This is a genomic window from Ruania suaedae, from assembly GCF_021049265.1.
In the GTDB taxonomy this organism is placed as follows: Bacteria; Actinomycetota; Actinomycetes; order Actinomycetales; family Beutenbergiaceae; genus Ruania; species Ruania suaedae.
In genome coordinates, this window is record NZ_CP088018.1 from 1 (window position 1) to 57,051 (window position 57,051).

Annotated in this window: 52 protein-coding genes and 2 tRNA genes (1 of these 54 only partly in view); 35 read left to right on the top strand and 19 right to left on the bottom strand. The window is 69.4% G+C overall.

What is annotated here, in order from left to right:
- Positions 1 to 331 precede the first annotated feature (331 nt).
- From dnaA to LQF12_RS00060, 12 genes are all read left to right on the top strand, one after another.
- Positions 332 to 1,777 (top strand): chromosomal replication initiator protein DnaA, encoded by a 1,446-nt coding sequence (gene dnaA, locus LQF12_RS00005; protein ID WP_435531201.1) that lies wholly within the window; start codon positions 332 to 334, stop codon positions 1,775 to 1,777.
- Positions 1,778 to 2,294: 517 nt separating this feature from the next.
- A complete protein-coding gene (gene dnaN / locus LQF12_RS00010) occupies positions 2,295 to 3,419 on the top strand; it encodes a DNA polymerase III subunit beta (RefSeq protein WP_231053965.1) in 1,125 nt (374 codons plus the stop codon).
- A gap of 27 nt (positions 3,420 to 3,446) precedes the next feature.
- Positions 3,447 to 4,346: a phosphogluconate dehydrogenase (NAD(+)-dependent, decarboxylating) gene (gene gnd, locus LQF12_RS00015; protein ID WP_231053966.1), complete on the top strand. Its 900-nt coding sequence runs from the start codon at positions 3,447 to 3,449 to the stop codon at positions 4,344 to 4,346.
- Positions 4,347 to 4,365: 19 nt separating this feature from the next.
- Positions 4,366 to 5,538, top strand: coding sequence for a DNA replication/repair protein RecF (gene recF, locus LQF12_RS00020; RefSeq protein WP_231053967.1), 1,173 nt, complete (start codon positions 4,366 to 4,368; stop codon positions 5,536 to 5,538).
- A 28-nt stretch (positions 5,539 to 5,566) separates the two neighbouring features.
- The gene (locus LQF12_RS00025; RefSeq protein WP_231053968.1) at positions 5,567 to 6,097 is read left to right on the top strand and encodes a DciA family protein; all 531 of its coding nucleotides are present in this window, start codon (positions 5,567 to 5,569) and stop codon (positions 6,095 to 6,097) included.
- 207 nt (positions 6,098 to 6,304) lie between these two features.
- The gene (gene gyrB / locus LQF12_RS00030) at positions 6,305 to 8,341 is read left to right on the top strand and encodes a DNA topoisomerase (ATP-hydrolyzing) subunit B (protein WP_290370711.1); all 2,037 of its coding nucleotides are present in this window, start codon (positions 6,305 to 6,307) and stop codon (positions 8,339 to 8,341) included.
- A gap of 13 nt (positions 8,342 to 8,354) precedes the next feature.
- Positions 8,355 to 10,946 (top strand): DNA gyrase subunit A, encoded by a 2,592-nt coding sequence (gyrA, locus tag LQF12_RS00035; RefSeq protein WP_231053969.1) that lies wholly within the window; start codon positions 8,355 to 8,357, stop codon positions 10,944 to 10,946.
- 35 nt (positions 10,947 to 10,981) lie between these two features.
- Positions 10,982 to 11,545, top strand: a complete 564-nt coding sequence (locus tag LQF12_RS00040) for a DUF3566 domain-containing protein (protein ID WP_231053970.1) — start codon at positions 10,982 to 10,984, stop codon at positions 11,543 to 11,545.
- 104 nt (positions 11,546 to 11,649) lie between these two features.
- Positions 11,650 to 11,723: transfer RNA gene (locus tag LQF12_RS00045), tRNA-Ile, on the top strand.
- Between the two features lie 23 nt (positions 11,724 to 11,746).
- Positions 11,747 to 11,866, top strand: a complete 120-nt coding sequence (locus LQF12_RS00050) for a DLW-39 family protein (protein ID WP_231053971.1) — start codon at positions 11,747 to 11,749, stop codon at positions 11,864 to 11,866.
- 41 nt (positions 11,867 to 11,907) lie between these two features.
- Positions 11,908 to 11,980 (top strand) — tRNA-Ala (locus LQF12_RS00055).
- 200 nt (positions 11,981 to 12,180) lie between these two features.
- A complete protein-coding gene (locus tag LQF12_RS00060; protein WP_231053972.1) occupies positions 12,181 to 13,410 on the top strand; it encodes a cation:proton antiporter domain-containing protein in 1,230 nt (409 codons plus the stop codon).
- Here LQF12_RS00060 and LQF12_RS00065 read toward each other — a convergent pair.
- Positions 13,337 to 14,374, bottom strand: a complete 1,038-nt coding sequence (locus LQF12_RS00065; RefSeq protein ID WP_231053973.1) for a LacI family DNA-binding transcriptional regulator — start codon at positions 14,372 to 14,374, stop codon at positions 13,337 to 13,339. The genes LQF12_RS00060 and LQF12_RS00065 overlap by 74 nt on opposite strands.
- 43 nt (positions 14,375 to 14,417) lie before the next feature.
- Positions 14,418 to 15,548: a LacI family DNA-binding transcriptional regulator gene (locus tag LQF12_RS00070; RefSeq protein ID WP_231053974.1), complete on the bottom strand. Its 1,131-nt coding sequence runs from the start codon at positions 15,546 to 15,548 to the stop codon at positions 14,418 to 14,420.
- Positions 15,549 to 15,680: 132 nt separating this feature from the next.
- Here LQF12_RS00070 and LQF12_RS00075 point away from each other — a divergent pair, with 132 nt between their 5' ends.
- From LQF12_RS00075 to LQF12_RS00090, 4 genes are read left to right on the top strand one after another with little or no spacing between them, the layout of a single operon-like run.
- Positions 15,681 to 16,988 (top strand): ABC transporter substrate-binding protein, encoded by a 1,308-nt coding sequence (locus LQF12_RS00075; RefSeq protein WP_231053975.1) that lies wholly within the window; start codon positions 15,681 to 15,683, stop codon positions 16,986 to 16,988.
- On the top strand, positions 16,985 to 17,902 hold the full coding sequence (locus LQF12_RS00080) for a carbohydrate ABC transporter permease (RefSeq protein ID WP_435531202.1): 918 nt from the start codon (positions 16,985 to 16,987) through the stop codon (positions 17,900 to 17,902). Before LQF12_RS00075 ends, LQF12_RS00080 begins: the two co-directional genes overlap by 4 nt.
- A complete protein-coding gene (locus tag LQF12_RS00085) occupies positions 17,899 to 18,732 on the top strand; it encodes a carbohydrate ABC transporter permease (protein ID WP_231053976.1) in 834 nt (277 codons plus the stop codon). The genes LQF12_RS00080 and LQF12_RS00085 overlap by 4 nt, the downstream gene beginning before the upstream one ends.
- A 29-nt stretch (positions 18,733 to 18,761) precedes the next feature.
- Entirely contained in the window at positions 18,762 to 21,551 is a 2,790-nt protein-coding gene (locus tag LQF12_RS00090) for an alpha-L-rhamnosidase (RefSeq protein WP_231053977.1), read from the top strand.
- 74 nt (positions 21,552 to 21,625) lie between these two features.
- Here LQF12_RS00090 and LQF12_RS00095 read toward each other — a convergent pair whose 3' ends face one another.
- On the bottom strand, positions 21,626 to 21,814 hold the full coding sequence (locus LQF12_RS00095; RefSeq protein ID WP_231053978.1) for a helix-turn-helix transcriptional regulator: 189 nt from the start codon (positions 21,812 to 21,814) through the stop codon (positions 21,626 to 21,628).
- Between the two features lie 3 nt (positions 21,815 to 21,817).
- Positions 21,818 to 22,297, bottom strand: a complete 480-nt coding sequence (locus LQF12_RS00100; RefSeq protein ID WP_231053979.1) for a hypothetical protein — start codon at positions 22,295 to 22,297, stop codon at positions 21,818 to 21,820.
- A gap of 143 nt (positions 22,298 to 22,440) precedes the next feature.
- Between LQF12_RS00100 and LQF12_RS00105 the strand changes: the two genes are divergently transcribed.
- From LQF12_RS00105 to LQF12_RS00130, 6 genes are all read left to right on the top strand, one after another.
- On the top strand, positions 22,441 to 23,007 hold the full coding sequence (locus LQF12_RS00105; RefSeq protein ID WP_231053980.1) for a dihydrofolate reductase family protein: 567 nt from the start codon (positions 22,441 to 22,443) through the stop codon (positions 23,005 to 23,007).
- Positions 23,008 to 23,050: 43 nt separating this feature from the next.
- Positions 23,051 to 23,854, top strand: a complete 804-nt coding sequence (locus LQF12_RS00110; protein ID WP_231053981.1) for a TspO-related membrane protein — start codon at positions 23,051 to 23,053, stop codon at positions 23,852 to 23,854.
- A gap of 110 nt (positions 23,855 to 23,964) precedes the next feature.
- Complete coding sequence (locus LQF12_RS00115) at positions 23,965 to 25,008, top strand: NAD(P)-dependent alcohol dehydrogenase (RefSeq protein ID WP_231053982.1); 1,044 nt, start codon at positions 23,965 to 23,967, stop codon at positions 25,006 to 25,008.
- 36 nt (positions 25,009 to 25,044) lie between these two features.
- Positions 25,045 to 25,329 carry a DUF2277 domain-containing protein gene (locus LQF12_RS00120; protein ID WP_231053983.1) on the top strand — a complete coding sequence of 95 codons (285 nt, stop codon included), beginning with the start codon at positions 25,045 to 25,047 and terminating at the stop codon, positions 25,327 to 25,329.
- Between the two features lie 109 nt (positions 25,330 to 25,438).
- Positions 25,439 to 26,299, top strand: coding sequence for an aldo/keto reductase (locus LQF12_RS00125; protein WP_231053984.1), 861 nt, complete (start codon positions 25,439 to 25,441; stop codon positions 26,297 to 26,299).
- Positions 26,300 to 26,335: 36 nt separating this feature from the next.
- Entirely contained in the window at positions 26,336 to 27,268 is a 933-nt protein-coding gene (locus LQF12_RS00130) for an aldo/keto reductase (protein WP_231053985.1), read from the top strand.
- A gap of 24 nt (positions 27,269 to 27,292) precedes the next feature.
- Here LQF12_RS00130 and iolD read toward each other — a convergent pair whose 3' ends face one another.
- The 4 genes from iolD to iolC are packed head-to-tail and all read right to left on the bottom strand — an operon-like array spanning position 27,293 to position 32,022.
- Positions 27,293 to 29,206 (bottom strand): 3D-(3,5/4)-trihydroxycyclohexane-1,2-dione acylhydrolase (decyclizing), encoded by a 1,914-nt coding sequence (iolD, locus tag LQF12_RS00135; RefSeq protein ID WP_231053986.1) that lies wholly within the window; start codon positions 29,204 to 29,206, stop codon positions 27,293 to 27,295.
- Positions 29,203 to 30,093 carry a 5-deoxy-glucuronate isomerase gene (gene iolB / locus LQF12_RS00140; RefSeq protein WP_231053987.1) on the bottom strand — a complete coding sequence of 297 codons (891 nt, stop codon included), beginning with the start codon at positions 30,091 to 30,093 and terminating at the stop codon, positions 29,203 to 29,205. The genes iolD and iolB overlap by 4 nt, the downstream gene beginning before the upstream one ends.
- A 37-nt stretch (positions 30,094 to 30,130) precedes the next feature.
- A complete protein-coding gene (locus LQF12_RS00145) occupies positions 30,131 to 31,039 on the bottom strand; it encodes a Cgl0159 family (beta/alpha)8-fold protein (RefSeq protein ID WP_231053988.1) in 909 nt (302 codons plus the stop codon).
- On the bottom strand, positions 31,036 to 32,022 hold the full coding sequence (iolC, locus tag LQF12_RS00150; protein ID WP_231053989.1) for a 5-dehydro-2-deoxygluconokinase: 987 nt from the start codon (positions 32,020 to 32,022) through the stop codon (positions 31,036 to 31,038). The genes LQF12_RS00145 and iolC overlap by 4 nt, the downstream gene beginning before the upstream one ends.
- 146 nt (positions 32,023 to 32,168) lie before the next feature.
- Here iolC and LQF12_RS00155 point away from each other — a divergent pair, with 146 nt between their 5' ends.
- From LQF12_RS00155 to LQF12_RS00175, 5 genes are all read left to right on the top strand, one after another.
- Entirely contained in the window at positions 32,169 to 32,918 is a 750-nt protein-coding gene (locus LQF12_RS00155) for a GntR family transcriptional regulator (protein ID WP_231053990.1), read from the top strand.
- A 158-nt stretch (positions 32,919 to 33,076) separates the two neighbouring features.
- Positions 33,077 to 34,051 carry a hypothetical protein gene (locus tag LQF12_RS00160; RefSeq protein WP_231053991.1) on the top strand — a complete coding sequence of 325 codons (975 nt, stop codon included), beginning with the start codon at positions 33,077 to 33,079 and terminating at the stop codon, positions 34,049 to 34,051.
- An 11-nt stretch (positions 34,052 to 34,062) separates the two neighbouring features.
- The gene (locus tag LQF12_RS00165; protein WP_231053992.1) at positions 34,063 to 35,001 is read left to right on the top strand and encodes an ABC transporter ATP-binding protein; all 939 of its coding nucleotides are present in this window, start codon (positions 34,063 to 34,065) and stop codon (positions 34,999 to 35,001) included.
- Positions 34,994 to 35,872, top strand: coding sequence for an ABC transporter permease (locus LQF12_RS00170; protein WP_231053993.1), 879 nt, complete (start codon positions 34,994 to 34,996; stop codon positions 35,870 to 35,872). Before LQF12_RS00165 ends, LQF12_RS00170 begins: the two co-directional genes overlap by 8 nt.
- Entirely contained in the window at positions 35,869 to 36,681 is an 813-nt protein-coding gene (locus LQF12_RS00175; RefSeq protein WP_231053994.1) for an ABC transporter permease, read from the top strand. Before LQF12_RS00170 ends, LQF12_RS00175 begins: the two co-directional genes overlap by 4 nt.
- Before the next feature lie 12 nt (positions 36,682 to 36,693).
- On the opposite strand, the gene LQF12_RS00180 is transcribed toward LQF12_RS00175, so the two are convergent.
- The 3 genes from LQF12_RS00180 to LQF12_RS00190 all read right to left on the bottom strand — a co-directional run bounded on the left by LQF12_RS00180 (position 36,694) and on the right by LQF12_RS00190 (position 39,198).
- Positions 36,694 to 37,392, bottom strand: coding sequence for a sortase domain-containing protein (locus LQF12_RS00180; protein ID WP_231053995.1), 699 nt, complete (start codon positions 37,390 to 37,392; stop codon positions 36,694 to 36,696).
- An 18-nt stretch (positions 37,393 to 37,410) separates the two neighbouring features.
- The gene (locus LQF12_RS00185; protein ID WP_231053996.1) at positions 37,411 to 38,184 is read right to left on the bottom strand and encodes a hypothetical protein; all 774 of its coding nucleotides are present in this window, start codon (positions 38,182 to 38,184) and stop codon (positions 37,411 to 37,413) included.
- A 345-nt stretch (positions 38,185 to 38,529) separates the two neighbouring features.
- Positions 38,530 to 39,198, bottom strand: coding sequence for a GntR family transcriptional regulator (locus tag LQF12_RS00190; protein WP_231053997.1), 669 nt, complete (start codon positions 39,196 to 39,198; stop codon positions 38,530 to 38,532).
- Between the two features lie 204 nt (positions 39,199 to 39,402).
- Between LQF12_RS00190 and LQF12_RS00195 the strand changes: the two genes are divergently transcribed.
- The 7 genes from LQF12_RS00195 to LQF12_RS00225 all read left to right on the top strand — a co-directional run bounded on the left by LQF12_RS00195 (position 39,403) and on the right by LQF12_RS00225 (position 47,366).
- Positions 39,403 to 41,175 (top strand): GH39 family glycosyl hydrolase, encoded by a 1,773-nt coding sequence (locus LQF12_RS00195; protein ID WP_231053998.1) that lies wholly within the window; start codon positions 39,403 to 39,405, stop codon positions 41,173 to 41,175.
- Positions 41,172 to 42,017, top strand: a complete 846-nt coding sequence (locus LQF12_RS00200; RefSeq protein ID WP_231053999.1) for an aldo/keto reductase — start codon at positions 41,172 to 41,174, stop codon at positions 42,015 to 42,017. Before LQF12_RS00195 ends, LQF12_RS00200 begins: the two co-directional genes overlap by 4 nt.
- 25 nt (positions 42,018 to 42,042) lie before the next feature.
- A complete protein-coding gene (locus tag LQF12_RS00205; protein ID WP_231054000.1) occupies positions 42,043 to 43,020 on the top strand; it encodes a carbohydrate ABC transporter permease in 978 nt (325 codons plus the stop codon).
- A complete protein-coding gene (locus LQF12_RS00210; protein ID WP_231054001.1) occupies positions 43,017 to 43,901 on the top strand; it encodes a carbohydrate ABC transporter permease in 885 nt (294 codons plus the stop codon). Before LQF12_RS00205 ends, LQF12_RS00210 begins: the two co-directional genes overlap by 4 nt.
- 71 nt (positions 43,902 to 43,972) lie before the next feature.
- A complete protein-coding gene (locus tag LQF12_RS00215; protein ID WP_231054002.1) occupies positions 43,973 to 45,424 on the top strand; it encodes an ABC transporter substrate-binding protein in 1,452 nt (483 codons plus the stop codon).
- A 28-nt stretch (positions 45,425 to 45,452) separates the two neighbouring features.
- The gene (locus tag LQF12_RS00220) at positions 45,453 to 46,217 is read left to right on the top strand and encodes an SDR family NAD(P)-dependent oxidoreductase (protein ID WP_231054003.1); all 765 of its coding nucleotides are present in this window, start codon (positions 45,453 to 45,455) and stop codon (positions 46,215 to 46,217) included.
- Between the two features lie 168 nt (positions 46,218 to 46,385).
- Positions 46,386 to 47,366, top strand: coding sequence for a phosphotransferase enzyme family protein (locus LQF12_RS00225; protein ID WP_231054004.1), 981 nt, complete (start codon positions 46,386 to 46,388; stop codon positions 47,364 to 47,366).
- A 212-nt stretch (positions 47,367 to 47,578) separates the two neighbouring features.
- Here LQF12_RS00225 and LQF12_RS00230 read toward each other — a convergent pair whose 3' ends face one another.
- Genes LQF12_RS00230 through LQF12_RS00245 form a run of 4 tightly spaced genes read right to left on the bottom strand, consistent with a single transcriptional unit; the run spans position 47,579 to position 51,630 of the window.
- Positions 47,579 to 48,853, bottom strand: a complete 1,275-nt coding sequence (locus tag LQF12_RS00230; protein WP_231054005.1) for an MFS transporter — start codon at positions 48,851 to 48,853, stop codon at positions 47,579 to 47,581.
- Positions 48,854 to 48,886: 33 nt separating this feature from the next.
- Positions 48,887 to 49,606 carry a MerR family transcriptional regulator gene (locus LQF12_RS00235; protein WP_231054006.1) on the bottom strand — a complete coding sequence of 240 codons (720 nt, stop codon included), beginning with the start codon at positions 49,604 to 49,606 and terminating at the stop codon, positions 48,887 to 48,889.
- A 57-nt stretch (positions 49,607 to 49,663) separates the two neighbouring features.
- Positions 49,664 to 50,638: a 3-hydroxyacyl-CoA dehydrogenase family protein gene (locus LQF12_RS00240; RefSeq protein ID WP_231054007.1), complete on the bottom strand. Its 975-nt coding sequence runs from the start codon at positions 50,636 to 50,638 to the stop codon at positions 49,664 to 49,666.
- Entirely contained in the window at positions 50,635 to 51,630 is a 996-nt protein-coding gene (locus LQF12_RS00245) for a sugar phosphate isomerase/epimerase family protein (RefSeq protein ID WP_231054008.1), read from the bottom strand. The genes LQF12_RS00240 and LQF12_RS00245 overlap by 4 nt, the downstream gene beginning before the upstream one ends.
- 113 nt (positions 51,631 to 51,743) lie before the next feature.
- Here LQF12_RS00245 and LQF12_RS00250 point away from each other — a divergent pair, with 113 nt between their 5' ends.
- On the top strand, positions 51,744 to 52,739 hold the full coding sequence (locus LQF12_RS00250) for an LLM class flavin-dependent oxidoreductase (protein WP_231054009.1): 996 nt from the start codon (positions 51,744 to 51,746) through the stop codon (positions 52,737 to 52,739).
- 86 nt (positions 52,740 to 52,825) lie between these two features.
- On the opposite strand, the gene LQF12_RS00255 is transcribed toward LQF12_RS00250, so the two are convergent.
- The 4 genes from LQF12_RS00255 to LQF12_RS00270 form a co-directional block, all read right to left on the bottom strand.
- On the bottom strand, positions 52,826 to 54,352 hold the full coding sequence (locus LQF12_RS00255) for an MFS transporter (RefSeq protein ID WP_231054010.1): 1,527 nt from the start codon (positions 54,350 to 54,352) through the stop codon (positions 52,826 to 52,828).
- A 20-nt stretch (positions 54,353 to 54,372) separates the two neighbouring features.
- Positions 54,373 to 55,062, bottom strand: coding sequence for a GntR family transcriptional regulator (locus LQF12_RS00260; RefSeq protein ID WP_231054011.1), 690 nt, complete (start codon positions 55,060 to 55,062; stop codon positions 54,373 to 54,375).
- A 4-nt stretch (positions 55,063 to 55,066) separates the two neighbouring features.
- Positions 55,067 to 56,887 carry an arginine--tRNA ligase gene (argS, locus tag LQF12_RS00265; RefSeq protein ID WP_231054012.1) on the bottom strand — a complete coding sequence of 607 codons (1,821 nt, stop codon included), beginning with the start codon at positions 56,885 to 56,887 and terminating at the stop codon, positions 55,067 to 55,069.
- Positions 56,888 to 57,017: 130 nt separating this feature from the next.
- Positions 57,018 to 57,051, bottom strand: partial view of a xylulokinase gene (locus LQF12_RS00270; RefSeq protein ID WP_231054013.1) — the 3' end only. The gene runs 1,442 nt beyond the window's last position; 34 of the gene's 1,476 nt are visible here — the last part of the coding sequence; the start codon falls outside the window, past its right edge; it ends in the stop codon at positions 57,018 to 57,020.

Genomic DNA, 57,051 nt, shown 5'->3' on the forward strand with positions numbered 1-57,051 from the left:
GGGACCCGGGAACTCCGGTGCCCTCCTCGGTCCACTCGACCGCACTACGGTACGCGAGCGCGGATCGAGCGGTCAAACGCCGACGACGTCCCTTACGTGACACAGCCCACCGCACGGACCCACATCTCCACCCACAGCTGTGGACAACCGGTGGCGGAGCACGCCTGTCCACAGTTACAGTCACAAGTCCCGGGACAACCGTCCGAGCGTCACTTGCCGCAGCATGGCGCGGGCACGACCGGGACGGAAAGTTTCACACAGTCTGTGGACAGCGCTGTGGATCTCTTCCTGTTCGAGCAACCGATCATCAACGCGTCCCACAGGGGGTCATGTGTCCGAGTCACCCGTGGATCCAGCCGAACTCACCAGAGCGTGGGACCGGGCCTTCGAGATCCTGGGCCAGCGTGGTGACCTCGGCGGCGCGCAGCTCGGCTTCATACGGCTCACCAGGCCGCTCGGTGTCATCGATGACACCATCCTGCTCGCGGTACCGAGCGACTTCGCCAAGGACTTCATCGAGACCCGGGCACGTGAATCGATCATCTCCGCGCTGTCGACCGCACTGGAGCGCACCGTGCGGGTCGCGGTCACGGTCGACCCCTCCCTCGAGGACGCCGTCCCCGCCGAACCTGCGCCGCAGCCCGTGCGTGAGCCGGAGCCCCCACGCGCCCCTGAGCCCTCGAGCGCCAACCGGTCCGACCGGGCTCCTCGGCCCGACAACTACGCGACCGGGGTCGACCCCTACGCCCGCCTGAACCCCAACTACACCTTCGAGACGTTCGTCATCGGCTCGAGCAACCGCTTCGCTCACGCCGCCGCGACTGCTGTGGCCGAAGCTCCGGCCAAGGCATACAACCCGCTCTTCATCTACGGTCAGTCCGGACTCGGGAAGACACACCTCCTGCACGCCATCGGCCACTACGCCAAGAGCCTCTATCCAGGCATCCGGGTCCGGTACGTCAACTCCGAGGAATTCACCAACGACTTCATCAACTCCATCCGGGACGACAAGGCCGAGGCGTTCCAGAAGCGATACCGCGAGGTGGATGTACTCCTCATCGACGACATCCAGTTCCTGCAGGGCAAGGAACAGACGATGGAGGAGTTCTTCCACACCTTCAACACCCTGCACAACGACAACAAGCAGGTCGTGATCACCTCGGACCTGCCCCCCAAGCACCTCAACGGGTTCGAGGACCGGATGCGTTCGCGCTTCGAGTGGGGCCTGATCACCGATGTCCAGCCACCCGACCTCGAGACGCGCATCGCGATCCTCCGCAAGAAGGCGGGTGCCGAGTCGCTGCAAGCACCGAGCGACGTGCTGGAGTACATCGCCTCGAAGATCTCCTCCAACATCCGCGAGCTCGAAGGCGCTCTCATCCGGGTCACAGCCTTCGCCAACCTGAACCGACAGACCGTGGATCTGGCTCTCGCCGAGATGGTCCTCAAGGACCTGATCACCGACACCGACGGCGCCGAGATCACCCCGTCGGTGATCATGGCCCAGACCTCGGCCTACTTCGGCGTCACGATCGAGGCGTTGTGCAGCGCCGACCGCTCGCGCGTTCTCGTCAACGCTCGCCAGATCGCGATGTACCTGTGCCGTGAACTCACCGAGCTCTCGCTGCCCAAGATCGGGCAGGTCTTCGGCGGCCGCGACCACACCACGGTCATGCATGCCAACCGCAAGATCCGTCAGCAGATGGCAGAGCGCCGCTCCACCTTCAACCAGGTCACCGAGCTCACCAACCGGATCAAGCAGCAGCAGCGTTCCTGAGTGACCACCTCACCGCTCTGACCTGCTGCGATGCCCGCCGTCATGCACAGATGTGGATGAATCTGTGGACACCGGTGGACAGACCGCCTACATCCGTGGACGAACGACACGAAAGTCGTGGACGTCATCTGTGCCCGGGGCCGTCGTACACAGGAAAGCTGTGACCCTGTGCAGGACCACCTCACCTCGGTCCACAGCACTGCGCGGGCGCTGACCTGCAGCGACGTCGGTTACCCACATCGTCCACAACACCGATGACGAAGATGACCCTTCCCTGGATCATCTGGGTGTGAACAACCAACATGGCCCGGCCGGCCCCTGACGTCGACGGAGTTGGCTCGGGCTTGGCTCTGAGCTGGCTTGGAAGGGCCGGTGATGACAACCTGTCGCCCCGGGGGGCCGGTGTCGTCTACTGTCGAGGCGGAGACGTTCGCCGGTCCAGGGGTCCGGGCGGATCCCGCCAGTCACTATGCTCGGTAGCCCCGAGCGCGCATGAACGAGGAATGAGGCCGACATCGTGAAGTTCAGGGTGGAGCGAGACGTCCTGGCAGACGCCGTCACGTGGGCTGCGCGCACCCTCCCGAGCCGGCCCCCCTCGCCAGTCCTCGCCGGAGTGCGGCTGGAGGCCGACGCCGGGGGACTCGTGCTCTCGACCTTCGACTACGAGGTCTCGGCTCGTTCGATCGTCGCCGCGGAGGTGGAGGAGTCCGGCGCCGTCCTCGTCTCGGGCCGGCTGCTGGCCGAGATCTCCAAGGCGCTGCCCAACAAGCCGGTCGACGTCTCGGTGGAGGGAAATCGCGTCAGCGTGGTCTGCGGCTCGTCGCGTTTTACGCTGCTGACGATGCCCGTCGAGGACTACCCGGCGCTGCCGGATCTGCCGGACGTGACCGGCACCATCTCCGGCGACGCCTTCGCTCAGGCAATCTCGCAGGTGACGATGGCTGCCGGGCGGGACGAGACACTGCCGCTGCTCACCGGTGTCCGGGTCGAGATCGAGGGTGACTCCCTCACGATGCTGGCCACCGACCGGTATCGGCTCGCGATGCGCCAGATCACCTGGTCCCCGGCCTCACCGTCGGTCTCCCGGGTGGCACTCGTGCGGGCCCGCACCCTCTCCGACGTCGCGCGCAACCTCTCCTCCGCCGGATCCATCGAGCTGGCGCTGGCTGACGGTGGCGACATCATCGGCTTCGAGGCCGGCGGCCGTCGCACCACGTCATTGCTGGTGGACGGCGAGTACCCCCCGGTGCGGCGCCTGTTCCCCGATCAGACCACCACGCACACCGTCACGAGCACGCACGAACTCGTCGAGGCGGCCAAGCGGGTCTCGCTCGTGGCCGAGCGCAACACCCCGATCCGCCTGTCCTTCACCGAGGGCCAGGTGGTCCTCGAGGCCGGTCAGGGTGATGACGCACAGGCCACCGAAGCGCTGGAGTCGACGCTCGTCGGCGAGGAGATCTCCACGGCGTTCAACCCGCAGTACCTGCTCGATGGTCTGAGTGCACTGAGCACCGATTTCGTGCGCCTGTCGTTCACGCATCCCTCCAAGCCGGCCGTCATGACCGGTCAGACGGAGGCGGACAGCACCGATCACGCCGAAGAGTTCCGCTACTTGCTGATGCCCATCCGGTTCGGAGCCTGATCACCCACCCACGCAGGAGGTAAGCCCATGCACCTCGGACTCGTCGGACTCGGCAGGATGGGCGCCAACATGCGCGACCGCCTGCGCGCCGCCGGACACCAGGTCACCGGCTACGACCAGAATCCCGATGTCAGCGACGTCTCCTCGCTCGAGGAGCTGGCCGGCTCCTTCGCCGAGGGCGCGCCCCGGATCGTGTGGGTGATGGTCCCCGCCGGCGAGATCACCGAGAGCGTGATCACCGAGCTCGGTGGTCTGCTCACCGCCGGTGATGTGATCATCGACGGCGGTAACTCCAAGTACACCGACGACCTGCGCCGGGCCGAAGAGCTCGGCCAGTCCGCGATCCACTACGTCGATGCCGGGGTCTCCGGCGGCATCTGGGGCAAGGAGAACGGGTATGGCCTCATGGTCGGGGGCCCGGACGACGTCATCGAATCCCTGATGCCCATCTTCGACTCGTTGCGGCCGGACGGGCCGCGCGCGGAGGGCTTCGTCCACGCTGGCCCCGTCGGAGCCGGGCACTACGCGAAGATGGTGCACAACGGAATCGAGTACGGCGTGATGCAGGCCTACGCCGAGGGCTATGAGATCCTCGCCGCCAGGGACGACCTCATCACCGACGTCGGCGCCGTCTTCGAGGCCTGGCAGCGCGGCACCGTGGTGCGGTCCTGGCTGCTGGAACTACTGGTGAAGGCCCTGAACGAGGACCCTGACCTCGACGACATCCGCGGCTACGTGGCGGACTCGGGCGAGGGGCGTTGGACCGTGGAGGAGGCCGTCCTGCGCGCCGTGCCCGCCCCGGTGATCAGTGCGGCACTCTTCGCCCGGTTCGACTCCCGGCAGGAGGACTCGCCTGCGATGAAGGCGGTGGCAGCGCTGCGCAACCAGTTCGGTGGTCACACCACGCAGCCCTCCGCCGACGGCTGAGGCGGAGCCAGAGCCTTGTATGTACGTCTCTGACCTCGCGCTGACCGACTTCCGCTCGTATCCGGAGGCGCTGCTCTCGCTCGATCCGGGCATCACCGCGTTCGTGGGCCCGAACGGTCAGGGGAAGACGAACCTGGTGGAGGCGATCGGGTACCTGTCGACCTTCTCCTCCCACCGGGTGGCCTCGGACGCCGCCCTGGTCCGCCACGGTGCGGCACGCGCGATCATCCAGGCTCGTGTGGTCAGGGAGGAGCGACCCTCCGTGCTCGAGCTCGAGCTGGTCTCGGGCAAGGCGAACCGGGCGCGGCTGAACAGGGCGCCGCTGCCGCGGGCACGGGAGTTGCTGGGGATGTTGCGCACCGTGGTGTTCGCGCCGGAGGACCTGTCATTGGTCAAGGGCGATCCGGACGGCCGGCGTCGCTTCGCCGATGAGCTGCTGGTGCTCCTGAGCCCCAAACTCGCCGGCGTGCGCTCGGACTACGAGCGGGTGGTGCGCCAGCGCAACGCCCTGCTCAAATCCGCCGGCGGCGCGCGCCGCGGCGGGGGCAGCGCGGACCTGCGCACGCTGGATGTGTGGGACGAGAAGGCGGCGGCCGCGGGTGCACAGCTGATCGCCGCTCGTGTGGGCATGCTCAGGAGCTTGCGCCCTCACGTGCAGACCGCCTACGAGCGGGTCAGCTCGGGGCAGAGCGAGGCCGAGGTCACCTATCGCGCGAGCGTCCAGCAGGCGATGTCCGATGACGGCGGCCCGGACGGCGGGGAGGAGCCGCTCACCAACCCCGACCTCGTGGAGGCGCAACTGCTGGAGGCGATGTCGAAGCTGCGGCCGAAGGAGATCGAACGCGGCGTGAGCCTGGTCGGGCCCCACCGCGACGACCTCGAACTACGTCTCGGTGGGCTGCCGGCGAAGGGCTACGCCTCCCATGGGGAGTCCTGGTCGCTGGCGCTCGCGCTCAGGCTCGCCAGCTACGAGCTCCTCAAGTCCGATGACTGGCAGGCCGACGGCGAACCGGTCCTCATCCTCGACGACGTCTTCGCCGAGCTGGACAACCGGCGCCGCAATCGCCTCGCGGAGGTCGTCACCGGTGCCCAGCAGGTGCTGATCACCTCCGCCGTGGCCGAGGACGTGCCCGAGGAGCTCGACGGGGCGCGCGTGGATGTCATGGGATCGGCCGTGACCCGTGTGCGCTGATCTGCCTGAGGAGACAGGTGCCGGCCACGTGGCCGCTGACGCCCCCGACCCCGACGACGCAGCCCGGAACGCTCTGGCCCGTGCTCGCGACGCCGCCCGCGCCAAAGGGCTGCGCACGGCCCGGCCGGGGACGGCTGCGCCACGTAAGCTCCGCCGTCATGACGGGGTGGTGTTCGAGTCCGCACCCGGGCACGGCACCGGTCGGGACCCGGCACCGCTGGGCAATACGGTCGACGCCCTCGCGCGGCAGCTGGGTTGGAGCCGGCCGCTGTCCATAGGGGGCGTGGTCGGTCGATGGCGCGAGGTGGTGGGCGAGCAGATCGCCGACCACTGCACCCCCGAGACCTTCGATGAGGGTGTCCTGGTGGTGCGCGCCGACTCCACCGCGTGGGCCACGCAGATCAGGCTGCTCACCCCCCAGCTGGACCGACGGCTGGCCGACGAGGTCGGCGAAGGCGTCGTCACCCGCATCCAGGTGCTCGGACCGGGTGGTCCGAGCTGGCGCCGAGGGCCCAGGGTGGCGCCGGGAGGCCGAGGGCCGCGCGACACCTACGGCTGAGTGGACGAACGGGCCGCACCCCCGACACAGCACTGTGGACAAACGTGTGGATATTCGTTCCTGGGGCCTTGTGAGGGGTAGAATCGCACGGACCGCCTGAGGGGTGGTGGGGCCCCTCCCGCTGCCGCTGGTCGGCGCACACGAGCATCGACCCGATCGGGATCGCCTGCGGTGGGCGCCTCGAGACGATAGGAGAGCCAGACGAACGTGGCTGACGAGACCTCTGAGCCAGCACCCGTGCAGGGCACCGCCGGACTAACTGGCTACGACGCCGGCAACATCACCGTTCTGGAAGGGCTCGAAGCGGTCCGCAAGCGTCCCGGCATGTACATCGGGTCGACCGGCGAGCGCGGGCTGCACCACCTGGTCTACGAAGTGGTCGACAATGCGGTCGACGAGGCACTGGCCGGATACTGCGACCACGTCCAGATCGCGCTGCTCGCCGACGGCGGCGTGCGGGTCATCGACAACGGCCGTGGTATCCCGGTGGCGATGCACCCCACCGAGGGCCGTCCCACGGTCGAGGTGGTGATGACCGTGCTGCATGCCGGTGGCAAGTTCGGTGGCGGCGGTTATGCCGTCTCCGGTGGTCTGCACGGTGTGGGTATCTCCGTGGTCAACGCCCTCTCCTCGCACGTGATCACCGAGGTCAGCCGCGACGGGTACCACTGGCGGCAGGAGTTCTCCAACGGTGGAGCCCCGCTCGGCGAGCTCCAGCAGCTGGCGCCCACGGACGAGACCGGCACGACGCAGACGTTCTGGGCCGACCCCACCGTCTTCGAGACGACCGACTACGACTTCGAGACGTTGCGCTCGCGGATGCAGCAGTATGCCTTCCTCAACAAGGGGCTGCGCATCACGCTGACCGACGAGCGCCGGGGGGACACCGACGACGAGGTCGCCGGTGCCCGCTCCGACGGCGAGAGCAACGCCGCGCACAGCAGGTCGGTCAGTTACAAGTACGACCAGGGCCTGCTGGACTATGTGGCTCACCTCAACGCCTCCAAGCGGTCCGAGCTGGTGCACCCCGAGCCCATCTCGTTCGAGTCCGAGGATGTCGAGCGCACCATCTCCCTCGAGATCGCGATGCAGTGGACCGGTGCGTACTCCGAGAGCGTGCACACCTACGCCAACACCATCAACACCTCCGAGGGCGGGACGCACGAGGAGGGTTTCCGTTCGGCGCTGACCACGCTGGTCAACCGGTACGCCCGCGAGAACAAGCTGCTGCGCGAGAAGGACGAGAACCTCACCGGCGACGACATCCGGGAGGGGCTGACCGCCGTCATCTCCATCAAGCTCGGCGAACCTCAGTTCGAGGGTCAGACCAAGACCAAGCTGGGCAACACCGAGGCCAGGACGTTCACTCAGAAGGTCGTCTTCGATCAGTTCGGTGACTGGCTCGAGCGCCACCCGAACGAATCCAAGGACATCATCCGCAAGGCGATCCAGGCCTCCGCCGCCCGTTTGGCCGCCCGGAAGGCGCGTGAGGCCACGCGCCGGAAGGGCCTGCTCGAGGGCGGGGGCCTGCCCGGCAAGCTGAAGGACTGCTCCACGCGGGACGCCTCCCGCTCGGAGGTCTTCATCGTCGAGGGTGATTCCGCCGGTGGTTCCGCGGTGCAGGGCCGCAACCCGGAGACGCAGGCCATCCTGCCGATCCGCGGGAAGATCCTGAACGTGGAGAAGGCGCGGATGGACAAGGCGCTCGCCAACTCCGAGGTCCAGGCCCTGATCACCGCCTTCGGGACCGGCATCGGCGAGGACTTCACCCTGGAGAAGTTGCGCTACCACAAGATCGTCCTGATGGCCGATGCCGATGTCGACGGTCAGCACATCTGCACGCTGCTGCTCACGTTGCTGTTCCGGTACATGCGTCCGCTGATCGAGCACGGGCACGTCTACCTGGCCCAGCCGCCGCTCTATCGCCTCAAGTGGACGAACGCCCCGCACCAGTACGTGTTCACCGACCGCGAGCGGGACGCCATGCTCGCCGAGGGCCTCGCGAAGAACCAGCGCCTGCCCAAGGAGACGGGGATCCAGCGATACAAGGGTCTCGGCGAGATGGACTACCGCGAGCTGTGGGAGACGACCATGGACCCGGACACCCGCACCCTGCGCCAGGTGACGATCGGGGAGGCCGCCGCGGCGGACGACATCTTCTCGGTACTCATGGGCGAAGACGTGGAGTCCCGCCGCTCGTTCATCCAGCGCAATGCCCACGACGTGCGCTTCCTCGACGTCTGAGTAAGGAAACTCCGTGACCGACGACATCACCCCCGTGCCCGACGAGCCGGCGGAGGTCATCACCGACCGCATCGAGCAGGTGGATCTGCAGCTGGAGATGCAGCGGTCCTATCTCGACTACGCGATGAGCGTGATCGTCAGCCGTGCCCTCCCGGACGTGCGCGACGGTCTCAAGCCGGTGCACCGGCGCATCCTGTACGCGATGTTCGACGGCGGCTACCGCCCGGACTCCTCCTTCTCCAAGTGCTCGCGCGTGGTGGGCGACGTGATGGGTCAGTTCCACCCCCACGGTGACAGTGCCATCTACGACGCCATGGTGCGCCTGGTGCAGCCGTGGTCGATGCGCTACCCGCTCGTGGCCGGCCAGGGTAACTTCGGCTCGCCCGGCAACGATCCCGCCGCCGCGCCGCGGTACACCGAGTGCAAGATGGCACCGCTCGCGCTCGAGATGGTGCGCGACATCGACAAGAACACGGTCGACTTCGGGGACAACTACGACGGCAAGACGCAGGAGCCGGTCGTCCTGCCCTCACGGATCCCGAACCTGCTCGCCAACGGCAGCTCAGGGATCGCCGTCGGGATGGCCACGAATATCCCGCCGCACAACCTGCGCGAACTCGCCGCGGGCGTGCGGTGGCTGCTGGAGAACCCGGAGGCGAGCGCCGAGGAGCTGCTCGCCGCGCTGCTGCAGCGCATCAAGGGCCCGGACTTCCCGACTGGTGCGCAGGTCCTCGGCCTGCGGGGCATCGAGGACGCCTACCGGACCGGACGCGGCTCGATCACCATGCGGGCCGTGGTGGAGGTGGAGGAGCTGCAGGGCCGTACCTGCCTGGTGGTCTCCGAGCTGCCCTACCAGGTCAACCCGGACAACCTGGCTGCGAAGATCGCCGACCTGGTCCGTGACGGGCGGATGCAGGGCATCGCCGACATCCGCGACGAGACCTCCGGCCGCGCCGGGCAGCGCCTGGTGATCGTGCTCAAGCGCGACGCCGTGGCGAAGGTGGTGCTCAACAACCTCTACAAGCACACCCAGCTGCAGGACAACTTCGGTGCGAACATGCTCGCGCTGGTCGACGGCGTGCCGCGCACGCTCAGCCTGGATGCGTTCATCCGCCACTGGGTCACCCACCAGATCGAGGTGATCGTCCGCCGCACGCAGTGGCTGCTCAAGCAGGCCGAAGACCGCATCCACATCCTGCGCGGTCTGATCAAGGCCCTGGACGCCCTCGACGAGGTGATCGCGCTGATCCGGCGCTCTCCCACGGTGGACGAGGCCCGGACCGGGCTGCGCGAGCTGCTCGACATCGACGAGATCCAGGCGAACGCGATCCTGGAGATGCAGTTGCGGCGCCTGGCGGCGCTGGAGCGGCAGAAGATCCTCGATCAGTTCAGGTCGCTCGAGGCCGAGATCGCCGACTACCGCGACATCCTCGGCTCCCCGGAGCGCCAGCGCACCATTGTCGGGGACGAACTCGGCGAGATCGTCGACAAGTACGGCGACGAGCGCCGCACGACCATCCTGCCCTTCGACGGTGAGATGTCGATGGAGGACCTGATCCCCGAGGAGGACGTGGTCGTCACGATCACCCGGGGCGGGTACGCCAAGCGCACGCGTACCGACAACTACCGTGCCCAGCACCGCGGGGGCAAGGGCGTGCGTGGTGCCCAGTTGCGTGGCGACGACGTGGTGGACCACTTCTACGTGACCACCACCCACCATTGGCTGCTCTTCTTCACCAATCTCGGCCGGGTGTACCGGGCCAAGGCCTATGAGCTGCCCGAGGGCAGCCGGGACTCCAAGGGCCAGCACGTGGCCAACCTGCTGGCGTTCCAGCCCGGGGAGAAGATCGCCCAGGTCCTCGACCTGCGCGATTACGACCAGGCCGAGTACCTGGTGCTGGCCACGCGCAGCGGCCTGGTGAAGAAGACCAGGCTGAGCGAGTACGACTCCTCCCGCACCGGTGGTGTGATCGCGATCAACCTGCGCGAGAACGGGGCCGGGGAGATCGACGAGGTCGTGGCCGCCCGGTTGGTGAACTCCGACGACGACCTGTTGCTGGTCTCGCGCAAGGGCCAGTCGTTGCGGTTCAGCGCCACGGACGAGGCGCTGCGCCCGACCGGGCGGGCGACCTCGGGCGTCACGGGGATGAAGTTCCGTGAGGATGACTCCCTGCTGTCGATGAATGTGGTGCGCACGGGCTGGGATCTGTTCGTCGTCACCGAAGGCGGTTTCGGCAAGCGCACCCGGGTGGACGAGTACCGGGTGCAGGGCCGCGGCGGCCTCGGGATCAAGGTCGCGAACCTCGTCGAGGCGCGCGGCGACCTGGTGGGCGCGCTGATCACCGGCGCGGACGACCAGGTGTTGGTGATCATGGAGAAGGGCAAGATCGTGCGGACCGCGGTCTCCGAGGTCAACCTCACCGGCCGCACCACGCAGGGCGTGACCTTCGCGAAGCCGGACGCCGGCGATCGCATCATCGCGATCGCCCGCAACGTCGAGACGGCGGTCGAGGAGGAGGTGGAGGCTGTAGTTGAAGGTGCCGAACCCGAGTCCGATGGCGTAGCGTCAGGCGAGTCTTCGGGTGAAGGACAGGAAGAGATCTGATGAGCGAGCAGACGCCTAGGCCGACGAGTATGCCGGTGCGCACGTCCACGAAGAGCTTCCAGCCCGGCGAGCGCCGGACGGAGCGGCCGTCGTCGGCGCCCGCGGACGCAGCGACTCAACAGCAGCCGGCACCGGCGGGCACGTCGGCGAGGCCGGCGCAGCGGCCGCCCCAGTCCGGCGGGCCGCGCACGGAGGGGTCCGCTCAGCCCAGCGGCGATGAGCACCGGCCCGAGACCGGCCCGCGCCGCGTCCGTCTGGCCGTTTCGCGCGTGGACCCCTGGTCGGTGATGAAGTTGTCCTTCCTGCTCTCCATCGCGATCGGGATCGGCCTCGTGGTGGCCACGGCGGTGGTGTGGGGGGTCCTCAACTCCATGGGCGTGTTCGCTCAGGTGCAGAGCCTGATCGAAGAGGTCGGTGCGATGGCGCAGTTCGGTGGACTCCTGGAGTACGTGGAGTTCTCCCGGGTGCTCTCGGTGGCGACTGTCATCGCCATCGTGGACGTGGTGCTGCTGACGGCGCTGGCGACCCTCGGCGCCTTCGTCTACAACCTGGTGGCGGCAATGGTCGGCGGTCTGCACCTGACCCTCACCGACGACTGAGACCCTCCCCTCGGGCGTGACGCGAGCCACCCGGCGCCGTGTTGGAGCCGATGCTCGCGCTGGGGTAGTCTCTGGGGGCGCCCTGCGGGTATCCCCGGGGCCACGGGCCTATAGCTCAGACGGTTAGAGCGCTTCCCTGATAAGGAAGAGGTCGCTGGTTCGAGTCCAGCTAGGCCCACAGCTGCCACGGAGGGAGACGACATGAAGAAGGCTCTCGTCCTCGTCGTGGTGGCCGTGGGCGGCCTCCTCGCCTGGCGCAGGGTCGCCGAGCAACAGGCCACCCGCGAGGTCTGGGCCGAGGTCACCGACCCGCTCCCCTGAGCAGGCGACGGCGACCGCGCAGTATCGTAGGACCGCCCCCAGGGGCCATGGCGCAATTGGTAGCGCACCTGCTTTGCAAGCAGGGGGTTGCGGGTTCGAGTCCCGCTGGCTCCACCCTTCGTCGGGATCTCTGCCGACGGCGTCCGCGGCCAGGCACGGCCTGGCCGCGAGGATCGTCGGCGTCACGCCATCGGGCACGGCGGGCTGCCTGCCCAAGCTCGTACGGGCCGTACCGAGCTCGGCCTGCCGGCCTCGCGCCGTCGGAGTAGCCTGGCGCGCGCCGATGATCAGTGCGTGACGGGAAGGTCTCTCTCGTGGATGACTTGCATCTGTCCTACGGGCTGGCGGGGCTCCTCGCGGTCCTGCTGGCCCTCGGCAGTTACAAGATGCGGACGCTGCCGCTGAGCGAGCCGATGGTGGCCCTCGCCCTGGGTGTGGTGTTGGGGCCGCAGCTGCTCGCCCTGGTGGAGATCTCCGACCATGTGCGCGATCTGATCCTGCTGGAAGGAAGCAGGCTCATCGTGGCGCTGTCGGTGATGGCGGCTGCTCTGCGCTTCCCCACGAGCGATATCGGCAGGGTGGTCCGGCCGGTGCTGTTGCTGGTGGCGATCGTGATGCCGCTGGCGGCTGTGGTCTCCGGGGCGGCCTCGCTGGTGCTGGGCCTGCCGCTGGCCCTGGCGGCACTCATCGGCGCCTGCCTGTGCCCCACCGACCCGGTGCTGGCCAGTTCGGTGGTCTCCGGGACACCGGCGGAGAAGAGCCTGCCCGCCAGGGTGCGACACACGCTGAGCGTGGAGAGCGGGATCAACGACGGTCTGGCGCTCCCGCTCGTCGGTCTCGCGATCGCCACACTGCTGCCCGCACGGTCCGTCGGTGCAGCCGCCGGGAGCCTGGCCTACGAGGTGCTGGTGGGTGCGGTGATCGGAGTCGTCGCCGGCGCTCTGGCCGGGTGGGGCGTCCGTCTGGCCACGCGGGACCGTGACCTGGAGCAGGCGCCGGACCTCATCCTGCCGTTGCTGCTCGCCGTGGCCGTGCTCGGGGTGGCCAAGGTGGCCGGCACCGACGGGATTCTGGCGGTCTTCGTGGCCGGGGTGGTCTACAACCGGATGGTCTCCGCCGATCAGCGCGAGCCCCAGCAGGCCATCGACGAAGCGGTGAACCGTTACGCGGCCCTCCCGGTCTTCCTCGTGCTCGGTGTGGTGCTGCCCTGGGCGCAGTGGGCCGAGCTGGGGCCGGCGGCCCTGCTGTTCGTCGTGCTCGTGCTGGCTTTGCGCCGGCTGCCGTGGCTCCTGGCCCTCCCGCGGCCGATGCGCCTGCCGGCGCAGCAGGCGGTGTTCCTGGGCTGGTTCGGACCGATGGGCGTGAGCTCGTTGTTTTATCTGGCCCACAGCCTGGACCAGGGCGTGAGCGATCCGAGGCTTTTCGCCGTCGGGTCGCTCATGGTCACCGCGAGCGTGCTCGCCTTCGGGATCAGTTCCGCGCCGGGCCGGCGCCTCTACGTACGGGCCGGGTCGAGCCACGCTCGACCAGGCGTACCGGACTGACCAGGTGCTCGGCGTCGGCCGGTGGGTCCTGGCCCATCCGCGCCTGCAGCAAACGCACCGCGTTGTCGACGATCCAGTCGCTGCTGGGATCGATGCTGGTCAGCTCCGGGTACACGTGGGCCCCGATCTCCAGGTTGTCGAAACCCACCACCTGGACGTCCGCCGGTACGCTCCGGCCGGCGTCCCGCACGCCGGCCAGTGCCCCGACGGCGACATCGTCGGTGACGGCGAAGACGCCGTCGATGGAGGGGTCCGCCGCTAGCGCGGCCGCGATGGCGGCCCGGCCTTCGCCGACGTCGAGTCGCGGGAGCTCGAGGATCAGCCGTTCGTCCACAGTCAGGCCGGCCTGCTGGTGTGCCCCGGTCCACCCCTGCGTGCGCAGGCACGACATCCCGGTGGACCCAAGCCCGCGGCGCCCGCCGGCGATCAGGACCCGCCGGGAGCCGCGCTCGAACATGTGCGCCACCGCCAGGCGTGCACCCTCGACGTTGCCCATCATCACGTGGTCGAAGCGTGCCGGCACCTCGCGCTCGCCGAGCAGGACGATGGGGATGGAGTCGCGGATGCGGTCGAGCTCGGACTCGCGCAGACCGACCACGCTGAAGATGGCGCCGTCGTACATGTGCAGGCGTGCCAGGGCCAGGGCCGAGAGCTCGCCCGCGGCGCTGGCGGAGGTCTGCTCGATCACCACCTGCCTGCCCAGGGCCTCCATCGCCCGCGCCACCCGGGCACCGAGGGCGCCGAAGTAGGCGTGATCGAACTGGGGAACGATCAGCGCGACGGAACCGCTGCGCCCGGAGCGGAGGTTCCGCGCGGTGAGATTGACCTGGTAGTGGAGATCGGTGACCGCCCGCATCACCTTCTCGCTCGTCTCCGGACTGACACGGCGGCGACCGCTGAGCACGTTCGAGACCGTCATCACCGACACGCCGGCGGCCTCTGCCACCTCGGTCATCGTGGTCATGTGGCCTCCGGGGCGCGGTCGTGATGAGGGATCGGGCGCAGTCCTATTCTGCCGCCGATCCCTTCGCAGGAGCGGTGGATCCACGCACGCGTAGGTGAACCTGCTCCTCGACCTGAACCGACTCGGTGCGCCCGGCGATGCGTTCCAACAGCAGCCGGACGGCCTCGGCGCCGATCCGCAAGCCGGATTGATCGACGCTGGTCAGGGAGACGAGGGGATGGCTCGCCATGGTGATGTCGTCGTAACCGACCACCGAGACATCGGCAGGTCCGAGGCCGGCCTCGGCGATGGCGCGCAGCGCGCCCATCGCGAGGGTGTCGTTGCCGGCGAAGATGGCCGTGGGAGGTGTAGGCCGGGCCAGGAGAGTGGCGGTGGTGGCCTGAGCCTCCAGCTCATCCCCTCCGGTGTAGATGATCAGGGGTTCCCATCCGCGCTCACGCATCTGCTCGGAGTAGACAGTGCTCCGGATCGCGTGCGGCTCCCGCCCCGATCGCTGCCACCGCGTGGGGTCGTCCACCAGCGCGTGCTCTCGCGCGTTGTCGATGGTCAGATGCGCGATCCGCCGATGCCCGAGATCGAACAGGTGAGCCATGACCTGCTCGGTACCCGAGTGGTCGGCGCCCGTCACGGTGTCGTAGTGCCCGGAGATGTCGTGCCGGCCGATGATGGCCACCGGGATCCGATCGCTGAGATCCTCCAGCCACCTCTCGCCGACCATCGGTGAGATCGCGACGATGCCGTCCACCTGCCGGTCGGCCAGGCTCTGGAGCGCGGCTCCTGTCTCGCGCGGTGCGGTGACCGGCGCGACAACCAGTCGGTAGGGCGTTCCCGACAACGTCTCCAGCGCGCCACGCACGATCATGGTGAGGAACTCATTGCTGACCTGAGCGATCTCGATGCCCAGCGTGTGCGAGGGCCCGCGCATCGAACGCGCCGCGACGCTCGGACGGTAGTTGAGCTCGGCGATGGCCGCTTCGACCCGGATGCGCATCCGCGGACTCACGCCGTAGGCGTTGCGGATGACCTTGGAGACGGCCGCGCGCGAGACACCAGCGGCGTCCGCGACGTCCTGGATAGTGGCGGTGCGCACCGTGGGTCGGGGCGCACCGGGTGGCCCCGACGGCGACTCAGCGCTCGCCGCCCGGGCGCTGTCAGCATCGGCAGCTCCGGTCACGGATCACAGTTTAGTACCAACAGTGTAGATCGGTTGACGATCGGACCGACATCCACCTATCGTCGGCCATGAAAGGTTTCATACCGGCGGCAGAACGACCTGCCGCACCGTCTTTGCGAGGAGGCAAAGCACATGATCCCGACAACTTCCCGACGGCACCTCGGTGCCGGGGTGGCCTCCGTGGCTGCCGCGGCGCTCGCGCTCTCGGCTTGCTCCGGCGGCGGCAGCGATGACGGCAGCGTGGAGATCACGTTCCTCACCACTGCCGAGGAAGCCGATGTCGAGCTGGCTGAACAGCTCATCAGCGCCTTCAACGAGGACAACCCCGATGTGACGATCAACGTCGACACCCGACCCGGCGGCACCGAGGGCGACAACCTCATCAAGACCCGCCTGTCGACCGGTGAGATGGCGGACGTCTTCGTCTACAACTCCGGCTCCCTCTTCCAGGCGCTGAATCCCACCACCAACCTGGTCGACCTCAGCGACCGCCCCTGGGCCGGTGAGCTCACGGAGGACTACACCTCGGTCGTCAGCACGGACGGGACTCTCTACGGCGGCCCCTACGGCAGCTCGTTCGCCGGCGGTATCGCCTACAACGGTGCGATCTATGACGAGCTCGGGCTGGAGGTGCCCGAGTCGTGGGATGACTTCATGGCCAACAACGAGGAGATCGCGGCGGCGGGTTATGACCCGGTGATCCAGACCTATGGCGACACCTGGACCAGCCAGCTGTTCGTCCTCGGTGACTTCGCGAACGTCAACGCGGAGGACCCGGAGTGGGCCGAGCAGTACACCGCCCATGAGCGCTTCTATGCCGAGGAGCCAGCCCTCGCCGGGTTCGAGCACCTCCAGGAGGTGCAGGAGGCGGGTTTCCTCAACGAGAACTACCCGTCCGCCATCATGGAGGACGGCGCGCGGATGCTCGCCGAGGGCGAGGGCGTGCACTACCCGATCCTGACCAACTTCCTGGACACCGTCCGGGCCAACCACCCGGACGCGGTCGAGGACATCCGGTTCATGGCGATCCCGGCCGATGACCCGGCGAACACCTCGGCCACCATCTGGCAGCCGGACGGCATCTACATCCCGCAGACCACCGAGGGCGCCGAATTGGAGGCTGCGACGGCGTTCGTGGACTTCGTCGCCGGACCCGAGGCGTGCGAGATCTTCACCGAGCAGAGCAACCCGACCGGCCCGTATGTGAACGGCTGCGAGTTGCCCTCCGATGTCGCACCGCTGGTGCAGGATGTGCAGTCCTACTTCGATGCCGAGCGGACTGCCCCGGCGCTGGAGTTCCTCTCCCCGATCAAGGGCCCGAACCTGGAGAACATCACCGTCGAGGTGGGGTCGGGTATCCGTGGTGCTGAGGAGGCGGCGGCGAACTACGACCGCGATGTGGAGAACCAGGCGCGGCAGCTGGGCCTCGAGGGCTGGTGACCACTGCAACGACCGGGGTGCGGGCCGGCAGGGCTCGTAAGGTCCGCACCCTGGGAACTGCGCGTCATGCGTACCCGCTGTGGTTCTACCTGCCCGCGGCGGTGTTGTTCCTGGTGTTCTTCGCGATCCCGACGTTCGCCTCGTTCTATTTCAGCCTCACGCGGTGGACGTTGTTCGATCAGGAGTTCATCGGACTGGAGAACTACATCCAGTTCTTCCGTGAACCACAGCTGTATCAGAGCTTCATCAACACCCTGATCTACGGTTTCGTCACCTCGGGAATGAAGGTCGTGATCGGGCTGGCGCTGGCGGTGCTGCTCACCTCAGCGCTGGTGGGCCGGAACTATCTGCGGTCGGTGATCTTCTTCCCCGTGCTGGTCTCCACCATCGGGGTGGGGATCATGTTCAACGCGTTGCTGGACCCCTTCGACGGGGTTGTCAACGGGGCGTTGGAGACGTTGGGCATCACCGGTCCGGGATGGTTGACCAACCCTGACATCGCGTTGCTGACGATCGCAGGGATCGATGTGTGGAAGGGCCTGGGGATCGCGGTCCTGATCTACATCGCGGGCCTGGTCGCCATCCCCACCGAGTACTACGAGGCCGCGAAAGTGGATGGGGCCTCGAAGTGGGCGGTGTTCAAGTCGATCACGTTGCCGCTGGTCAAGCCCGCGACGGGCACGGTGATCATCTTGTCTCTGATCGGTGGGTTGCGCTCCTTCGACCTGATCTGGGCCACCACCGGTGGCGGGCCGGGCTTCAGCTCCGATGTGATCGGGTCGGTGATCTACAAGCAGTACCAGGCCGGGTTCTACGGCCTGTCCACCGCGGGCAACGTGGTGTTGTTCCTGGTGGTGACCGCAATCATGGTCCCGATCTCGCTGATGCTCAACAAGCGGGAGGTCGAACAATGAGACGTGAACGGATCATGCGGTGGGTGCTGGGCATCACCGCGATCGTGGCCTCGATCATCATCTTCATCCTGCCGTTCGCCTTCATCGTGGTGCAGGCGATGAAGACCCGTCAGGAGGCTTCCGAGCTGTCTTTCTCCTGGCCCACGGAGCTGGCGTTCGTGGACAACTTCATCGAGGTCATCACTCAGCGTGATTTCATCGTGGCGCGTGCGTTCGTGAACTCCACGGTGTTGACGGTGGTGAGTGTGTCGTTCCTGGTGATCATTGCCGCGATGGTCGGGTATGTGATGCAGCGGCGTGCCTCCAGGATCCGTACGGTGGCGAACTTCTTCGTGCTGGCGGGGTTGATCGTGCCCCCGGCGGTGGTTCCCACGGTGTGGGTGCTGCAGGGGGTGGGCCTGTTCGGGACCCTGCCGGGGCTGATCCTGATCGAGATCACGTTCGGGTTGGCGTTCTCGATCCTGTTGTTCCGCGCGTTCGTCTCCACGATCCCACGGTCGCTGGATGAGGCGGCGATCATCGATGGCGCGAGCCCGTTCCGGATCTTCTTCGGGGTGATCCTGCCGTTGATGAAACCCACGGTGGTCACGGTGATCGTGGTGCAGTCGGTGCAGATTTTCAACGACTTCGCCAACCCGTTGTACTTCCTGCCCGGTGATGACAACGCCACGGTGCAGCTGACCCTCTACAACTTCCAGAGCCAGTCCTCCAACCAGTGGAATTTGCTGTTCATGGACATTCTCCTGATCACGATCCCCCCACTGGTCATGTACATCTTCTTCAACCGCCAGATCGTCGCCGGTATGACTTCCGGCGCCGTCAAAGGCTGAGCAGACCAACCTCCTTGGAGTGAACTTCCATGACTTCTCGCGTCACCCGGCTGCGGGTGGAACGACGCAACGACGCCGCCCTGGCGGACGTCCCCTCCCCGCGACTGAGCTGGGTGGTCGAGTCCGATCAACCCTGGCAGCAGGCCGCTGCCGAGGTGCGCCTCGACGGCGGCGAGCCGGTGCGGCTGGAGACGGGACAGTCGGTCTTCGTCGACTGGCCCTGTGCCCCGCTCGCGCCGCACGCGCGCCACGACCTGGCGGTGCGGGTCACCTCGACCGACGGCGTCACCACCGAGTGGTCCGAGCCGGTGCAGGTGCGGGCCACATTCCTGGGCGAGGGTGAGTGGCGCGCCGCCTACATCGGCCTGGCCGACCCCGACGGCGAGGCGTGCCCAGGGCGGGCGCGCACCGAGTTCGCAGTACGTGGGCAGGTGCAGAAAGCGACGCTGTATGCCACGGCCGGGGGCGCCTACCAAGTCAGCATCAACGGCGCCGATGTCGATGACAGCGTGCTCAAGCCGGGGTGGACCGACTATCACGAGCGGCTGGTGCATGAGTCCACCGACGTCACCGACCTCGTGCAGGACGGCACGAACGCGATCGGGATCCGCTTCGCCGGCGCCTGGTGGACCGAGAAGTTCGGTTTCCATGGCACCGGCCGGCGCATCTACGGCGACCAGCCGGCCGTTGCGGCACAGCTCCACCTCGAACTCTCAGACGGTTCGACCCAGGTCATCGCCACGGACGCGACGTGGCGAGCGGCCGCCGTCGGGGAGATCACGGCGAGCTCGATCTATCAGGGCGAGGACATCGACGCCCGGCGCGCCCTGCCGGGCTGGGACCAGGCCGGCTTCGACGACGCGAACTGGCCGGCCGCCGTCGTGAGTGATCTCGCGGTGGTGCCCGAGGCCGACCCGGCCGAACCGGTGCGACGGGTCGGCGAGGTCGCCGTGGCCGAGGTGATCACCACTCCCGCGGGCAAGACCGTGCTCGACTTCGGGCAGAACCTCGTGGGCCGCCTGCGGGTGCGGGTCCGGGGGCCGGAAGGCCACGTCATCACCCTGCGCCACGCCGAGGTCCTCGAGCACGGTGAGCTCGGCGTGCGCCCCCTGCGGTACGCCAAGGCCACGGACACCGTGGTCTGTTCGGGGAGTCAGGACGTGGTCGAGCCGGAGTTCACCTTCCACGGCTTCCGCTACGCCGAGGTGGAGAACTGGCCCGGGGAATTCGACCCCTCGGCGGTGACTGCCGTGGTGATCAGCAGCGACATGCGCCGCACCGGGTGGTTCGAGTCCTCCCACGAGCTGGTCAACCGGCTGCACGAGAACGTGGTCTGGGGGATGAAGGGCAACTTCGTCTCCATCCCCACCGACTGCCCCCAGCGCGATGAACGCCTCGGCTGGACCGGCGACATCCAGGTCTTCTCCCCGACGGCGTCTTCGCTGTTCGACAGTGACGGGTTCCTGACCTCCTGGCTGCGCGACGTCGCCCTCGAGCAGGCACGCGCGGGTGGGGTCTGCCCGTTCGTGGTGCCGAACGTGCTCGGAGACCCGAAGCCGGCGACGGCGTGGGGCGATGCCGCCACGGTGGTGCCGATGGTGCTCTACGAGCGCTTCGGCGACCGCGCCGCCCTCGCCGAGCACTACCCCTCGATGAAGTCCTGGATGGAGGTGCTCGTGGACCTGGCCGGCGAACGGCTGCTCTGGGAGGGGGACTTCCAGTTCGGCGATTGGCTCGACCCGGCCGCACCCCCGGACCAGCCCGGCGGCGCCCGCACGGACAAGGACATCGTGGCGAGTGCGCACGTGGTCCGATCGGCGACGCTGCTCGCCGAGGCGGCAACCATCCTCGGCCACCCCGACGATGCGGATCACTATGGTGACTACGCCGAGCGTGCGCGGCAGGCGTGGGTGAACGAGTACGTGACCGGGGCTGGCCGCATCGTCTCGGACTCCCAGACGGCCTATGCGATGGCGATCGGCTACGGCCTCGTCGACGGCCGCACCACCCAGGCGATGGGTGACCGGCTCGCCGAGATCGTGCGCCGCGACGGCTTCGTGATCGGCACCGGCTTCGTGGGCACACCGATCATCGCCGACGCCCTCAGTTCCACCGGACACGCCGATGTCGCAGGCCGGCTGCTGCTGCAGACGGGGCTGCCGAGCTGGCTGTACGCCGTGACGATGGGCGCCACCACGATCTGGGAACGCTGGGATTCCATGCTCCCGGATGGCACCATCAACCCGGGCGAGATGACCTCCTTCAACCACTACGCCTTCGGAGCGGTGGCCGACTGGCTGCACCGCGGGGTGGCGGGGCTGGTCCCGGATGCTCCGGGCTATGCGCGGATCCGAATCGCGCCGCTGCCGATCGAGGGGATGGAGCACGCCTCGGTGCGGCGCGAGACCCCCTACGGGCTCGCGGAGTCCGGCTGGGCCGAGACCGGCGAGGGCACCCTGCGGGTGCACGCCACGATCCCGGCCAACACGACGGCGCAGGTCGCCCTACCCGGGCAGGACCCGTTCGAGGTCGGCTCCGGCACGCACGAGTGGACGGTCACCGACCCCCGGGTGACCCCCCGCGTGGACGAGATCGGCTGGGACACCTCGCTCGGGGCGATCGTCGACGACCGGCGCGCCCACGAGCTCCTGCTGGCTGAGGTGGCTGCGGTGGACGCCGAAGTCGGTGACCGGCTGCGCCACGGCACCGCATGGACGGACGGTCAGCCGTTGCAGACCATGCTGTTCGGTGTGCCGGGTGCGGTACGCGAGCAACTCCCGGCAGCATTCGAGCGGGTGAACGCGGCGCTCGGGCGATAGCTCCACGGACCGTGATTCCGGGCACCGACCGAAGCTGCGACGTGGGTCGGTGCCCGGAACTTTGGTCGGACGGGTCAGGGCTCGAAGAGGTCCTCGATCCGGCAGCCGAACGCTGCGGCCAGCCTGAACGCGAGCGGCAGGGAGGGGTCGAAGCGACCCTTCTCGATCGAGATGACGGTCTGACGGGAGACCCCGAGCAGGTCGGCAAGATGGTGCTGGGACCAACCCCTGTCCTTCCGGCGGACAGCGACTGAGTTCTGCACGCGTCAGCCGGCTCGGCGGGCGAGTGCGTAGCGGGCGGCGACATCGACAGCGATGAGGACGGCGAGGACCATCAGCGCCGTAGCGCCCGGGACCTCCCAGCGCGTCAGGCTCAGCACGGCGGCACCGGCACCGGCGAGTATGAAGGCGTCGTAGAGCGCGCGTTGGGTCGCCTTGTCCAACCAGATGTTCTCCACCGACTCCTCCGGACGATCCACTGCACCGCGGATCGTGGAGCGATCGACCACCACCGCCCACGCCAGGGCGAGCGCCGGGCCGGTGAAACACAGCGTGCTGACACCAAAGGCCAGCCACCGATGATCGGCATCGAAACCGATCAGGCTGAAGACGACGCCGAGGACGACGGCGGCGAGCGCTCCGAGCGGCCCGGCATGCCACCACGCGGCCGGGCGGGGACGCGCGCTTCCCCACTGAGAGCGGCCCCACCGCAGCGACTCACGGGCGGTGGCAGGTGAATGGTTCATCGTCGACCTCCTTCAATGTCAAGCACAGTTGACATGCCTGGCCGGGTCCGTGTCAAGCGAACTTCACACGAGCACCGGCCTCGATCGGTCGATGGCGGCTATCGGGCGGGCCGCTGTCGGTGCCTGGTCCTAAGGTGCTGGACATGGGACGCATTCTGTATGACACGGCAACGACGCTGAACGGCTGGATCGCTGACGAGAACAACTCCCTGAGCTGGTTGTTCGAGGTGGACGGCGGGGAGCATCCGGACGAGGGCCTGTTCCCGTCCGGGTCGAGCGTGTTGGTGGAGGGCTCGACCACCTACGAGTGGCTGCTCGGCCAGGAGGACGTACTCGCCCACCCCGAGAAGTGGAAGGAGTTCCACGGCGAGCGGCCGACGTTCGTCTTCACGAGCCGGGACCTGCCCATCCCCGAGGGGGCCGACGTCCGGTTCGTCTCCGGCTCGGTGGCGGACGTGCTTCCACGCATCCGGGAGGCGGCCGGCGACGGTGACATCTGGGTGGTCGGCGGGGGCGACCTGGCCGGGCAGTTCCTCGACATCGGGGCGCTCGACGAGATCTGCCTGTCGGTGGCGCCGGTCGCGCTCACCGGCGGGGCGCCGGTGCTGCCCCGCAGGCTCGAGTCCGACCGGCTCCGCCTGGTCTCGGCGACGGCTTTCGGACAGTTCGCGAGGCTCGTCTACGAGGTGCGCCGCAGCGACCACCCGTAACTTGCGGTGCGGCGGAGGCCTCCTGCCGGATACGGTGAGCGACGTGAGTCAGGATCTGCGTCGTCGCCTCGCCGTCACGGTCTGCGCCCTGCTGTGCGCGCTCGCCACCGCCTACGGTGTGGGAGCGCTCGGCGGAACACCGGTCTCGGAGGCCGCCGGGGGCGCTCTCGCGGCCGATGCCACGCTGATCGCCCCGGGCACGCAGGCGTTCGGGATCTGGTCCGTCATCTACGTCGGCCTGGCCGGCTACGTCATCTGGCAGTGGCTGCCGCCGGGTTCCGGGGTGCGCGGCCGTGCGATCGGCTGGTGGGCCGCCGCCTCCCTGCTGCTCAACGGCGCCTGGCTGGTGACGATCCAGTTGGGGTGGCTGTGGGCCAGCGTGCCCGTGATCCTGGCGCTGGCGATCGTGCTCAAGATCGTGCTGGCGCGGCTGCACGCCCACCCCCGCACCTCCTGGATCGAGCTCGCCGTGGTCGACGGCACGTTCGGCCTCTACCTCGGTTGGGTGGCCGTGGCCACGTGCGCCAACATCGCGGCAGCGCTGGCCGCCGGCGACATGGCGGCCACCGGTACGAGGGCCGAGATCATCAGCATCGGGGTACTGCTCGCGGTGCTGGTCCTCGCCATCATCTACGCCCGCAGGTTCGGCGGCCGATTCGCGGTCGCCGGCGCGATGGCGTGGGGGGTGGCATGGATCGCAGTGGCTCGGCTGGCCGACGAGCCCGGTTCAGTGGCCGTCGGCGTGAGTGCCGCCTTCGTCGCCGCGCTGATCCTGGCGCTCCCCTTCGGTCTACGCCCTCGGCGGCGCACCGAGCCCGCCCAGGGGCCCGCCCCCGCCACGGCCTGAGGCGAGCCCGCGCTCAGACTGCGGGAAGCGGCCATGGGCGCGAGAATCGGGGGAGGGCGCGGCACCCGATCGAGAGGCCGCGTCCGGCTTCACGATCGAGGAGGGACCCCATGAAGGCACTGCAGTACGTCGAGGTCGGCCGCCCGCCGGAGATCCGGGAGGTGCCCACGCCCGAGCCGGGCCCGGGAGAGGTGCGGGTCAAGGTCAGCGCTGCCGGTGCGTGCCACTCCGACTCCTTCGTGATGGGTCTGTCCGAGGAGCAGTACGCCCAGTTCGGTTACCCGCTGCCGATGACCCTCGGGCACGAGGGCGCCGGTGTGGTGGACGCCCTCGGGGAGGGCGTGGACGCCGTCGAGGTGGGGGACGCCGTCGCCATCTACGGTCCGCAGGGGTGCGGGCGCTGCTACGAGTGCGCTCAGGGCAAGGAGAACTACTGCCCGCGCGCCGCCGAGCTCGGGATCACCCCGCCCGGCCTGGGCAGCGACGGTGCGATGGCCGAGTACGTGCTGGTCCGCGATCAGCGCCATCTCGTGCCGTTGGGCGACCTGGACCCGGTCCGTAACGTCGCCCTCACCGACGCCGGGCTGACGCCGTACCACGCCATCGTGGGATCGCTGGCGAAGCTGACGCCAGGGACGGTCGCCGTCGTGATCGGCGCCGGTGGCCTGGGGCACGTCGCCATCCAGATCCTGCGAGCACTCACCCCGGCCACCGTGATCGCCCTCGACATCGACGACGACAAGCTCGACCTGGCCCGTGAGGTCGGCGCCCACCACGTCTTCACCTCCGACGAGGACGCGCCCGAGAGGATCCGCGACGCCGTCGACGGCGCGAAGGTGGCCGCGGTCTTCGACTTCGTCGCGGCCCAGCCGACGGTCGATCTCGGGTTGTCGCTGCTGGGCACCGAGTCCGACCTGGTGCTCGTCGGCGTCGGGGCCACGAAGGCCGACGTCGGCATGCTGGCCCGCCCCTACGACTCCACGATCCGCTCGCCCTACTGGGGAAGCCGGTCGGAACTGATGGACGTGCTCCGGCTCGCCCGCGCCGGCCAGGTCTCGGTGGAGGTGGAGACGTTCTCCCTGGACGAGGCGCCGCAGGCCTATCACCGGCTGCACGAGGGAACGCTGCGGGGGCGTGCCGTCGTCGTCCCATGACTAGCCACGCGGCGCCGGCCTGCTTAGGCTCGCGCTATGTGCCGCAACATCCGCCCCCTCCACAACTTCGAGCCGCACGCCTCCTCCGAGGAGGTGCGCGCTGCCGCGTTGCAGTATGTGCGCAAGGTCAGCGGCATGACCAAGCCGTCGATGGCCAATCAGGTCGCCTTCGACCAGGCGGTCGCTGACATCGCCCACATCACCGAGCACCTGCTCGCCGATCTGGTCACCCACGCGCCACCGAAGGACCGTGAGGTGGAGGCGGCCAAGGCCAAGGAGCGGGCGGCCAAGCGGTACGGGGCTCCCGCCGCCAGCGCCTGAGACGCCGCTCGCCCGGTCCGGCAGCGATCGGGCGAACGGGAGGAGGGCGTCCTAGGCTGGGGAGTCGGCGGTGACCCTCCGTCGTAGTCGTCTCGCAGAGGAGATCGGAATGCTCGAACGCACCATCGGTGACCGACGCGTGTCCGCCATCGGGCTGGGCGCGATGCCCATGTCGATCGAGGGCCGGCCCGACCCGGACCGGTCGATCGCCACCATCAACGCCGCGCTCGACGCCGGGGTGACGCTGATCGACACCGCCAACTCCTACCACCGCGACGCCGGCGAGGAGGGCCACAACGAAGAGCTCGTCGCCCGCGCCCTGCGCGAGCGCCGCGTCGGGCCCGATGAGGTGCTGGTGGCCACCAAGGGCGGCACGCAGCGCCCGGGGGACGGCTCGTGGACCAAGAACGGCCGACCGGAGCGGCTCAAGGCCGCCGCCAAGGACTCCGCCCGCCGGCTCGGCGTCGAGGCGATCGGCCTGTATCAGTTCCACCGCCCCGATCCCGAGGTCCCGTTCGCGGACTCGATGGGCGCGATCGCCGAGCTGCTCGACGAGGGCGTCATCCAGATGGCGGGGATCTCCAACACCGACATCGCCCAGATCGATGAGGCGAACGCGATCCTGGGCGGACGCCTGGCGAGCGTGCAGAACCAGTTCTCCCCGCGGTTCCGTTCCAGCCAGGGCGAGCTCGAGCACTGCGCGCGCCTCGGTATCGCCTTCCTGCCCTGGAGCCCCCTCGGAGGAATCGCCAAGGCGGCAGAGCTCGGCGAGCAGCACTCCGCGTTCCAGTCCGTCGCCGACGAGCTCGGCGTCAGCGTCTACCAGGTGACACTCGCCTGGGAGCTCGCCCTCGCCGACGTGGTGATCCCGATCCCGGGATCCTCCCGCCCGGAGAGCATCCTCGACTCGGTCGGCGCCGCCGACGTGCAGCTCTCCTCCGAGCAGGTCGCGCGCCTGTCCGCCGCCTGACAATTTGTTCCCCACCCGCTCTCAGCAAGGAGCTCGATGAAGACCTTCACCCTGCCCGGTACCGATATCAGCGCACCGAACGTGGTGCTCGGCCTGATGCGTATCCAGGACAAGTCCGACGAGGAGGTGCGCACCCTGGTGCAGACCGCCATCGACCAGGGCATCAGTTTCCTCGACCACGCCGACGTCTACGGCTCGAGTGTGCACGGCTGCGAGCGACGCTTCGCCGAGGCGATGGCACTGAGCCCGGCCGACCGCGAGAAGCTGACCATTCAGACCAAGGCGGGCATCGTCCCGGACGGTCCGTACTTCGACTTCTCCTACGAGCACATCATCGACAGCGTCAACGGCTCGCTCGAGGCGCTCGGCACCGACTACATCGACATCCTGCTGCTGCACCGCCCGGACGCCCTGGTCGAACCGGACGAGGTGGCGCGCGCCTTCGACGAGCTCGCCGAGGCGGGCAAGGTCCGGCACTTCGGCGTCTCGAACCACACCCCCCGGCAGATCGACCTGCTGAAGAAGTCGGTCCGCCAGCCGCTGGTGGCCAACCAGTTGCAGCTCTCGATCACCCACGCGCCCCTGGTGGCGCAGGGCGTGGCGGCCAACATGCAGGGCCTGGACCAGTCGATCAGCCGCGACGACGGCCTGCTCGACTACTGCCGCCTGCACGACATCACCGTCCAGGCCTGGTCACCGTTCCAGGCCGGGTTCTTCGACGGCCCGTTCCTCGGCTCCGAGCGCTACCCGGAGCTGAACGCTGTGGTCGACCGACTCGCCGCGAAGTACGACGTGCCGGCGATCGCCATCGCCACCGCGTGGATCACCCGGCACCCGGCGCAGATGCAGGTGGTCATCGGCACCACCACACCGGAACGGGTGATCGCCGCCGCGCAGGGTTCGGACCTCCCGCTCACCCGCGCCGAGTGGTACGAGCTCTACCGGGCCGCCGGGTACACCGTCCCCTGAGCAGGGCACGCAGCGGCGCCACTGCTACAGGTAGTGGCGCTGCTTCGCCCGCAGCGTCGCGTACTGCTCGTACGCACGCTGGGTGCTCTCCAGTCTGGACACCTCGGCCACCGGAACGTCCCAGCCGTTCGTCGCGGGCGGGTTCGGGCCGACCGGGTCGGTCTCGATCACGATCACCGTGGCATCGGGTGCCGCGGCGGCATCGGCGTACGCCGCCCGGAACTCCTCGATCGAGGAGGCCGACACCGTCCGCACCCCGAAGCTCGCGGCATTCGCGGCCAGATCCACGCCCACATGCTCGCCGGCTAGCTGGCCTGAGTCATCCCGCATCCGGTAGGCGGTGCCGAACCGCTGCGAGCCCACCGACTCCGAGAGCGCCCCGATCGAGGCGAACCCGTGGTTCTGCAGCACCACCACGATCACCTTCAGGCCCTCGGACACGATCGTCGCCAGCTCGGTCGGCATCATCTGGTACGTGCCGTCGCCGACGATCGCCACCACCTGACGGTCGCGCTCGGGCCGGGCCAGCCGCACCCCGATCGCCGCCGGGATCTCGTACCCCATGCAGGAGTAGCCGTACTCCAGGTGGTACTGGTCCGGGCCGGCCGCGCGCCACAGCGCCTGCAGGTCCCCGGGCATCGAACCGGCCGCGTTGACCACCACGTCCTCGGCGCCCATCAGGTCGTTGAGCGCTCCGAACACCTCGACCTGAGCGGGAAGGGGGGCGTTGCGGGTGGTGGTGAGCTCAACCGTCGTGCGGGCCCACTCCTGGGCGAGCCTGCTCGCCTCGGTGGCGTACTCCTCACTCACCCGGTGCCCGGCGAGGGCCTCGGTCAGGGCCTCCAGCCCCTCGCGGGCGTCGGCCACCAGCATCTCCGCGCTGTGCTTCGCGGCGTCGAAACTGGCCACGTTGAGGTTCACGAAGCGCGCGTCCGGGTTCGCGAAGGCGGTGTGGGACGCCGTCGTGAAGTCGGTGTAGCGCGTGCCCACGCCGATCACGACGTCCGCCTCGGCCGCCAGTGCATTCGCCGCGGCCGACCCCGTGGAGCCGACCCCCCCGACGGCGCACGCGTGCTCGCCCGGGATGGCGCCCTTGCCGGCCTGGGTGTCCGCCACCGGAGTCCCGGTCGCGTCGGCGAAGGCGATCAGCGCCTGGCTCGCCTCGGAGTACTTGACCCCGCCGCCGGCCACCACGAGTGGGCGCCGGGCGGAGCGGATCGCGGTCACGGCCCGCTCCAGCGCCGCGGGCTCGGGCACCGGCCGGCCCACGTGCCAGGTGCGCTCGCGGAACAGCGCCAGCGGGAAGTCATGCGCCTCCGCCTGCACGTCCTGCGGCAGGCACAGCGTCACCGCGCCGGTCTCGGCCGGGTCGGTGAGCACCCGCATCGCCTGTGGCAGCGAGGCGATCAGCTGCTCGGGCCGGGTGATGCGGTCCCAGAACCGCGAGACCGGGCGGAACGCGTCATTGACCGAGATGTCCGGCGATCCTGGGTTCTCGAGCTGCTGCAGCACCGGGTCGGGCCGGCGGGTGGCGAAGGTGTCCGAGGGCAGCAGCAGCACCGGCACCCGGTTGATCGTCGCCAGGGCCGCACCGGTGACCATGTTCGTCGAGCCGGGGCCGATCGAGGCTGTACATGCGAAGGTCTGCAGCCGACGCCGTGCCCGGGAGAACCCGACGGCGGAGTGCACCATCGCCTGCTCGTTGCGGACGAGGTAGTACGGCAGGGCCTCCTCGCCCTCGGCAGGATCCAGCGCGTTCTGCAGCAGTGCCTGCCCCACGCCCGCCACGTTGCCGTGGCCGAAGATCCCGAAGGCGCCGGGGATGGCCCGCTGCCGGACGCCGTCGCGCTCGGTGTACTGCACCGACAGGAAGCGCACCAGGGCCTGGGCGACCGTGAGGCGCACGGTCGCCTGCGGGTCCTGCGAAGCCTCGGTCATGACTGCTCCTTCGCCAGCGGCAGCCGGGAGTCGAAGGCCTGACCGTCCCAGGTCTCGCGCACCCAGGTGTAGTGCGGGTCGTCGGTCATCTTCCAGGTGCCGTCGCGCTCCGGGCCCGCCATCACGTTCAGGTAGTACATGTCGTAGCCCGGCGGCACCATGCAGGGCCCGTGGTAGCCGTGCGGCACCAGCACCGTGTCGCCGGAGCGCACCTCGGCGAGCAGGTCCATCGGACGCTCGGGCGTGCCGTGCTGACGGTGGTACCCCACGCCCTCGCCGGTCTGGGCGCCGAGGGCGTGGGAGCGGAAGCGGAAGTGGTAGATCTCCTCCAGCACGCGTTCGTCCTCGGAGTGCACGTCGTGCTTGTGCGGCGGGTAGGAGGACCAGTTGCCGCCCGGGGTGATGACCTCCACCACGAGCAGCCGGTCGGTGCTCACCGCATTGCCGAGGGCGTAGTTGCGCACCTCCCGGGAGGCGCTGCCGGAGCCGCGCAGCTCCAGGCGCACCTCCTCGGCCGGGCGGTAGGAGCTGGCGAGGGTCTCCTCGGCGCGGGCGGTGGCCAGGGCGAGGCGGCCGCCGTCGCCGGTGGCGGTGATCTGCGCGGTGGTGCCGCGCCCGAGATAGGCATAGTCGGTGACGGCGGAGAATTCGTCGGGGCGCCCCTGCAGGTGGAAGGTCTGCCCCTCGACGGCGATCTCGAAGCCGCCCGCCATCGGCAGTGCGATGGCCTCGTCCTTGCCGAGCGCTACCGGCGCGCTCGCGCCGGCCGAGAGCTCCAGCGTCTTGAGCCCGGAGTAGCCCCAGCCGGCGCGCTCGGGGGTGATATCCAGCCCGAACGGGCCGTTCGGTGCGCTTCCTGCGGGGACCAGCAGATCGGTGTCGGTCATCGCCACATCCTCCTCGAGTTGCTCGGGACCAGTGTGCTCACAGCAGCCCGACGGCGGCATCGACGGCCGCGGCCACGTCGCCGTCCGGGGGGTAGAGCAGGCTGCGCCCGACCACCAGGCCCAGCACGTTCGGGCAGGCGAGCGTGGCCTCCCAGGTGGCCAGGGCGGCGTCGGGGTCCTCGGAGACCTCCCCGCCGAGGACGAGGCTGGGCAGCGTGGTGGCGGCCATGACGCGCTCCGGCTCGGGCACGGCCGGCAGCTTCAGCCAGGTGTGGGCAGAGGTGCGCCCCAGCCCGGCGGCGACCGCGATCGACCGGATCACGGCGTCAGGGGTGAGGTCGTTGCGCAACCGCCCGTGCTCGGTGTAGCTCCAGAACGGCTCCACCATCGCGGTCAGCCCGCGCTCGGCCAGGTCGTTCACGGCACCGGAGCAGGCGGCGATCGTGTGCATCGTGCCGGGGTTGTCCGGGGCGATGCGCAGGAGCATCTTGCCGCCGTCCAGGCCGGCCGTGGCGATCCCGGAGGCGTCGTAGCCGGTGAACCGGTCGTCGGCCTCGAACACCGCCCCGGGCAGGCCGCCGCGGTTCATGGAGCCGAACACGAGCTTGCCCTCGAGGGCCCCCAGGAGCGCGAGGTCCTCGATCAGGTCGGCGGTACCAAGGAAGCCGTCCACGCCCGGGCGGGAGAGCGCCTCCAGGCATCGCCCGAGCAGATCCGTGCGGTCGGCCATCGCCATCGCATCCGGCCCTGCCCCCAGGGATCCGCGGGCGGGGTGGTCGGCGGCGATGATCATCAGCCGCTCGCCGGAGCGCGGGCGTCGGCCGGGGCGGCGTGCGGCGAGGGTGGCGGCGATCCGCTCGGGCTCGTGGGCGCGGATCAGCGGCAGCTGGGCGATGGTGGGCTGGGCGGCAGGCGTCATGGTGGGCCCTGGGATGGTGCCGGTCATCGGCCGGCCTGCGCGTTGACCTCGGTGACCGGGGTCCCGGCCAGCACTGCCTCGAGTTCGGCGAGCGTGGGCATCGCGGTGGAGCACTCCAGCCGGGAGGCCACGATGGCCCCGGCGGCGCTCGCAGCCTCGATCAGGCGCTGCAGCGGCCAGTCGTTGATCAGGCCGTGCACCAGAGCGCCACCGAAGGCGTCCCCCGCGCCGAGCCCGTTCACGACGTCGATCTCGGTCGGCGGCACCACCACGCGTTCGGTGGCCGTCTTCGCGAGCGTGCCTGCCGGCCCCTGCTTGACGATCGCCAGCCGGACACCTGCGGCCAGGAGCGCATCGGCGGCGGCCTCGGGCTCGGTCTCCCCGACGGCCACCTGGCACTCCTCGCGGTTCCCGACGGCGACGCTCGCGTGGGCGAGGGCCTGCTGCATCTGCGCGGTTGCCTCGCCGGGCTCCGGCCAGAACATCGGCCGGTAGTCCAGGTCCAGCACGGTGTGGGCTCCGGTGCCGTGGGCGCCGCGGTGCGCGAGTGCAGCGTGGTGGGCTTCCCGGCTCGGTGACATGCAGAAACCGGTGCCGGAGACCCAGAACAGGTCTGCGGCCGCGATCTGCTCCAGTGGCATGTCCTCGGCGCGCAGCTGCAGATCCGGTGCACTCGGGCGCCGGTAGAAGTACAGCGGGAAGTCGTCCGGGGGGAAGATCTCGCAGAACGTGACCGGGGTGGGCAGGTCGGCGTCGGTCACGACGAGCTGGTCGTCCACGCCCAGGCGGCGCATCTCGGCCCGGACATAGCGCCCGAACGGGTCGTCGCCCACACCGGTGAGGACCGCGGCGGGGCTCCCCAGCCGCGTCGAGGCCACGGCCACGTTGGTCGGGCTCCCCCCCAAGAACTTCCCGAAGGTCTCCACCTGCTCCAGGCCGACGCCGGTCTGGAGCGGGTAGAGGTCGACGCCGGAGCGCCCCATGGTGATGACGTTCACCGCGTGCCTCATCCCTTTCGCGCGGACGTACTCATTCGATCCGCCCTCGATTGTGCCGTACATCGCCCACTTTGACCAGACGATTGTCCTAACAAATGCATCTGTCAGCGATACTTTGTATGCTCGCACTGACGTGACCGAGAACCTGGAGGGTGTGGATGGGCTCCGACGAGGCAGCGACGGTGCGGGTCGAGCTCGACCGCACCAGCTCAGTACCGCTGTACCACCAGCTCGCCACGGCGATCGAGCAGTCGATCGAGGGCGGAGCGCTGGCGCCAGGGCAGCGGCTCGAGAACGAGATCGCGCTCGCGGAACGCCTGCGGGTCTCCCGGCCGACCGCGCGCCGGGCGTTGCAGGAGCTGGTCGAGCTGGGGATGCTCGTGCGCAAGCGCGGCGTGGGCACCCAGGTGGCGCCGGTGCGGGTGCGGCGGCGCGTGGACCTGTCCAGCCTGTACGACGATCTCGAGCGCAGCGGCCGGAAGCCCAGCACCTCGGTGCTGGAGTACTCGGTGGCTCCCGGTAGCGCGGAGATCACCGACGCGCTGGACGTGCCCGCGGGCTCGGACATCGTCACGGTCCGCCGGCTCCGGCAGGCCGATGGTGAGCCGCTCGCCCTGATGACCAACTACATCGCGCTCGAGCTGGCCCCCTCCTATGAGCAGCTCGGCGAGATGGGGCTCTACCACGCCCTGCGCGAGTCCGGGCTGGAGATTCACATGGCCCACCAGCAGATCGGGGCCCGGTCGGCCACCGCTGCCGAGGCCCGGCTGCTCGAGGACAAGCCCAAGGCCGCGGTGCTGACGATGGAGCGGACCGCCTATGACTCCACCGGCCGCGCGATCGAGCACGGCCGCCACATCTACCGCGCCAGCCGGTACAGCTTCTCCACCACCCTGTTCGCTCCCTGACCGCAGCGACACGGATCCGTGAGTCTGCGGGGTGATGCTGCTGCAGACCTGCGCGGGCGTGTCTCGCCCGTCACGGGTGGGCGGGCGTGGCGCCGGCGGGTGTGGCGGCACCAGACATGTCACGATCGAGGGATGAGACCGCAGCCAGGAGCGCCGGGGTGAGCACCTCGCCCGACCCGGCCCAGCGCGCGCCCCGCTCGCGCGAGCGCCTGCTGCCCCTGTGGGTCTACGCTCCGGCCGGCCTGGTGACGGTCGTCATCGGGTTGCTGCCGTGGCTGCGCTCGGGTCCTCGGCTGCCGCTGCAGAACCTCTGGGCGGCCCGGACCGCTCCCGAGCAGATGCCGCTGGCCCTGCTGCCGCTGAATCAGTACTACCTGGTGCCGCTGCTGGGCATGCTCGTCACCGCCGGACTGCTGTCAGGCCTCCTCGCTCGCCTCGAACCGAGACAGCGGCGCCGTCGCTCCACGCTGCTCACCGCGGTAGGGATGTTCGCCGGCTTCCTGGCGGTGGGTGTCCCGAGCGGCCTCGTGCTCGCCGGCGGTCTCGAGGAGAGCGCCCGGGCGACGGTCTATCTCGCGGGAGTGCTGACATGGACCATCCTGAGCGCGTTCGCCGCCGTGCTCGTCCTCGGCCTCGTCGGCCGGGGGCGCCGGGGTGCTGTGGCGATCGCGATGTCCCTGGCCGCCGCGCCGGTGGGTGCGTGGGCCCAGTACCTGTTCGCCGCGGACCCCTCGACTGCCGCACCCGGGCTCGTCGAGACCGTCGGGAGCCTGCGATGGCTGCCCGCCGTGCTGGTGGGCCTGGCCCTGGCCTGGTGCGGGATCCGGCTGAGCGCCAAGATCGCGGCGTGGGTGCTCAGCCTGGTGGTGCTGTGGGTGATGCCGGCGGTGCTCACGGCCATCTCCTACGTGGCCGGGTACCGCAACGCCGAGGTCGGTGAGCGGATCGGATCGGGGCTGGACGTGCTCGCCGCCGCGATGGCGCCGGGGACTGCCGGCCCACCGGTCCTGGTGGCGCTCGCGATCGGGGTGGTGGGTGCGGTGGCGGTCGCGCTCTGGCGCTGGTGGCGCACCCGCACGGCACGGAACCGCTCCGAGCAGAATCGGGAGAATGGACTCGACGGCGCGTCGTAGAGTTGGCGCTCGTGACCGAGCCGGATTTCGAGCCAGTGATCAGCGCCCGTGGCCTGCGCAAGACCTACGGTGACTTCGCCGCCGTCGACGGTATCGACTTCGAGGTGCGCCCCGGGGAGAGCTTCGGCCTGCTCGGCCCCAACGGTGCCGGCAAGTCCACCACCATGCGGATGATCGGCGGCACCCTCGATCGCACCGGCGGGGACCTGACGGTACTCGGCATGGACCCCGGGCCCCAGGGCCCGACCGTGCGTGCCCACCTCGGGGTGATCCCGCAGCAGGACAACCTCGACGAGGAGCTGCGGGTGCGGGAGAACCTGGTGATGTACGGCCGGTACTTCGGTCTCAGTCGCGCCTTCCTCAACCCCAAGGTCGACGAGCTGCTCGCGTTCGCCCAGCTCGAGGCCAAGGCCAAGGAGAAGGTGCAGTCGCTCTCCGGCGGGATGAAGCGACGCCTGACGATCGCCCGGGGCCTGGTGAACGAGCCCAAGATCCTGCTGCTGGACGAACCCACCACGGGCCTGGACCCGCAGGCCCGGCACGTGCTCTGGGACCGGCTGTTCCGGCTGAAGGAGGCCGGTACCACGCTCGTGGTCACCACCCACTTCATGGACGAGGCCGAGCAGCTGTGCGACCGGCTGATCGTCGTCGACCGTGGCCGGATCATGGCCGAGGGTAGCCCGCGCGAGCTCATCCGCACCTACTCCACGCGCGAGGTGGTCGAGCTCCGCTTCGGGTCCGCCCGCAACGCCGAGGTCGTCAGCACCCTCGAGCAGGTGGGCAGCCGCCTGGAGGTGCTCCCGGACCGGGTGCTGATCTACTCCGACGACGGCGAAGCAGCCCTCGAGGAGGTCGCTCGCCGTGGTCTGGAGCCGGTGACGTCACTGGTGCGCCGCTCCTCGCTGGAGGACGTCTTCCTCCGGCTCACGGGAAGGTCCCTCATTGACTGAGCAGACCGTCGGGCACCACTCCGACGACCTCGACACCACGTCGCTCGCCTACTCGGGCAGGGCTCCGGGCCACGCCGAGATGGCCGCTCGGGCCCATCGCTTCGGTGTCTGGTACTACGCCGAGACGGTGCTGCGCACCATGCGCGCCTTCATCGTGCCGGGCCTGCTCAACGCCGTCGGGCTGCCGCTGCTCTACATCGTGGCGATGGGCCTGGGCCTCGGCTCGCTCGTCTCCGGTGGCGTCGGCCGGGTGGACGGCGTCGACTATCTGACTTTCGTGGTGCCGGCGCTGCTCGTGTCCACGGCGGTGATGTCGATGTCCGGCGAGATGACCTTCCCGATCATGGCCGGATTCAAGTGGATGCGAACCTACTACGGCCCCGCTGCCACCGGGCTGCGGCCGGGGCAGCTGGCCACCGGGCACCTGCTCGCGGTGATCATCCGGTTCGCGATCCAGACCACCATCTTCTACATCATCGCCCTGATGTTCGGAGCGACACAGCCGGGCTGGTCGGTGCTGATGGTGCCGATCGCGATCCTCGCGGCGACCGCCTTCGGCGCACCCCTGCAGGCCTATGCGGCGAGCCTGGAGGGCGAGGGATTCCAGTTCTCCTTCGTGCAGCGCTTCATCGTGATGCCGATGTTCCTGTTCTCCGGCACGTTCTTCCCGCTGTCGGTGATGCCGGTCTACCTGCAGTGGATCGGGTGGCTCTCCCCGGTCTGGCACGGTACCCAGCTCGCCCGCGCGGCCTCCTACGGTGCCGCGGTGGAGGGGTGGCTGATCGCGGTGCACCTGCTCGTGCTGGCGGCCGCGACCGTGGCCGGCGCCCTGCTGGCACGTCGCGTCTACACCCGGAGGCTGACCTCATGAGCGAACGTGACCTCGCGTCGGTGAGCCCAGGCCGCACGGGTGGACGCGGCGGGGTGCTCGCCGTGCTCGAGCGCGGCTTCACCGTGATCCGGAACCAGAACTGGATGATCCTGGTGTCGGGCTTCTTCGAGCCCGTCTTCTACCTGCTCGCGATGGGCGTCGGGATGGGGATGCTGGTGGGGGAGGTCTCCGGTCCTGGTGGCCGGGAGGTCACCTACGCGGCCTTCATCGCCCCGGCCCTGCTCGCCACCTCGGCGATGAACGGCGCCTTCTACGACTCCACCTGGAACGTGTTCTTCAAGCTCCGCTTCGCCAAGCTCTACGAGGCGATGCTGCAGACCTCTCTCTCGCCCTGGAACGTGGCGCTCGGGGAGATCCTGATGGCGCTGTTCCGCGGGTTCCTGTACGCGCTCGGGTTCCTCGGCGTGCTGGCGATCATGGGCCTGGTCACCTCGTGGTGGGCACTGGCGATGGTGCCGGTGGCGGTGCTGATCGCCTTCGGTTTCGCCGCGCTGGGCATGGGCGTGACCAGCTTTCTCACCCGGTTCCAGCAGATGGATCTGCTGAACTTCGTGATGCTGCCGATGTTCCTGTTCTCGGCCACGTTGTACCCGATCACGGTCTACCCCGAGGTGGTGCAGTGGTTCGTGATGGCCCTGCCGCTGTGGCACGGCGTGGAGCTGATGCGCCAGCTCTCGGTGGGCTACCTCACCACGGCTACGTTGGTGCACGTCGGGTACTTCCTGGCCATGACGGCGGCCGGCCTGTGGCTGACCACCAGGAGATTGCGGGCGCTCTTCCTTCGGTGAGCCGGGCCGATCTCAGCCGTCCAGTGCGCCGTAGGCGATGAAGTTGTCCTCCAGCACGCCGGTGTCGGAGTTGAGGCCGTCGCAGGTGATCAGCCGGATCTCGGCCTCGTCGGTGTTGCCGTAGACCTCGAGCGTGGGGAAACCCTCGCGGCTCTTGTCGAAGAGCTCGGTGCGGTAGATCGTGAACGTGGCCACCGAGCCGTCCTCGCGGGTGACCTCGATGCTGTCCCCGACTTCGACCTGCGGCAGGTCGGCGAAGATCCCCGGGCCGCCCTCGATGCCGTTGCGATGACCGAGGATGACCGAGGGGCCGATTTCACCCGGCGTGGGGGAGTGCACGTACCACCCGGGTGGGGACCCGAGGTTGTACGGGGGGACCTCGATCAGCCCGTTCTCCTGCAGCCCGAGCTCCATCAGCTCGTCCTCGACGCCGATCGCGGGCACCGACACCACAGTCGGCGCGGAGGCGGGCAGCGAGGGCGGCTCGGGCTCCTCGGTGGGAGTCGGCGAGGCCTCTTCGGTGGGCGTGGACGTGGGGGTGGGCTCCGCCGTCGGGGTGGCCTGGGAGGGGACCTCCTCCACCTGAGCGGGCTCGGTGGGAGCGGGCGCGGCGGCGCCGTCGTCGGGTCCGCCGCAGGCGGTGAGGGCGAGCGCGGCGGCCGCCGCGCAGACCGTGAGGCCTGCGCGGCGACCGCTGATGAGACGCGTCATCGGTGAGTGCTCACCCGATCAGACGTTGTCCGAGCGACGACGCAGCATCCAGGCGCCACCGGCCACGAGGGCCAGAGCACCGGCGCTGGCACCGACGATCACGCCGGTGTTGTCGGCGGGCTGCACCGGCGAACCGGTGTCGGCGCCACCGTCGGGCATCGCACCCATCTGCGAGACGCTGACCGTGCCGCAGGCGGCGGGGAGGGTGGCAGCCAGCGGCAGCTCCTCGTTCAGCGGGCTCATCTTCTCAGCGGCCTCCTCGCTCAGGAGGGTCGGGTCGACACCGTGGATGACCACGACGGCAGTCCCGTCGGCCAGGGCCGCCGCGCTGTCGTCATTGATCTCGAAGGTGCGCTCGTAGGTGTACTCAGCACCGCCGGGGTAGCGCTCCACGGCGAGTGCCGAGTCGGCGCTGGTGTCACCCTCGGTGGTCAGCGAGGTGCTGACCTCGCCGTAGGACGGAATGCCCTCCGGCGTGCTGACCGCGCCGTCACCGTCGGTGTCCGCGCTTGCGTCCGGGCAGACGCCCTCGCCGCCGACGTGGATGTGCTGAGCGTGCGGGAACGGTCCGTCCATGAACTCGGCGGCCGCGCCCGAGATGTTGATCGTGACCGTCGCCTCGTTGCCGTCGAGCTCGATCATGGCGTCACCGCTGGTGCCGCTGCCGTTGAGCTCGTCGAGCGAGGTCTGGCCCGACCACGGCTCGCTGGTGTCGGCGAGGGCCGGTCCTGCAGCCATGGCCATCGCTCCGAGAGCCAGGGCCGGTACTGCCAGTAGCGTCTTCTTCCGCATCGTGCATCTCCTCTGTGGTTCGTATGCTCCGGTGGCTACATTGCCGTCGTGCCCGAGGGACGGGGGCCGGAGCCGGGCACAGCTTGTGTGCATCAGTTCGTGCGGTCGTGGTGCGCGCTCCGAGCGTCCGGACGCTGCGCGCTGGCAATCACCGCCCTCCGAGCAGATCGACGCTCTCCCGAGGCAGCCGTCCCTACGGACGGGGGATGCGGCAGACGCATGAGGGTGCCTCCCTCGCAGTCGGGATCCTGGCACTTCTGGTTCGGAGCCGCTGCGAGGACGGATTGGTCCGGATCGAGATTTCTTTTTCCGGGAGCTGTGAGCGTGTGCCTCAGGCCTCAGGCCTCAGGCCTCAGGCAGCTCCAGCTGCCGCAGCCGGGAGTAGGCGCCGCGCATGTGGTCGGCGACGGCCTCGCGCGCCGCTCCCGTCTCGCCCGAGGCGAGGATGTCCCGCAGGGCCTTGTGCTCGGGGTAGCCGACGGTGGGGAAGTCCGGGAAGTTGATGTTGCGGGTGATGAGGAAGAACCCGACCTGGCTGCGGATGGAGGTCCACACGCGCTGCAGGCGCGCGTGATCGGAGGCGTCGTAGACCACGTCGTGGAAGGCCAGGTCCAGGGCCACCGCCTCCTCCGGCTGCACGGAGCCGGAGGTGTCCTTCATCCGCTCCAGCACCCGATCGAGCTCGGCGAGGTGGGCCTGGGTGAGCCGGGTGGCCGCTCGTTCGCCGGCGAGGGCCTCGATCGCGGTGCGCAGGGTGTGGACCTCTTCGACGTCACGCTGGGTGAGCACGGAGACGAAGGCGCCGCGGTGGCGCCGGATCTCGACCTGCCCCTCCGCCTCGAGGAGTGCGAGCGCCTCGCGCACGGGGCCGCGGCTGACGTCGAGGGACTCGGCGATCTCGGCCTCGCGCAGCCGGGACCCGGGCGGCAGCTCGCCGTTGGCCATCTTCTCGCGCAGCACCCGCACCACCTGCTCGCTGAGCGAGGTGCGTGGCCCGATCGTTCCCAGCGTCATCGCTCGTCCCTTCTCGCCGTGCCGGGCAGTCGTCCGATCCTCACATGATGGCGGCTCCCGGCGATGCCCGCCCGATACCCGTCTCTGCAGAAAATATAGCGTTGACAATCTGCAATTGCCAGGTCTACCGTCGGAGTATGTCGTCACCGAGGACGACGGTCCTCCATGAGGGCACGGCGCCGACGCAGGAGAGGCATTCCCCACGTGAGCACCCGAACCGACCAGACCGCTCGCCCCGAGGCCATCGGTCCCCGCCCGGATCACAACCCGGGCATCGGCACCGACGTCTCGCCCTATCCGAAGGCCGCGCCGAGCGACGCCAGCGCCCCCCATGTGCATGCCGCGGAGGTGGAGGTCGATGCCGCCTCGGACGCCGGGCCGCTCGCCCGCATGTGGGAGAGCATCGGCTATGACGAGATCAACTGGACCTACACCCCGACCGGGCGCACGCTGCTGAACACCTTCGGCGAGATGACCACCCGCGGCTTCCATGTCCGCCCGCACTACGTGTTCTGCTCCGGCAGCGGTTTCGGTATCCCCCACTGGGGCAACGGCAACGTGTATCACGAGAGCAACGACGGTTCCGTGACGTACGACTTCACCATCGTCGACCAGGCCTATGACGCGATCGTCGAGGCCGGCCACCACGTGCTGGTCGAGATCGCCTTCACCCCGCGCGACCTGCTGCCCGAGCAGGCGGCCGAGCTCACCGTGACGCCGAGCCCGACGGTCTACAGCGCGTACGAGGCCGGCCAATGGGCCTACCCCCCGCGCGACTACGAGCGCTGGGGTGCACTCGTGGCTGCCCACGCTCAGCACTGCCTGGAGCGTTACGGGGCCGAGGAGGTCGACACCTGGCTCTGGGAACTGTGGAACGAGCCGGACATCTTCTACTGGCGGGGCACGCCCCAGGAGTTCTACGACCTCTACTCCGTCACGGCCCGCGCGGTCCGCTCCGTGCTCCCCGAGGCGAAGGTCGGTGGCCCCACCGTCACCGGCGCCGGCGTGGAGTTCATGCGCGGCTTCCTCCAGCACACCCGAGACGCCGGCGACCCGCTGGACTTCGTCTCCTTCCACACCAAGGGCTCGGCCTTCACACCCTGGCGCGCCTACGGCCCGACCGGGGCGCCCGCCACCGAGCAGCAGAACCCGTCGGCCAACAAGATGATCTTCGAGGTCCAGCGTCTGCTGCGGGTGATCGCGGAGTTCCCCGAGTACCACCACCTGCCCGCGATCGTGGACGAGTGCGACGCGGGCGTCCCGGCACACTTCTCGGCCTACGACAACGGCAACTTCGCCTTCCAGAACACCGAGTACTTCCCGGTCTTCCAGGTGAAGCTGATGAAGAAGCTGCTCGACCTCAACGCCCTGGAGCCGGTCCAGGTGGAACAGGCCACCTCCTGGAGCTTCTACTTCGAGGGTGAACGCTACTTCGAGGGCACGCGCGCCTTTCTCACCGCCGGTGGGGTGGAGAAGCCTCTCCTGAACGCCTACCGGATGCTCAGCCATCTCGGCGAGCGTCGCCTGACCGCCTCGTCGAACGCCGCCGTCGATGTCGCGCAGATCGACCACCAGACCGGCGCGAGCATGCCCGAGGAGGTGGACGTGCTGGCCTCGCGTAGCGAGAACGGCACCGTCGCGGTCCTCGTGTGGCGCCACACCGACGACCAGTACCGCACCGACACCGCCGAGACCGAGGTGAGCCTCGCCGTCACCGGTCTCGAGGGTTCCTACACGGTGCGTCACTTCCGTATCGACGCCGACCGCTCCAACTCGCACACCCGCTGGACCGAGCAGGGCAGCCCGCAGGTTCCCACCGCCGACCAGCTTGCCGCGATCAAGGCCCGGCAGGGCCTGGAAGAGCTCAGCCCTTCCACCCGGATCACGACGGCGGAGGGCGCCTACCGCACCAGCCTCACCCTGCCGCTGCCCTCGGCCTCGCTGCTGGTGCTCGAACCCGAGGGGGCGGGCCGATGAACGAGACGTTCTCCCGGCGGGTCCCGCTGGCCGGTGGCACGTCGATCCCGCAGCTCGGGCTGGGGGTCTTCCAGGTCGAGTCGGGCGGGACCCAGCAGGTGGTCGAGCGGGCGCTGGAGATCGGCTACCGGCACATCGACACCGCTGCGGCGTACGTCAACGAGGAGGGCGTCGGCGCCGCCATCCATGCCTCCGGCATCCCGCGCGAGGAGGTGTTCGTCACCTCCAAGCTCCGCAACGGCGATCAGGGCTACGAGTCCGCCCTGCGGGCCTACGCCGACACCTGCACCCGGCTGGGGCTGGAGCGCCTCGACCTCTACCTGATCCACTGGCCGAACCCGGCCGCGGGGCTGTGGCAGGACACCTGGCGTGCCCTGGCGCGCCTGGCGGACCAGGGCGAGGTGGCCGCCGTCGGGGTCTCGAACTTCATGCCCGAGCATCTGGAGGAGCTGGCGCAATTGTCGGAGGTGACCCCCGCCGTCAACCAGATCGAGTTGCACCCCACCTACCAGCAGCGCGAGCTCGCCGATCACTGCCGTGAGCGTGGGATCGCGGTGCAGGCCTACTCCCCGCTCGGGCAGGCCGGCGACCTCGAGCACCCGGCGATCACGGAGCTGGCCGGCCGGCTGGACGTGAGCCCTGCACAGGTGATCCTGCGTTGGCACCTGGACCGTGGGCACGTCGTGATCCCCAAGACGGTCTCGCCGGAGCGGATGCGTTCGAACGCCGATCTCGACGATGTGGCGCTGAGCGAGGCAGACCTGGCTGTGCTCGACGGGCTCGACTCCGGTCAACGCATCGGCAACGACCCGTACACCTTCGACAAGTCCCAGATCCGCTGACCCACCGACCAGTTCGGAGAACTCGATGGCGAGTCCCACACTGATCGCCGAGACGGCCACCCGGTCCGGCTCGGCAGCCAGAAAGACAGCGAAGCGACCGGGCCAGCGCTCGCGCGAGCGCCGACGCAACCTCTGGATCTACGCGTTCCTGCTGCCCACCTTCATCCTCTACGGGCTCTACACCCTCTATCCGATGGTGGCCAGCTACTGGTACTCGCTGGTGGAATGGAACGGTTTCTCCAGCCAGCAGACGTTCGTCGGGGTGGAGAACTACCGGCGGGTCTTCGCCGATCCGCTGTTCTGGTCCTCGGTGCGGGTGACGTTGCTGTTCATGCTGATCGTGGCCCCGCTGCGGGTGTTCGGTGCGTTCGCCCTGGCGATCCTGCTGAACTCCCCGAAACTGCCGCTGCGCTCGTTCTTCCGCACCGCCTACTTCCTGCCGGTGGTCACCACGACGGCGATCGTCGGTGTGGTGATGCGGTTCATCTTCGACCCGGCCAGTGGTCCGACGGCGGCGCTCGCCCAGATCTTCGGACTGGGCCCGATCGACCTGCTCGGCTCCTCCGAGACCGCCCTCATCACCGCCGGCGTGGTCTACGTGTGGAAGTTCTTCGGCATCACGCTGATCTACTGGCTGGCCGCGCTGCAGACCATCCCGGCGGACCTGTACGAGGCCGCGCGGATCGACGGTGCCGGTCCGGTGCGGCTGTTCCGCTACATCACGCTGCCGATGCTGATCCCGTTCCTGCTGATCATCACGGTGCTCACGATCGAGGACTGCTTCCATGCGTTCGACCTGATGCAGACGATGACCGCGGGAGGGCCGTTCTTCAGCACCGAGATCATCGAGATCTACATCTACCGGTGGGCCTTCGCGGCCTCCATCCCACAGCTCGGGTTCGCCTCCGCGGCAGCCGTGCTGTTCGGGGTGATCGTCCTGCTGGTCGTCATCCTGCAGGTGTGGGCGACCGTGGTCTCCCGACGGATGAGGAGTCGAGCATGAGTGTCATCGCGAAGGAGCGGAAGGCCCCGACGGCGCGCAGGACCACGCGCCGCGTGGGACGGCGGTTCTGGTGGTGGGTGCTCACCGCCTTGCTGCTCGCGCTGGCGTTCGTGTGGGTCTTCCCCTTCATCTGGATGGTCTCGGCGTCGTTGAAGACCTCCGGGGAGATCTTCGGCGGCGGCCTGGGGCTGATCCCGGAGGCGTTGCAGTGGGAGAACTACTCCCGGGCCTGGATCGACGGCCGGTTCAACGTGTATCTCCTCAACACGGTGATCGTGACCGTGGCCACCACGGTGATCGTGGTGGTGCGGTGCGCGCTCGCCGGGTACGTGCTGGGCCGGTACCGGTTCCCGGGTTCGCGGCTCGTGATCGCGATCCTGGTGGCGACCCTGTTCGTGCCGACCGGCTACACCATCATCCCGGTAGTCAAGCTCTCCATGGAACTCGGCCTGCTCGACAGTCTCGCCGGGATGATCCTGGCGCTGGCCGGCGCGGCGAATGTGGCCTCCATCCTCATCTACGCAGGCTATTTCCGCGGTATGCCCGCCGAGCTCGAGGAGGCCTCGATCGTGGACGGCGCGGGCTTCGTGCGCACGTTCACCCAGATCATGCTTCCGCTGTCGATGCCGGTGACGGCGACCGTCGGCATCCTGACCTTCCTGTTCACCTGGAACGCGTTCTTCCTGCCGCTGGTCTTCTCCTTCTCCAACCCGGCGCTGCGCACCGTGAGCGTCGGCATGCAGGCCTTCGTCGGGGAGAACTCCACCGACTGGCCCGGAATGGCGGCGGCGGGCGTGATCTCGCTGCTGCCCATCGTGGCGCTGTTCGTGTTCATGCAGCGCTACTTCGTCGAAGGCATCGCCGGGGCGGTGAAGTCCTGACCGACACGCCCAGCACCTTCGACCCCCTGCGACTCCCACCCGACCCTTTCGATCTCGACGAGGAGATTCTCATGACTCGCAACGCATTCAGCCGCCGTCAACTGATGGGCGGTGCCGGACTCACCGGTATGGCAGGCCTGATCGCCGCATGCGGCGGGGAGAGCCCGCCGCCCGAACCCGCCGGTGGCGGCGGCGGTGGGGGAGGTGGCACCGGCGAGGGCCTGAGCTGGTGGGACCACTTCGGCGGCCTGCAGGATCTCCACACCGAGTGGGCCACCACCGAAGGTGAGGCGATCGGCGTCCCGATCGAGTACTCCTACAACGAGCCCAGCCAGACCACCGAGGCCCTGCAGGTGGCTAACCAGACCGATTCGCTGCCGGACGTGTTCTCCAACGTGCTGGGGCTGCCCCTGCCGGCGTTGGTGGAGGCGGGTTGGCTCAGTCCGATCACACTCTCGGACGAGGCGATGGCACGGTTGCCGGAGGGGACCTTCATCGAGGGCATCACGATGATCGACGGTGAGATCTACGGGCTTCCCGCGCTCTCCGATCGTCAGTACTGGGCCTGCACCTGGTACAACTCCGAGATCGCCGAGGAGGTGGGCTTCGAGCCACCGCAGAGCTATGACGAGATGCGGGCGGCCCTGCAGGCGATCGCCGACCACGGCGAGTACACGCCGATGACGCTCGCCCTCGGTGCCGCTGGTCGAATCCGCGACCAGGTCGACGGGCTCGCCCAGGGCGGCGGATTCCCCGGCTGGCAAGGCCTTCGCTATGACACCGGGATGTACGAGTACCAGCACGAGACGTACATCAACGCGATCGAGCTGCTGAAGGAGATCTCCGACAACGGCTGGTTGTTGCCGGGCACGAACTCCTTCCAGATTCCGGACGCGCGCGGCCGCTGGGCGGCGGGGCAGATCGGGTTCTTCATCGACGGGCCGTGGTCCCCGGGCGGGGTGCGGTCCCTGAACGCCGAGCACCTGCCACGGATGGCGGTGGCCGGGATGCTGACTCCGGGCGGGGAGGAGCTGATCATCACCCGCGGTGCGCCGGCGCCCACGTGGTTCGTCGCGGGTTCCAGCGCGAACCCCGAGGCCGCCAGCCAGCTGGTGGAGACCTTCACCCGCGACGACTACCAGCAGGCGCTCGCGGAGGCCATGGACCAGCCACCGCTGAACCTGGACGTGGTGAGCCAGGCCGACGTGATCGATCCCTACGCCTGGCTCATCGCGGACTTCAAGGAGCGGGTCTTCCGCGCACCGCAGGCGCAGGTGCGCAACGTCGCCGCCTCGGAGGCGCTCGCCCGGACCACGCCGATCGCACCGCATCTGGGCGACATCATCCAGGGCTACCTGGGCGGGGACATCAGCGATCTCCAGGGCGAGCTGGTCTCGCTCAGTGACGCGTTCAACGCCGACCTCGATTCGGCGATCGAGTCCGCAGCCGCCGAGGGCTTCGAGGTCTCCCGCGAGGACTGGGAGTTCTCGGACTGGGAACGCGGCACCGACTACACCTACTGACGCTTCGAGCGAGAGAAGGACGACAAGCATGGACACGTTTCCTGGTGAACGTACCGCGATCGTGACCGGGGCGGGTTCGCCTCGCGGGATCGGCCGGGCGGTCGCGCACCGCCTGGCCCGCGACGGCTGGGCGATCGGCCTGCTCGACATCGACGGCGAGGCGGTGGGCGCGCTGGCCGGGGAGATCTCGGCCGCGGGCGGCAGGGCGGTCAGTGCCGGTGTCGACGTGTCCGACCGGGCTGGGGTGGAGGCGGCGGTCGCCGAGGTGACCGCCGGCCTTCCCCCGGTGCTGGCCCTGGCCAACATCGCCGGAGTCAGCTCCCCGGTGCCCTATCTCGAGCTCGAGGACGGCGAGTGGGAGCGCGTGCTGCGTACCAACCTGTTCGGCGTGCATTATCTGACGGCGGCCGTCGCCCCCCTGATGGTGGCGGCCGGGACGGGCCGGATCGTCTCGATCTCCTCGGTCTCGGCGCAGCGCGGCGGCGGCACCTACTCCAAGACCCCGTACTCGGTGGCCAAGGCCGGCGTGATCGGCCTGACGCGCTCGCTGGCGCGCGAGCTCGGCCCGCACGCGATCACGGCCAACGCCATCGCCCCTGGGCCGATCGACACCGACATCATGGGTGGGGCGCTCTCGGACGAGCGCAAGGCGGCCCTGGTGGAGGAGCTGGTGGTCAACCGGGTGGGCACAGTGGAGGACATCGCCGCCGCGGTGGCCTTTCTGATGAGTGCGGAGTCCGGGTACATCACCGGGCAGACGTTGAATGTGGACGGTGGGTTGTACATGCACTGAGGCCCGGAGAGGTCGCGGGTGCCGGGGCCGGGCTCGTCGGCTGGCGCTGAGGCGCGGCACCCTGGCGAGTCCACGGCACTGCGAGGGAGGCGGGTTCGTCTCCTGACCAACGATGCTCGGCCCCGAATTGTCATGGTGCGGCCTGTGCGGAAGCCCGATACTGGCGTGATGTTGGCTCTGAGCGAGATCGCCGCAGTGAAGGTGACGGTCGATGACAGGTGGTGCTCCGACGTCGCCGACTCCGTGGGGGAACGCTGGGGGCTCGCCTCCGGTTCGCTGCGATGGTGGCGGTCCTCCGCGACGCATGTGTTCGTCGTTCCGCCGGGGGCGGATACCCGCGGTGTGATGTACGCGCGCTTCGCGCCTCGGGCGACTGCAGCGGGCGACCGGCTCGCTGCCGGAACTGCCGTGCACGAGCGCCTGGCGGCCCGTGAAGCCGCGGTGGCGACGCTGGTCCGGTCTCGGCGCGGCGATATCGTCGAGCACGTGCACACGTCCGTCGGCGACATGGTGGCCGTGATGGTGCTCAGGGTCGAGGGCACCGAACTCGACGTTGACGATCTGGACACCACGACGGCCGCATGCTGGGGTCGCGCGCTCGCGGACCTCCACCGGACGGCGGGTCCGGCCAGGAGGCACACGATGAGAGCGTTCGCAGGCCTGAAACGCCATCCTGACGCCGAGGTGGCGGAGGCGGCAAGGAGCCTGGATGTCCTTCAAGGACGGACCGATGATGGCCCGTTCGTCGTGGGCCATGGCGATTTCGAACTCGACAACCTCCGATGGCACGGCGGGCGCTTCAGCTGCTTCGACTTCGACGAATCCGGTCCCATGCCGCTCGTGATGGATATCGCCGCAGCGACTCGTGATCTGTTCGACGGCCCGGCCGGTCGAGCCGGTCTGCTCGCGAGCTTCCTCGACGGATATCGCGAGGGCTCAGGACGGACGATCCAGCCAGAGAGCCTCCACCTCCCTCGAGCGATGGTCGCGGCACGGCAACTCATCGCCGCCGCTCGGGTGATCGACCGCACTGACCGAGAGGATGCGGAACTTGTGACGCTCGGGGAGAGGTTGCAGCGGCACTATGCCGCGCAGCAACGGCTCCTGATCGAGACTGCGCACGAGTTGCGTAGCCCTTCGTCGGTCTGAGGTGACGTCAGGTGTCCGACAGCGCCGGTCGCACCGGCGATCGCCGGCCGCGCACCCTGGGAGGAGCGTCATTCCTGCAACCTCGGGAACGGTGGCCAGCACTGCCTCCCCGGGTACCGCCGTCGCGACCCGGACCAGGCGATGCTCACCGCCGTGGCGGGCAACCTGACGGCCACCGGCGCCACCCTCGACGTCCCCTATGCCATGTTGGCCTACCGCGCCGCCTGCCGATCCGCACCGGGCTGACTCGGGTGGTCGACGGGAGCCTGCGCCACCACCGGTCGCAGATCACGCGGCCGTGCGGCCAGGAGTGCCACCACGGTCAGGACCGCCCAGAGTGCCGCGATCACCACGGCCGCGCCCTGCAGGCTCCACGCCTCGGTCAGCGCCGCGGCTCCCATGATGCCGATTCCTGGTGCGAGGCTGAGCAGCGCGTTCTGGGTGCCCATGACGCGCCCACGGAGGGTGTCGGGGATGTGTTCGAGCGAGAGCACGCCGAGCAGTCCACCGAACAGTCCGCTGCCCAGCCCCACCACGAAGGCGCCGATCAGGATCAGCGGCGTGGAGTGCAGCGTCGCGATGACGAGGAACCCGGCCGTCGCGCCGATCATCCCGGTCCGCAGCCACGCCGCGCGGGCGCCGCCCGGCTTGGCGAGCACTGCGTAGATGCCACTGCCGATCAGCAGCCCGACCGCGAGCGCGCTGAGGACGAACCCGAGCAACGCTGTCTCGTCCACCACCGTGAAGTGCACGGGGAGCACCAGACCCTGGAAGCTCGCCAGCACCACGCCGCTGACCAGGCTGATGGCGGTGAGCAGGAGCAGGATCCGGCTGCGCACCAGCGTGGACCATCCCTCGCGGAACTGATGGACGGCGCTCCGTGGAGCGGACGCGTCGGACGCGTCGGTGGCGGCGGTGATGGCGCCGAGGCGGCGCGGGATGGTGAACGTGATGAGCGCCGCGACCAGGGAGGTGCCGGCCGTCACCCACAGCACGCTCGAGCCCTCGAGCAGTGCGACCAGGGTGCCCGCGATCGCCGGGCCCACCACGAGTACGCCGGCGCCGATCGACTCGCGGATCCCGAGAAGCCGCTCCTTGGAGAGCCCGCTCCTGGCCACGATGGCCGGCAGCAACGCCTCGCGCGCCGTCTGCCCGGGGATGTCGCCGAGGGAGCCGAGCACCCCGAACAGCACGAACAACCCGACGCTCAGATCGGTGAACAGGTCGATGAACGGCAGTGCAGCCACGGCGGCAGCCGAGAGCATGTCGGTGACCACGGAGGAGGTGCGGCGGTTGATCCGGTCGATCACCACGCCCATGAAGATGCCCGCCAGGAACGCCGGGATCGCGGTGGCGGCTGCCACGGTGCCGGCGCCCAGCACGCTGCCGGTGCTCTGGAGCACCACGAGCGGCAGCGCGATCGCGGCGATCGAGTTGCCGAGCAGGGAAAAGACGTAGGAGGCGAAGTAGGTGAGGGAGTAGCGCATGCGCTATGTCTAAACTGTGACGCTACGACAAGGTCAAGCCTGCTGGTCGAGCCGCGTGAGCACGTCGAGCTGCGCCTCGGTGAATGCCTGCGCGCGGTATTGCTCGACGAGGGTGGTGACCCGGGTGTGCTGCAGTTCAGGCATCGGTGCGGTCGCGAGAATGGTCCGCAGCTCCTCCGCTATCCGGTCCCGCTCGGCCTTGGGGGTGGAGTCGGTGACCGCGAGCAAGGCGCTCATCGCCGTAGAAAGCCGGCCGCGCATCCGGGGATCGGCGACCATGGCCTCGGCATACGCCCGCACCTGTGCGTGGGTGTCCGGATCGCCGGCGCTCATCAACAGGGTGAGATCGGCTTCGAGCCGCCTCGCCACTGTGTTGGTGAGCATGCTCCGCGCCAGTTCGTCCAAGGGCCCGTAGCTGGCGGGCGCCTCGGGTAGCGCCGACTTCCGGGCTGCGCTGACGATGTCGAGCTGGCGGGTGAGCGTGGTGATCTGCTCGCGCAGCGCCTCCTCCAGGCCGGCGAGCTCGTCCTCGATCCCGGTGCCGGGCGGATCGAGGAGCCCGCGGATGCGGTCCAGGCCGAGCCCGAGTCCCACCAGATGACGGATCCGCAGCAGGCGCGTCGCGTCCAGCACCGAGTACTCGCGGTAGCCGTTGAATCGACGCTCCGGCTCCGGCAGCAGCCCGATCTGGTGATAGTGCCGCACGGTGCGCGAGGTGACACCCGCGAGCTCGGCCAGCTCCCCGATCCGCATCGCCCACCTCCTGGTGGCAGCCTACGGGGTGGCCGTGTGCCGGCCCTGCCCCGTCGACTACGCCGGCGGCGTGCCCTGGGGTGCCGGGCCGAGGTCGCTGAGGAGGTCGCCCATGCGCTTGTACGCGCGGTTGCGGTAGGCGATCAGTTCGGCCTTCGTGTCCTCGTCGAAGTCGCCGGTGAGTCCCTTGCCGTTCTTCGCCCCGTGCCGTCCGGCCGCCACGGCGTCGGAGAGCAACGAAGGCGTCCCGAGCCGCTCGCCGTAGGCCTCCTCGAGCGTGCTGTAGCCATTGGCGTACACGTCCAGGCCGGCCTGGTCCGCGATGGCGAACGGGCCGAAGAAGCCCAGCCGGTAGCCGAACGTGGTGCGCACGATCGTGTCGACGTCCTCGACGGTGGCCACACCCTCCTCGACGACGGCGGTGGCCTCCTTCAGCAGGGCGTACTGCAGGCGGTTGAGCACCATCCCGGGGGTGTCGGCGACCTGGGCACCCTCGCGGCCGATGCGCACCAGGAGTGCCTTGATGGCGTCGACGACGTCCGCCGTCGTGGCCTGGCCGGCGACCAGCTCGACACCGGGAATGAACGGGGCCGGGTTGGAGAAGTGCACGGTGAGGAAGCGTTCGGGGTGCTGCACAGCAGGGACGAGCACGTGCACCGGGATGGTGGAGGTGTTGGTGCCGATGATCGCGTCGGGGCGGGCGGCGGCGCTGATGCGGGCGAGGACGTCGTGCTTGACGTCGGCGCGCTCGAAGACGGCCTCCTCGATGAGGTCCACGTCCGCCACGGCCTCCTCGAGGGAGCCGGCGGCGGTGAGGTTGGCGCGGATCCGGTCGGTGCTGCCTGGTTCGTAGAGGCCGTCCGCCTCGAAGGCGGCGGCCTCGGTGAGCAGCCGTTCCAGTCCGGCCTGGGTGGCCTCGGGGGTGGTGTCGACGATCGTGGTGCGGATGCCGGCATTGGCGAAGATCTGGGCGATTCCGCCGCCCATGTAGCCGGCGCCGACGACGGCGACGGTCTCGATGGTCCTGCTCATGCGTGCTCCTGGGTCCTGGTCTGGTCGGGGCGGTCGAGGGCCGAGCCCACCACCTGACGGATGTAGTCACGGTTCTCGGCGCACACCCCGATGGAGTCGCTGCCGTAGTGCTCGGTGCAGAACGGCCCGCGGTAGCCGAGCTCGATCGCGCGGCGGATCACCGCACGGTAGTTGATCACGCCGTACTTCAGCGGCACCGGGACCGAGGAGTAGGAGCCGGTGGTGGGGTCCTCATCGCGGGTGTAGTTCTTGATGTGCCAGAAGTTGCAGTACGGCAGCACGGTCTCGAACAGGTCGATCATGCCCGGTGAGCTGGGGAGCGGGCGGTGCAGGCGGACGAGGTTGCCGATGTCGGGGTTGAGGCCGACGGCGTCGTGGCCGACGTCCTTGACGAACTGCACCGCGTCCTCCGGGGTGCCGACGTAGGTGTCCTCGTACATCTCCAGGCTGAGCTGGATGCCGTTCTCGGCGGCGTGGTTGCCGAGCTCGCGGATCCGCTCGATGGCGAGCGGGCGCAGCTCCGGATCGTCCACATGCCCGGGCTCGAGCCAGAACCACAGCGCCTGCTGTTGCGGGGGCGTGAGGCCCTGCATGAACCCGACGTTGACGATCGAGGCACCGAACTCGGGGGCGATGTCGAGGAAGCGGTGGGCGTCGGCGAGGTTCTGCTCGCCGTTCGCGCGGTCGACCACGCTGTTGCGCGTCATCGAGATGGAGGAGATGCCCAGGCCCTCGTCGGCGAGCACGCTGCGGAACTCGGTCAGGCGCTCCGGGCTGAGTTTGGCCAGCGGCAGCCAGGCGTCGGTGGGGTCGATGTGGTCGAAGCCGAGCTCGCGCACCTGGCGCAGCTGGCCCGCCCAGGTGACGGCGGGAGCCTCGATCGTGGGGGTGCCGTCCGGCGTGGTGGCGCCGAAGGTCAGCATGTTGCAGGCGATCGGCCAGGTCTCGGCGGTGAGGTCGCTGTGCAGGGGCGTCGTTGCTCGCGATTCCATATTATATAGGATAGCACTCGGGTTCGAGGCGGCTAGGTGACGGTCATCGGCGCTGGTTGGATGGTGGCGCCACCGCCGCAGGCCCCGCCCCACGACCACCGAAGGACGACGACGTGACCACGACGGACCACCTCTCCACCGACCCCGATGTGCCATCGGCACCTACCGGCCGCCGCATCGGCGTGATGCTCCCTCGTGATCTGCCTCCCCACGAGGTCCTTCACTTCGCGCGGCAGGCTGACGCGCTCGGTTTCCACGAGCTGTGGGTCATCGAGGACCTCGGCTTCCGCGGCGGTGTGGCACAGGCGGCCGCGGTGCTGGCGGCCACGTCGCGCCTCACCGTCGGCATCGGAATCGCACCCGCCGCGGCGCGTCACGCAGCGTTCGCGGCGATGGAGATCGCCACGCTCGGGCAACTCTTCCCCGGTCGCATCATTGCCGGGCTCGGCCACGGGATGCCGGCGTGGATGCGCAGCCTTGGCCTGTGGCCCGCGAGCCCGCTGACGCTCCTCGAGGAAACCGCCACAGCGGTCCGGTCGGTACTCCGCGGTGAGGCCGTCCCGCAGGGCCGGTACGTCACGCTCGAGCATGAGGAGTTCACCGAGCTCCCCGACGTCGTTCCTCCCGTTCTCCTGGGAGTTCGCGGACCGCGGTCGCTGGCGCTCTCCGGTCGGATCGCTGACGGCACATTGCTGGCCGAGCCGGCTCCACCGACCTACATTCGAGCGGCGCGCAGCCACATCTCGGCCACCGGTCCACACCAGCTCATCACCTACGACGTGGCGGCAGTCAGCAACGACAGCGGACAGGCTCTCGAGGCGGTCCGCCCTGGACTGGCCTACATCGGCGAGCCCGACTGGGCCCCCCACCTCGTCGACCTCGACTTCGCAGACGACCTCGCGGCGTTGCGTGCCCGATGCGACTCACCCCACGAGTTCGCCCGCCAACTCCCGCTCACCTGGGTCGACGCTCTCAGCCTCGCCGGGACGCCGGAAGGAATCCGGGCAAAGATCGCGGCACGCCACGACGCCGGCGCCACCAGCGTCGTGCTCACACCGGTAGGCGAGAATCGCCTCTCCCAGCTGGAGCAACTCGCCCAGGTCCAGTAACGCTCTCCCGTCCGATGCGCTCCCTGGGTTCGCGGGTGACGTAGTCATCGGCCCTCGTGGGCCAGTGACGAACGCATGCCCCCTCCTCACACGTGCGTCGAACGCCCAGCCCGCCGGCGACCCGCCAGCACCAGCCCCACGAACGCGATCGCTGCAGCGAGCATCAGCGCACCGTTGCCGGCCAGCACCATCGTCCACCCGTGGCCGAACCCGTCCACCGCCACCGACTCGCTGATCGCGGCCACGTCGCCGGTGGCAAGGCGGTCCGCCGTCCGTGGGCCGACGCGGGCGGCGATCGCGACGACCAGCCCCGCCCCGAACAGGGCGAGCACGATCGACGTCGTCCCGGCCCGCAGCGTGTTCAGCAGGCCCGAGGCCATGCCGATGCGGTCGTGGTCGATACGTGACATCAGCTGGGCGTCACTGAGGGCCGTCAGGGAACCGATCGCGATGCCCAGGGCCGCCGTCGGGATGAGGGCCACCCACACCTCGCCGATGGTGGCCAGCAGGCCGAAGGCGAGGTACGCCGCGGCCGCGAGGGTGAGGCAACCGGCGGCGATCTTCGGAGCGGAACCACCGCGGTTCACCCAGCGCGAGACGATCATCGGCACCACGAACAGCGGGATGGTGAACGCCAGCATCCAGGTGCCGGCGGCGCCCGCGTTCAGGCCGTGCACCACCAGCAGGTAGGTGGGCAGGTAGACCGTGAACCCGGACATGCCCGCCGCCGCCACCACGGCGCTGATGAGCCACGCCGAGGCGATCCGGTCACGCAGGAGGCTCAGCTCCAGCAGGGGCGCGGCCACGCGCAGCGCCCGGACGATGAACAGGGCCAGCACCACCGCCGCGCCGGCGAGCTCGCCGCCGCCGATCGCCGTGCTGCCCGAGGTCATGGTCGAGATGCCCAGCAGCAGCAGGCTCAGGCCCACGATCAGCATCCCCGCACCGAGCAGGTCGAACGGGCGCGGCTTGTCGGCCTTGGACTCCTTGATGAAGAACGTGCTCGCCACCATCAGCAGCGACGCGCCGGCGAGCACTCCGAAGGCGCCACGCCACCCGACGGCGTCCACGATCCATCCCGCCGCCGAGGGACCGATCGCCATCCCGATACCGCCGGCGGCCCCGCACAGGGCGAAGGCCTTGATCCGGTCGGGGCCGGTGAAGGAGGTGGTCAGTACGGCGGCCCCGCAGGCCATCAGGCCCGCCGAGCCGACACCGGCGCTGATCCGCGCGGCATTGAGCAGCACGATCGTGGGGGCGATCGCCGAGATGGCGATACCGCCGGCGTAGACGGCGGCGGCCACGCGCAGCACCAGGCGCCGGCCGAACCGGTCACCGAGCGCTCCCGCGATCAGCACCAGGCAGGTGGTCGCCAGCAGATAGCCGGTCACGAACCACTGCATCGCGGCGGGCCCGGCCTGCAGCTCGGCGGAGATGGAGGGTAGGGCGATCGCGGTGCTCGAGGTGGTGAGGGTCCCCACCACGTAGCCGGAGAGCACGCAGAACAGCGCGGCCCACTGCCGCGCCGTCCACCGGGCGGCCGAGCCAGGGCGCGGGGAACGCCGGCGCAGCACGAGCCGGCTCCCGGGGGCTTGCTCGAGCGAGGAGGTCACGGATCCCCAGCCTAACGCGGTCAGGACAGACCGGCAGCGTCCCTCAACGTGCGCTCGCGCACGCCGTGCAGGTGCGCCGTCATGGCCGCCACAGCCGCCTCCCGGTCACCCGCGTCGATCGCATGCAGCACTGCCGCGTGCTCGGCGAGGGCGAGATCGGCGTCGCTGTGGCGCTGCTCGACGAACTGCCGCAGCCGTTCACCATGGATGCCGATGTGCCCGGCCATCTGCTGCAGGTACCGGTTGCCGGTGGCGGCCAGGATCGCGTCATGGAACGCCCGGTCCGCGGCGAGATAGGCGCGCAGGCCCGCGACGTCGGAGAGCCCCGTCACCAGCTCGGCCTGACGGCGCTGGCCCGCCAGCGAGTCCGCGAGCGTCTGCGCCAGCTCGGGCCAGGCGCCGTCGGGGGTGTGGCGCAGGGCGCCCACCTCCAGCAGCACCCGTGCGTCGAAGAGTTCGGCGATCGCGCCGGTGTCCATGGGCGGCGCCACCTTGTACCCGCGCAGCGCGTTCCGGGTCACCAGACCGGTGGACTCCAGCTGCACCAGGGCCTCGCGGATCGGCGTGGGGGAGACGTCCAGCCGGGAGGCGAGCGCGTCGATGCCGAGCTGCGTTCCCGGCTCCCACTCGCCGGCGACCAGCAGTTCGAGCAGCGCGTCGTAGACCTCGTCGCGCAGGGCGCGACGTGCTGCTCGCTGGGACGAGCTCACCGGATCACATCCGCTCCGGTGCCGCGATCCCCAGCAGGTCCAGGCCCTGGGCGAGGGTGCGGCGGGTCAGATCCACCAGCGCCAGCCGGCGCTCGCGCACCGACCCTGAAGACGGCAGCACCGGGCACGCCTCGTAGAAGTCCGTGAACGCCCGCGCCAACTCGTACAGGTAGGTCGTCAGCCGGTGCGGCTCGAGGTCCTCGGCCACGGCGGCGAGCACATCGCCCAGCCCGTCGATCGCGAGCACCAGGGCGCGCTCGGCCGGCTCCAGGGCGAGGTCGCTGAGGGCGGAGGGGACGCCGTCGGGAATCTCGAGGCCCTGGGCGCTGGCGCGGCGCAGGATCGAGACCATCCGGGTGTGCGCGTACTGCAGGTACACCCCGGTGTTGCCGTGGAAGGCGGTCATCCGCTCCGGGTCGAAGACGTAGTCCTTGGTGCGGGACCCGGACAGGTCGGCGTACTTCACGGCACCGATGCCGGCCTGCTCGGCGATCTCGGTCAGCGCCGCCTCGTCGAGCTCGCTGCCCTTGGCCTCGGCACCCTCGCGGACCACCGTCGCGGCCGCCGCCACGGCCATGTCCAGCAGGTCCATCAGCCGCACCGTCTCGCCCGAGCGGGTCTTGAACGGCTTGCCGTCCGGGCCCAGGATCGAGCCGAAGGAGATGTGCCGGGCGTCCACGCCCTCGGTCAGCCAGCCGGCGCGGCGGCCGGCCTCGAACAGTAGCCGGAAGTGCAGGCTCTGCCGGGCGTCGACCAGATAGAGGATCCGGTCCGCCTCGAGCTCACTGATCCGGTACTTCAGGGTGGCCAGGTCGGTGGTGTCGTAGCCGTAGCCGCCGTCGCGCTTGCGCACCATCAGCGCGGCAGGCTGATCGTCGGGGCCCGTGACGTCCTCGGAGAGCACGACCAGGGCGCCGTCGGAGGTGACGGCGATCCCCGCCTGCTCCAGCTCGGACGCCACCGCGTCCAGCTGGTCGTTGTAGGAGGACTCACCGCGGGAGTCCTCGGCGCGCAGCAGGATCCCGAGCCGGGCGTAGACCTGGTCGAAGTAGAACTGGGACTCGGCCACGATCTCGCGCCAGACCGCCAGCGTCTCCTCGTCCCCGGCCTGCAGCGCGACCACGCGCGCGCGGGCGCGATCGGCGAACTCCGGATCAGCGTCGAAGGTCTTCCGGGCCGCCTTGTAGAGGATGTCGAGGGCCGAGACGGGGGAGGCGGTGGCGTCGTCGGCGGCGGGCAGCTCGCTGTGGCGCCACGGCTGCTCGGGGTGGTCGGTGATGTACTGGATGAGCATCCCGAACTGCGTGCCCCAGTCACCGAGGTGGTTCTGCTTGATGACCTCCGAGCCGAGGAAGCCGAGCACCCGGGTCAGCGCGTCGCCGATCACCGTGGAGCGGATGTGCCCGACGTGCATCTCCTTGGCGATGTTCGGCCCGGAGTAGTCGATCACCGTGCGCACCCCGGCCTGCGTGGCCGGCACGCCGAGGCGATCGGAGGCGCGTCGAGCCTCCACCTGGGCCCAGAGCGCGTCATCGGAGAGGGTCAGGTTGAGGAAGCCCGGCCCGGAGATCTCCACCGTCCCGACGGCGGAGCCTGCCGGGATCTGCTCGCTCACCCTGGTCCCCACCTCGCGCGGGTTTGCCCCGACCTTCTTCGCCAGCGCGAGCGCGGCGTTGGCCTGCAGGTCGGCGTGGTCGCTCGGGCGGATCAGCGGGTCGGCGCCGGCCTGCTCCGGGTAGGCGGCCGTGATGGCCGCGCCCACGGCGTCGGTGAGCTGCTGGGAGAGCGAGGGGACGGCGTCGGCGGGGGCAGGAGACTCAGACACGCCCGCCATCATCCCACTCGAGGGCCAGGCGGCAGAACCTCCGCTGATCGGAGCGACACGGATACGTCATCCTGCGGACCTCTGCTGCGGCAGACCGGCGCAGCGGTGTCGATGGCGTCGGGCCGCGGCCTCAGCTGCGGAACCAGTCCTTCAGCGCGGGGTAC

Excerpts from the sequence above, each read along its gene's own strand:
- gnd (WP_231053966.1), top strand. The coding sequence starts at position 3,447 with ATGCACCTCGGACTCGTCGGACTCGGCAGGATGGGCGCCAACATGCGC.
- recF (WP_231053967.1), top strand. The coding sequence starts at position 4,366 with ATGTACGTCTCTGACCTCGCGCTGACCGACTTCCGCTCGTATCCGGAG.
- LQF12_RS00050 (WP_231053971.1), top strand. The coding sequence starts at position 11,747 with ATGAAGAAGGCTCTCGTCCTCGTCGTGGTGGCCGTGGGCGGCCTCCTC.
- LQF12_RS00065 (WP_231053973.1), bottom strand. The coding sequence starts at position 14,374 with ATGACCACGATGACCGAGGTGGCAGAGGCCGCCGGCGTGTCGGTGATG.
- LQF12_RS00075 (WP_231053975.1), top strand. The coding sequence starts at position 15,681 with ATGATCCCGACAACTTCCCGACGGCACCTCGGTGCCGGGGTGGCCTCC.
- LQF12_RS00085 (WP_231053976.1), top strand. The coding sequence starts at position 17,899 with ATGAGACGTGAACGGATCATGCGGTGGGTGCTGGGCATCACCGCGATC.
- LQF12_RS00090 (WP_231053977.1), top strand. The coding sequence starts at position 18,762 with ATGACTTCTCGCGTCACCCGGCTGCGGGTGGAACGACGCAACGACGCC.
- LQF12_RS00100 (WP_231053979.1), bottom strand. The coding sequence starts at position 22,297 with ATGAACCATTCACCTGCCACCGCCCGTGAGTCGCTGCGGTGGGGCCGC.
- LQF12_RS00105 (WP_231053980.1), top strand. The coding sequence starts at position 22,441 with ATGGGACGCATTCTGTATGACACGGCAACGACGCTGAACGGCTGGATC.
- LQF12_RS00115 (WP_231053982.1), top strand. The coding sequence starts at position 23,965 with ATGAAGGCACTGCAGTACGTCGAGGTCGGCCGCCCGCCGGAGATCCGG.
- LQF12_RS00120 (WP_231053983.1), top strand. The coding sequence starts at position 25,045 with ATGTGCCGCAACATCCGCCCCCTCCACAACTTCGAGCCGCACGCCTCC.
- LQF12_RS00125 (WP_231053984.1), top strand. The coding sequence starts at position 25,439 with ATGCTCGAACGCACCATCGGTGACCGACGCGTGTCCGCCATCGGGCTG.
- LQF12_RS00130 (WP_231053985.1), top strand. The coding sequence starts at position 26,336 with ATGAAGACCTTCACCCTGCCCGGTACCGATATCAGCGCACCGAACGTG.
- iolD (WP_231053986.1), bottom strand. The coding sequence starts at position 29,206 with ATGACCGAGGCTTCGCAGGACCCGCAGGCGACCGTGCGCCTCACGGTC.
- iolB (WP_231053987.1), bottom strand. The coding sequence starts at position 30,093 with ATGACCGACACCGATCTGCTGGTCCCCGCAGGAAGCGCACCGAACGGC.
- LQF12_RS00145 (WP_231053988.1), bottom strand. The coding sequence starts at position 31,039 with ATGACCGGCACCATCCCAGGGCCCACCATGACGCCTGCCGCCCAGCCC.
- iolC (WP_231053989.1), bottom strand. The coding sequence starts at position 32,022 with ATGAGGCACGCGGTGAACGTCATCACCATGGGGCGCTCCGGCGTCGAC.
- LQF12_RS00155 (WP_231053990.1), top strand. The coding sequence starts at position 32,169 with ATGGGCTCCGACGAGGCAGCGACGGTGCGGGTCGAGCTCGACCGCACC.
- LQF12_RS00175 (WP_231053994.1), top strand. The coding sequence starts at position 35,869 with ATGAGCGAACGTGACCTCGCGTCGGTGAGCCCAGGCCGCACGGGTGGA.
- LQF12_RS00180 (WP_231053995.1), bottom strand. The coding sequence starts at position 37,392 with ATGACGCGTCTCATCAGCGGTCGCCGCGCAGGCCTCACGGTCTGCGCG.
- LQF12_RS00185 (WP_231053996.1), bottom strand. The coding sequence starts at position 38,184 with ATGCGGAAGAAGACGCTACTGGCAGTACCGGCCCTGGCTCTCGGAGCG.
- LQF12_RS00190 (WP_231053997.1), bottom strand. The coding sequence starts at position 39,198 with ATGACGCTGGGAACGATCGGGCCACGCACCTCGCTCAGCGAGCAGGTG.
- LQF12_RS00200 (WP_231053999.1), top strand. The coding sequence starts at position 41,172 with ATGAACGAGACGTTCTCCCGGCGGGTCCCGCTGGCCGGTGGCACGTCG.
- LQF12_RS00205 (WP_231054000.1), top strand. The coding sequence starts at position 42,043 with ATGGCGAGTCCCACACTGATCGCCGAGACGGCCACCCGGTCCGGCTCG.
- LQF12_RS00210 (WP_231054001.1), top strand. The coding sequence starts at position 43,017 with ATGAGTGTCATCGCGAAGGAGCGGAAGGCCCCGACGGCGCGCAGGACC.
- LQF12_RS00215 (WP_231054002.1), top strand. The coding sequence starts at position 43,973 with ATGACTCGCAACGCATTCAGCCGCCGTCAACTGATGGGCGGTGCCGGA.
- LQF12_RS00220 (WP_231054003.1), top strand. The coding sequence starts at position 45,453 with ATGGACACGTTTCCTGGTGAACGTACCGCGATCGTGACCGGGGCGGGT.
- LQF12_RS00225 (WP_231054004.1), top strand. The coding sequence starts at position 46,386 with ATGTTGGCTCTGAGCGAGATCGCCGCAGTGAAGGTGACGGTCGATGAC.
- LQF12_RS00230 (WP_231054005.1), bottom strand. The coding sequence starts at position 48,853 with ATGCGCTACTCCCTCACCTACTTCGCCTCCTACGTCTTTTCCCTGCTC.
- LQF12_RS00235 (WP_231054006.1), bottom strand. The coding sequence starts at position 49,606 with ATGCGGATCGGGGAGCTGGCCGAGCTCGCGGGTGTCACCTCGCGCACC.
- LQF12_RS00240 (WP_231054007.1), bottom strand. The coding sequence starts at position 50,638 with ATGAGCAGGACCATCGAGACCGTCGCCGTCGTCGGCGCCGGCTACATG.
- LQF12_RS00245 (WP_231054008.1), bottom strand. The coding sequence starts at position 51,630 with ATGGAATCGCGAGCAACGACGCCCCTGCACAGCGACCTCACCGCCGAG.